The following is a 56,604-nucleotide window of genomic DNA, read 5'->3' as shown; positions in this document are numbered from 1 at the left end:
ATTCGGGCGACAGCCACACCCAGCACATCGACGACACCCTGATCGCCGGCGGCGGCCTGTGCGACGAAAGCGCCACGCGCTACATCGTCGAGCACGGCCGCGAAGCGATCGAATGGCTGATCGAGCAAGGCGTGCCCTTCACCAAGGACGAATCGGCGGAACTGGGCTTCCACCTGACCCGCGAAGGCGGCCACAGCCAGCGCCGCATCATCCACGCGGCCGACGCCACCGGCCACGCCGTGCAGGTGACGCTGGAAGAAAAAGTCCGCGCCCATCCGAACATCACGCTGTTCGAGCACCACTGCGCGATCGACCTGATCACCTCGGACAAGCTGCATCCCGGCAAAAAAGGCAGCGGCCAGCCCAAGTGCTACGGCCTCTACGTGCAGGACGAGAAAACCGGCCAGGTGCTGACCTTCGCCGCCGAACACACGGTCATGGCCACCGGCGGCGCCGGCAAGGTCTACCTGTACACCACCAATCCCGACACCGCCAGCGGCGACGGCATCGCCATGGCCTGGCGGGCCGGCTGCCGCGTGTCGAACATGGAATTCATTCAGTTCCACCCGACCTGCTTGTATCACCCCTACGCCAAATCCTTCCTGATCACCGAAGCGATACGCGGCGAAGGCGGCCTGCTCAAGCTGCCGCCTGAAGCCGGCGCGGCCGCAGGCACCCGCTTCATGCTGGCCCACGACGAGCGCGCCGAACTGGCCCCGCGCGACGTGGTTGCCCGCGCCATCGACTTCGAGATCAAGAAGCGCGGCCTCGACTACGTGCACCTGGATATCAGCCACAAGCCGGCCGAGTTCCTGATCGAACACTTCCCGACCATCTACGCGCGCTGCCTGGAACTGGGCATCGACATCACCAAGCAACCGATCCCCATCGTGCCGGCGGCGCACTACACCTGCGGCGGCGTGGTGACGGACCTGCAAGGCCGCACCGACCTGCCGGGCCTGTACGCGGTCGGCGAGACCGCCTGCACCGGCCTGCACGGCGCCAACCGCCTGGCCAGCAACTCGCTGCTCGAATGCGTGGTCATCGGCCGCGCCTGCGCCACCGACATCGCCTCCAAGGAAGCCGGCGAAGTGCCCTACCTGCCGGACTGGGACGAAAGCCGCGTCACCGACGCGGATGAAGAAGTCGTCATCGCCCACAACTGGGACGAGCTGCGCCGCTTCATGTGGAACTACGTCGGTATCGTGCGCACCACCAAGCGGCTGGAGCGCGCCCAGCACCGCATCGCGCTGCTGAAAGAAGAAATCGACGAGTACTACCGCAACTTCCGCATCACGCACGACTTGCTGGAGCTGCGCAACCTGGTCGACGTGGCCAACCTGATCGTCAACAGCGCCCTGCAGCGGCACGAAAGCCGTGGCCTGCACTTCAGCCGCGACTATCCGGAAACGCTGCCGAAGGCCCTGCCCAGCATCATGACGCCGTCCCGCCGCAAATAAGGAGCCCTGCATGATCGCCGTGCGCGCCGCCCTGCCAGAAGACATCCCCGCGATGGAAGCGCTGATCGCCCGCTCGGGCATCGAGCTCAGCGATGGTTTCTACAGCGAAGAACAGGCGGCGGCCGTCACGCGCCACGTGTTCGGCGTCGACACCCAGCTGGTTGCCGACCGCACGTATTTTCTGATTGAAAAGCATGGGGAACTGGTGGCCTGCGGCGGCTGGAGCAAGCGCAGCACGCTGTTCGGCGCTGACCGCACCAAGCAAGGCGCCGATCCGCTGCTCGATCCGGCCACCGAGGCGGCGCGCATCCGCGCCTTCTTCGTCGAGCCGTCGGCGGCCCGCCAGGGACTGGGCCGGCTGCTGCTGAGCCATTGCAGCGACGCGGCCGCGGCCGGCGGCTTCCGCACGCTGGAACTGGCCGCCACGATGCCGGGCGTGCCGCTGTACCTGGCCTGCGGCTTCACCGTGGTCGAAAGATTCGAGATCAACTTGCCGGGCAACGTCAGCGTGCCGCTGGCAAAAATGCGCAAAACCATAGGCGCATAAAAAAAGCGCCGGCCGGCATTTCTGCCGCCGGCGCTCTTCCTTGAGGCGCTTAAGCCGATTTCTTGCGGCGAGCCATAAAGCCCAGCAGACCCAGGCCAGCCAGCATCATGCCGTAGGTGGTAGGCTCTGGTACCGGTGGTGCCGAACCGAAACCATCCAGATAGGCATAGCCGGTGTGGCCGGTTGGATTGCAATCGGCAGCCAGCAGCGACAGCGTGAAGCTGTGGCCGGACAGCGACTGGTCGATGCTCAGCTGCTCAACCTGCCAGGTCGGGGTGTAGAAAATGCTGCCTTCGGTGCTGAAACGGCTGTCCACGCCCGAACCGCTGAAGCCGGCGTTGTAGCTGCGGCTGATCAGCAGCTGGCCGGTGGTGTCGTCGGTCAGGGTCAGCATCATCAGCGCCGATTCGTCTTCCACGTGGCCGCCGTTTTGCAGCACGGCTTTCCAGGCGAAGTAGATGTTCGATTCGGTGTAGTTGCTGACCTTCTGGCTGATAACCGTAGCGTTGCCGCCGTTGGTGGTGTCTTCCGCGCGGTAGGCGTATTTGCCGCTGTGGACGGTCGAACCCAGCAAAGCACCCAGGTTAGGATCGACGTAGCTGGCGTCGATCACTTGACCACGGTTGCCGGTATCGCCGTTCAGGCTGCCGCCTGGCAGGAAATCCGCAGGCAGCAAGCCCGCGTTCAACACGTTGCCGCGATAACCGCCTCCGGTGGTCCAGCCTGCGGTGCTGCCGGCTTCGAAGCCGCCGTTGGTAAAGCCATCTGCGTGGGCCAGACCCGTCAGGCCGACCATTGCCACGACACCCGCCAAAAATTGCAATTTCATCTAATTCGCTCCGTTTGTTAATAGTGTTAAAAAAACAAGCGAGATTATATTGCATTTAAGTCAGCTTTAATTAATATTTTTTACATGCATATATGACAAATTCTCATGGCATACCAAGGGAATAGGCAATAAAGCTCATCACCTCCTCGCGCGCGGCGGCGTCCGGCACGGCGTCGCCCAGCACCACGCGCAGCGCATGGCCCTCCACCAGATCGAGCACCAGCCTGGCGGTCTCTGCAGGGTGCGCTAGGCGCCGCAGCCGGCCGCTGGCCGCTCCCGCTGCCAGCAGCGTACTCAACACCGCCAGCAGCCCATCGCGGTTGCCGCCGAACGTCTGCGCGATCGCCGGATTGCGCACCGACTCGGCCACCAGTTCCAGCGTCATCAGCGCATGCTCGGGGCGCGATGCGTAGTCGAGATAGGCGGCGGCGAATCCCATCACGGCCTTGGCCGGATCGGCCGCAGCCTGGAGATCGGCGACGAAGGGCGTCAGCTCTTCGGCCTCCAGTGCGGCGATCTCCGCCAGCACCGCATCCTTGCCGGCGAAATGATTGTAGAGATTGCCCAGGCTGATGCCAGCCTCGGCCGCGATATCCCGCACCCCGGTCTGGTGGTAGCCCTTGCGCAGGAAGCAGGCGCAGGCCGCCTCGACGATCAACTGCTTTCTTGACTCAGCCATGAATACCCCATAGTATGAACGAACGTTCGTTCATCATACTCCAAACCAGATGAGGAAACCATATGCAATACCAGAAACAACGTCTTCAAGGGCTAGACCTGGCCCGTTTTCTTGCCTTTGTCGGCATGGTCATCGTCAACTTCCGCATGGCGATGGGCATCAAGGGCGGCAACGGCCCGCTGGCCGCGCTCGCCGGCGCGCTGGAAGGCCGGGCCGCCGCCTGCTTCGTGGTGCTGGCGGGCATCGGCCTGGGCATCGCCGCCGCCCGCAACGACCACGCGCAAACCGTCAACGCCACCCTGCGCCGCGCCCTCTTCCTGCTGGTGCTGGGCTTGTGCAATATGCTGCTGTTCGAGGCCGACATCCTGCACTACTACGCCTTCTACTTCGTGTTCGGCGCCTTGCTGCTCAAGCTGTCGTGGCGCGCGCTGGCCGCCTGCATCGTCGCGCTGGACCTGGCGTTCGTCGCCCTGGTGCTGACGCAGAACTACAGCGCGGGCTGGGACTGGCACACCTACACCTACAGCGGCTTCTGGACGCCAGCCGGCTTCGGCCGCAACCTGCTGTTCAACGGCTGGCATCCGGTGCTGCCGTGGCTGGGTTTCCTGCTGTTGGGGATTTTGCTGGGCAAGCTGCCGCTGGCGCAGCGCGCCGTCCAGCACCGCATGATGGGCTGGGGCGCGCTGGTCATGCTGACGGCGGAAAGCGCCAGTTTCGTGCTGCGCAGCTTGCTGCCCGACCTGTCCGAACTGCTGACGACCAAGCCCATTCCACCGATGCCCCTGTACATGCTGGCCGCGTCCGGCAGCGCCGTGCTGGCGATCGGCTTGTGCCTGCGCAGCGCCGACTGGCTGCACCGCCAGCGCCTGCTGCAACTGGCGATACCCGCAGGCCGCCAGACGCTGACGCTGTACATCGCGCACGTGTTGCTAGGAATGGGAACGATGGAAGCCCTGGGCCTGCTCGACGGCCAGAGCCTGGCGACTTCGGTGACGGCCGCGCTGATATTCTGCGTGGCCGCCACCGTCTATGCCTGGTGGTGGTCGCGCCATTTCGAGCGCGGCCCGGTTGAAGCGCTGATGCGCAGGCTGGCCGGTTGAAGCCTTAACCGACGATGCGCAGCGAGTAGTCCGTGGCGCGCACGTCCTTGGTCAGGCTGCCGATGGAGATGCGGTCGACGCCGGTTTCGGCGATCGCCCGCACCGTATCGAAGTTGATGCCGCCGGACGCTTCCAGCAAGGCGCGGCCGGCGTTGCGCTGCACCGCTTCGCGCATCATGTCGAGACTGAAGTTGTCGAGCAGGATGGAACCGGCGTCCGCATCCAGCGCCTCTTCCAGCTCATCGATGCTCTCCACCTCGACCTGGATGCTGACGCCTTTCTCCAAGCGCTTGGCGGCCAGCACAGCAGCCGTGATGCCACCGGCCGCCGCGATATGGTTTTCCTTGATCAGGATGCCATCGTACAGCGCCAGCCGCTGGTTCTGTCCGCCGCCCACGCGCACCGCGTACTTCTGCGCCAGACGCAAGCCCGGCATGGTCTTGCGCGTATCGAGGATGGCGGCACGGGTGCCGGCGATCACATCGACATACTTGCGCGTCGCCGTCGCCACGCCGGATAGCAATTGCAGGAAGTTCAGCGCCGCGCGTTCCGCCGTCAGCAGCGCGCGCGCCGGACCCTGGATGGTGCAGACCAGGCTGTCCGCCTTCATCAGATCGCCCTCGGCATACTGCCAGTCGATCTCTATGCCCGCCTGCATGCAATTCATGATGCCTTCGAACCAGGGCGCACCGCACAGCACCGCGTCTTCGCGCACGATCACGCGTGCGGTGGCGCGGCCGCCGTCCGGCACCAGCAGGCCGGTCAGGTCGCCCGCGCCCACGTCTTCCAGCAGGGCCGCCAGCAGATTGCCTTCGAAGGCCGACTTCAGCGCATCGTCAAACGGCGCAAAGGAATTAACTAAAGTACTCATGCCGGACCGATTCCCGAAAACAGTTTAGCTTCTTTCGCCAGGTCAGCACCAGGCTGAACCTTGGCCGTCTTGGCCGCCGCGAAATCGAGCATGCGGTTGATCGACGTCACCGCCTGCTTGCCGATCTCCGGATCCACATGGATCTCGTTGGCGGAATTATTGTCCATATTCTCCAGCACATCGGCCAGGTTCTGCAGGCCGTTCATCGCCATCCACGGGCAATGCGCGCAGCTTTTGCAGCTGGCGCTGTTGCCGGCGGTCGGCGCTTCGATGAAGCGCTTGCCCGGCGCGGCGGCGCGCATCTTGTGCAGGATGCCGTTGTCGGTGGCGACGATAAACGTATCGGCGTCCGACTCCACGGCGGCGTTGATGATCTGCGTGGTTGAGCCGACCACGTCCGCCAGCGCCACCACATTGGCCGGCGACTCAGGATGCACCAGCACCTTGGCGTTCGGATACTCGGCCTTCAGCAGGTCCAGCTCGATGCCCTTGAATTCATCGTGCACCAGGCAGGAGCCCTGCCACAGCAGCATGTCCGCACCGGTCTGTTTCTGGATGTAGGAGCCCAGATGCTTGTCCGGCGCCCACAGGATTTTCTTGCCCTGCTCGTGCAGGTGCTTGACGATGTCCAGGCCGATCGACGACGTCACCATCCAGTCGGCGCGCGCCTTGACGGCGGCGCTGGTGTTGGCGTACACCACCACCGTGCGGTCCGGATGGGCGTCGCAGAAGGCGGTGAATTCATCGACCGGGCAACCCAGGTCCAGCGAACAGGTCGCATCCAGGTCCGGCATCAGGATGCGTTTTTCGGGACTGAGGATCTTGGCGGTCTCGCCCATGAAGCGCACGCCGGCCACCACCAGCGTCTTGGCTGGATGGTCGCGGCCGAAGCGCGCCATCTCCAGCGAATCGGAAACGCAGCCGCCGGTTTCTTCCGCCAGGTCTTGCAGGTCGGCGTCGACGTAGTAGTGGGAAACGAGCACGGCCTGCTTTTCTTTCAGCAGGCGCTTGATGCGCTCCTTGAGTTCGATGCGTTGTTCAGGCGATGGAGTCGCTGGCGTGCGCGCCCAGGCGTGGGCGGTGCAGCTGGCTCCGTCTTGTGGATGCTCGTACTCGACGGATTTGATGTCTATGGTTTGCATGGTGTTCAGTGAACGTGAAACGGGAAGCAATAACTATGGCACATTGCAAAGAATCCCGCTTGGAGCGGGATTCTTTTAGAGTGATCAGTCGATACCTTGACTGGTCAGGTAGTCTTCGTAGTTGCCGCGGAAATCGACGATCTCGTTTTCCTTGATCTCGATGACGCGGTTGGCCAGCGAGGACACGAACTCGCGATCGTGCGAGACAAAGATCAGCGTGCCGGCATATTTTTCCAGCGCGATGTTGAGCGACTCGATCGATTCCATGTCCATGTGGTTGGTCGGTTCATCGAGCAGCAGCACGTTGTGGCGGCCCAGCATCAGCTTGCCGTACATCATGCGGCCCTTCTCGCCCCCGGACAGCACCTTGACCGACTTCTTCACCTCGTCGCCGCCGAACAGCAGGCGGCCCAGGATGGAGCGCACAGCCTGGTCGTCGTCGCCTTCCTTGGTCCAGTTGCCCATCCAGTCGGTCAGCGTTTCGCCGGCTGCGAACTCTTCGGTCGGATCCTGCGGCATGTAGCCGACGTTGGCGTTCTCGGCCCACTTGACCATGCCGTGGTCGGCGTGCAGGCCGGCGATATCGTCGCCGCCGATGCAACGCAGCAGCGTGGTCTTACCGGCGCCGTTGGCGCCGATGATGGCGATGCGCTCGCCGGCTTCAACCATGATGCTGAAGTTGTTGAACAGCTGACGGTCGTATTTCTTCGCGATCGAATCGACTTCGACAGCCAGGCGGTGCAGCTTCTTCTCGCCGTCGAAACGCACGAACGGATAGGCGCGCGACGACGGCTTGATGTCGTCGACCTTGATCTTCTCGATCTGCTTGGCGCGCGAAGTCGCCTGGCGGGCCTTGGATTTGTTCGCGGCAAAGCGGCGCACGAAGTCTTGCAGCTCGGCGACCTTCTCTTTCGCTTTCGCGTTGTTGGCCAGTTGCTGGTTGCGGGCCTGGGTCGACGCGAACATGTACTCGTCGTAGTTGCCCGGGTAGATCTTCAGCGTGCCGTAGTCCATGTCGGCCACGTGGGTGCAGACCTGGTTCAGGAAGTGGCGATCGTGGGAAATGATGATCATGGTGGAGTTGCGCTCGTTGAGCACGTCTTCCAGCCAGCGAATCGTGTTGATGTCCAGGTTATTGGTCGGTTCGTCGAGCAGCAGGATGTCCGGATTGGAGAACAGCGCCTGCGCCAGCAGCACACGCAGCTTCCAGCCTGGCGACACATTGCTCATCGGACCCTGGTGCAGGTCGATGCTCACGCCCGCGCCCAGCAGCAGCTCGCCCGCGCGCGATTCGGCGGTGTAGCCGTCGTACTCGGAGACTTTGCCTTCCAGGTCAGCCGCCTTCATGTAGTCGTCGTCGGTGGCTTCCGGATTAGCGTAGATCGCATCGCGTTCCTGCATGGCGGCCCACATCTCGGTGTGGCCCATCATCACCACGTCCAGCACGCGCATTTCTTCGTACGCGAACTGATCCTGGCGCAGCTTACCCAGACGCTCGTTCGTATCCAGCATCACGTTGCCGCCCGACGGCTCCAGGTCGCCGCCCAGGATTTTCATGAAGGTGGACTTGCCGCAACCGTTGGCGCCGATCAAGCCATAGCGGTTGCCATCGCCAAATTTAACGGAGATGTTTTCAAACAACGGCTTGGCGCCGAACTGCATCGTGATGTTAGCTGTAGAGAGCATACTGGATTTGGAGTTTTCTTAATGTAATCATGCCGTTAGGCGAAAGATCAGCATTATACAGCAACCACCATCAACCACTCTAGGCGCCGGTGAAAATCCATGGTAGTCATACGTTGTCTTGCAAGTAATTCAATAGATGTTTTATTTATAATTAAATGATGCTAAATTTACAGCGGGCATATTCTTCGTTCACCTGGAGATTCCGTATGAAACCATTACATGTTCTGGCATCGGCACTTATTTCATTGGCGTCAATAGCACCCGCGACAGCAGACACCTGGCAATTCAGTTACACAGGCTTCTACGATGCGGACGCAGGCGTCTTCGATCCAAACTACCGGGTCGCCGGCAGTTTCTCGGGCATCGACACCAATTTCGACAACAAGATAGAGAAAAGTGAGCTGACCAGCCTCAAACTCCAGGGCGATTTTTCCTATATCCCTTGCGAGCAGTTACCGAACATGCGTCCGCGTCGCCGCTGCGACATACCGTCGTTTAGTTACCTTCTAGGCAGCAGAGAATTGAATTTCGAGATACACGAGCATCACAGCGACCCGGAAGGATTTTACTACTGGTTCACCGACATTCGCACCGGTTCCTCGATTCTGCAGCAACAATACTTTGGCATCTGGACTGTGACCTTGCAATGGAGCCACCAGCATAACTGGACCGACCAAACAGTTCTTACCGTGACGGGCCCCGGCCCCGTTCCTGAACCTGAGACCTACGCCATGCTGCTCGCCGGATTGGGCCTGGTGGGCTACGCAGCGCGCCGCCGGAAGACCGGTTGATTTTATTTTCAGGGAACGCGCAGCGTCGTGAAGTAAGTGATCCTGGTGCCCATGCCGCGGACCAGGATGAAATCCTTGCCCCTCACCGAGCACCACAGCGAAAACTGCTGAGCCACGATGGCGCACGCGCGCTCCCGGCTTTCGCCGCGATACAAGCTTTCGACGATGACGCTGCGTTGCTCCGCCATCTCCTTCACGGGATCGCTCTTGACCTTGGGTGCGGGAGTCTTGGCTGCGGAAGTCTTGGGCGCCGCCACTGCCGCTGCCGCGCAACCGGCCATCACAATGACTGCCAACAAGTGCTTCATAGCGTCGGGTAGTCGCTGATGGCCAGATCGAAACCGCGCGCGCTCGATACCAGGTGCGCCATGCCGCCGTAAGGCAGCGTCGCGCGCTCCTTGATGTGGCCGAACGGCAGGCCGGTCAGCACCGGTATCGGCAGCCGTTCGCGCAGATAGGCCAGCATCGTCTCGAAATCGTAGCCATTGTCGAAGGCGCTGAGCTTGTAGCCGGAGAAGTCGCCCAGCACCAGCGCCCGCTGGCCTTCCAGCGCGCCGGCGTACAGCAGCTGCAGCACCATACGCTCGACGCGGTAAGGATGCTCGCTGATATCTTCCAGGAACAGGATGCCGTTGGCTTGCGCCGCGAAATACGGCGTGCCCAACAGGCTCACCATCATCGCCAGGTTGCCGCCCCAGAGCTTGCCGCCGACGTCGACCAGCGGATTGTCCGAACCGCCCTCCGGCACCGTGCCGCGCACCGTGTGCACCGGCCCGCGCAGGCAATCCCAGAATTGCCGCATGGTGTAGTCGACCGGCGTCTCGCGGTTGAAATCGTCGCACATCATCGGGCCGCCGAAGCTGATGCGGCCGGTCTGCTTCATCAGCGCCATCTGGAACGCGGTGAAATCGCTGTAGCCGACAAACAGCTTGCCGCTGTCGGCCATCGCGCGGAAGTCGATCATCGGCAGCAGGCGGCTCATGCCGTAGGAACCGCGCAGCGCGATCACCACCTGCACCTCGGGATCGGCGGCGGCGGCGTTCAGCTGCGCCAGGCGGCCGGCGTCGGTGCCGGCGAAGCGCTGGAATTTCTTATCGTCGTCGTAGTAATTGTGGACCCGGTGGCCCTGCTGGCGCAGGCGCTCTATGCCGTTTTGCAGCGCCGCGTGGTCGGGCGCGTAGCCGCCCGTCGCGGCAATCGCGATGCCGATAGTCGATGTGCTCAAAAATGTCTCAGTCTATGATGGGTGCCGCTGCCCGCCCGATGTCGCAACAGCGGAGGAATGTCCGCCGTCATATTACCGCGCAGGTGCAGCTCAGGCAAGGCGAGCAGCCGCCCGATCGATAGCGGCGGCAAGTTGCGGCCGCCGGACTACCCGCGCTTGCGGCGCGCTATGCAAGCCAGCAGGGCGAGGCCACCCAGCAGCATGGCGTACGCGCCAGGCTCGGGCACCGGTCCAGGGCCGGAGATGGAAAGAACGGTCTGGTCGGTCCAGTCGTATCGGTCCATTTGCGTCCGCCAGGGGAAATAAATCGCGTCGACATACGACACGCCGGTTTGAACATTGGTGTACGTGTTCCGCCATCCCTCGGGGTCGGTGGTGGTGCGCAGGATGTTGAAATACAGCTGCTGCGTGCCGGGGTTGTAGCCAAAGGACATTCCGCAGTAGTAATACGGCGAATTGGCGCTGCCGCAGGACAGATAGTTATCGTTGCTGTGGACCTCTATCCCGGTGAGCTCATTGGCGTCGATAACATTGTTATGGTTGGTGTCCGTTCCCGAGAAACTTCCGGAGATCGCATAATTCGGATCAAAAGCCTGGGTTTGCTGATGGTAAAAGCCGGTATAGCTGAACTGCCAGGTACCGGCGGCGGCCTGCTGAGCCGCGCCCAGCGACAGCAATGCCAATGCAAATAAATTTATGGTTTTCATCCAGAACTCCTGTTGGTTAAAAAAAGGAACCGGACAAAACTTACCATATTTGCATTGCGAAAACAATAATTATTAATTTGACATTCACACTGCCGGGCGCTCCGTCTTCAATAATGCGTGCCGCTGTCCGCGCGATGCGGCGCCAGCGGAGGAATGCCGGATATCGTGTTGCCGCGCAGGTGCAGCTCAAGCAGGGCCAGCAGCCGCTCGATCAATTGCGGCGGCAGGTCGTGGCCCATGCCCTCGATCACATGCAGCCTGGCGTTCGGAATCGCGGCGGCCGTGTCGGCGCCGCAAGCGAGCGGCACCAGCGGATCGGCCGCGCCGTGGATCACCATGGTCCGGCAGGCGATCTTGCGCAGCAGCGGCGTGCGGTCGCCGGAAGCGACGATGGCCACCATCTGCCGCGCCATGCCGGCTGGGTAGACGCTGCGGTCCAGTGCCCGTTCGATGTTGCCGCGCAACTGAGGTTCCGGCGTCGGGAACGACGGGCTGCCGATGATGCGGTACACCTGCACCATGCGATCGACCACTTCGCGCCGGTTGTGCGGCGACGCGGGCGCGCGCATCAGCGCATTGCGCGCGGCGGCAGTGGGGCCCGGCAGGCCGCGCCGGCCGCTGCTGGACATGATGGAACTCAGGCTCAGCGCGCGATGGCCGAAGCGGGCCGCGAAGATCTGCGCGATCATGCCGCCCATCGACACGCCAACCACGTGCGCGCCGCCTATGCCCAGCGCGTCGAGCAGGCCGAGCGCATCGTCGGCCATGTCGTTCAGCGTGTAGGCAGGCGCCTGCTTCCAGCCCACCAGCGATTTCAGGTAGGCCAGCACCAGATTGGGGCGCTTGAAATGGTCGAACTTGCTGGACAAGCCGATATCGCGGTTGTCGTAGCGGACCACGTAATAGCCTTGCTCGACAAGGCCGTCGACCAGGTCTTGCGGCCAGGCGACCAGTTGCATGCCCAGGCCCATGATCAGCAGCACCGCAGGGTCGTGCGGATTGCCGCTGGCTTCGTACGCGATCGTAATGCCGTTTGCTTGTGCGGTAGCCAACGCGGCCTCCCCTTCGATGGTGCGGTAACAGTAGCTTGAGCATACCATTTTTGCCGTACCGGGGAAAACCGCCACTACTCTGTGGTGTTGCGCTTGGCCGCCGCGCGGCGGGCGGCAAAGAAGGACTTCAGCATGGCGCCGCATTCCTCGGCCATCACGCCACCGGTGACGTCGGTGTGATGGTTGAGCTGCTCCTGCCCGAACAGGTCGAGCACCGAGCCGCAGGCGCCGGTCTTGGGATCGGTGGCGCCGTACACCACCTTGGCCAGGCGCGCGTGCATCATCGCACCCGAGCACATCACGCAAGGCTCCAGCGTCACATACAGTTCGCAACCCGGCAGACGGTAGTTGCCCAGCGCCTCGGCCGCAGCGCGCAGCGCGACGATCTCGGCATGCGCGGTCGGGTCGTGCTTGCCGATCGGCTGGTTGTAGCCGCGCGCGATCACCACGCCATCCTTGACGACGACGGCGCCGACCGGCACCTCGCCCTCGTCCCACGCGTGCTGCGCCTGTTCGAGCGCCTGCCGCATGAAATCGAGCTGCTCCGGCGCGGGCTGTTGCGGCACGTCGTCAGGCATCGGTGATTTCTGCCCAGCAGTTAGGGGTTTCATGCAGCACCAGCTTGTGCAGGTGCAGGCCGGTGCCGTAGCGGTCCTTGTAGGCCGACTTCAGGATGCCGAAGGCAACGTGGGCCAGGTTTTCCACGGTGGGAATGCGGTCGATCACCACGGTCTTGTGGCCCGGCAGCGTGGCCAGGAAGTCGCGCACCGCCGCATCCTTCTCGTAGACGATGAAGGAATGGTCCCAGACATCGACCAGGTGTTCCTTGGCCAGCGCCTTGATGTCGGAAAAGTCCATGATCATGCCGTTGTCGGAATTGCCTTCGGCCGTGATGATGTTGCCGGTCAGCGTGATTTCCAGCGTGTAGCGGTGGCCGTGCAGGTTGCGGCACTGGCTCTTGTGGTCCGGGATGCGGTGGCCGGCGTCGAATTCCAGCTTGCGGGTAATGGTCAGCATGATTAGGGTATCTGTAAAAGTTTATGGGTTTGCAAGCTCAGCTTCCATTTCGGATTGCGCTTGCAGGTTTCGATCGCCAGTTTGGTATTGAACTCGGCCAGCGGGCCGTCCATCGCCTGCACGAAGAAGTGCTCGAAGTCCAGATGTTCGTAGGCGCTCAAGTCCTGCCCGGTCTGCGGGATCACGACCTTGATTTCGCTGCCCTTGGACACCACCAGCTGGGAACCCATTTTCGGGCTGACGCAAATCCAGTCCACGCCTTCGGGCACCGGCAGCGTGCCGTTGGTTTCAATCGCGATGGTGAAGCCGACCGCGTGCATCGCCTCGATCAGCGCGGCGTCCAGCTGCAGCAACGGTTCGCCGCCGGTGAACACCACGTACTTGCTGGCGGTGTAGCTGGTTGGCCACAGCGCAGCTATGGTGGCAGCCAGCTCCTGCGCGGTCTTGAACTTGCCGCCGCCTTCGCCGTCGGTGCCGACAAAGTCGGTGTCGCAGAACTGGCAGACGGCGCTGGCGCGGTCGATCTCGCGCCCGGTCCACAGATTGCAACCCGAAAAGCGGCAGAACACGGCGGGACGCCCGGCGTGGGCGCCCTCGCCCTGCAGCGTGTAAAAAATCTCTTTGATGCTGTAAGTCACGGCAGTTCCTGAAAGGACAACCCTCGATTATATCCTACGCCACACTTTTCGGTCTATGCCGTGGAATATTGACATTCCACAATGCTACCGGGAGGCAAGCACGATATGTTGGTCCGGTGGACGCTTACCCCGGGGAAGAAAAATCATGCGCTACGCTCAACCGCTCCTGGAAATCGATATCATCGTCGGCGGCGCCGTGATGCTGGCGGGCATAGCCCTGCTGCTGCTGTGGCGCCAGCGCCACCTGCGCAACGCCCTGGCGGCCCTGGAGCACAAGCTGGCACAGGAACTGGACCGCCGCCAGCTGGCCGAGCAAGCCCTGGCCGACACCCGCCAGCAGGTGGGCCGCCTGGGCGCCAGCCAGCAGTCCCTGCGCGACGCCGAGCGCCGCCGCATCGCCCGCGACCTGCACGACGACCTTGGCCAGCACCTGCTGGCGCTGAGCTTCGACGTGACCCAGCTGGCGCAGCACCACGACACGCTGGCCAAGCCGCTGGCCCAGATCGAAGCCCGCTTGCAGGCCGCCAGCCGCTCCATGCGCACCATTGTGCGCGATTTGCAGCCGGAACAGCTGGAAAGCGGATTGCAAGGTGCAGTTCAGCAACAGGTGGAGCAGTTTTCCCGCCTCAGCGGCATTCCCTGCCGGCTGGAGGCCGAGCCGGCCGCCTTCAGCGCCCCCACCGATGAGCGCATGGATGCGGTGGTGTTCCGCGTCCTGCAGGAATCACTGAGCAACATCGCCCGCCACGCGCAGGCGTCCGAGGTGTGCATCGGCCTGTGCCGCGTGGCCGGCAGCCTGAGCCTGACGGTGCGCGACAACGGCATCGGCCTGCCCGACCCGCCCGCCCGGCGCGGCTGCGGCCTGCGCGGCATCGCCCAGCGGGTGGCCGAGGCCGGCGGTCGTTTCGACATCGCCAGCCAGCCCGGCCATGGCACGGCGCTGACCATGTCCTTCCCGGTTCAATAATTTACAGCGGGGCACGTCCATGCACAATCAAAAAATCCAGCACCTGATGGAGTACTCGCAGGCCGACATGCAGCACGGCTTCGCGCTCAAGCTGATGGAGTTGCTGGTCATCCCGACGTTCGTGATCGACGTCCACGGCAAGGTCATCATCTGGAACCGCGCCTGCGAGCGCCTGACCGGGGTCGAAGCCTGGGAGGTGCTGGGCACGACCGATCACTGGAAGAGTTTTTATCACGAGCAGCGCCCGACGCTGGCCGACCTGGTGATCCAGGGCCGCGACGCCGACGTCCAGACGCTGTACTACCAGCATGCCCGCCGCAACGACAACGACAGCGGCCTGCGCGCGGAAAACTGGTGCGACATGCCGCGCGTGGGGCGGCGCCGCTACCTGGCAGCCGACGCCAGCCCGATCTTCGACACCGAAGGCAAGCTGGTGGCGGTGGCCGAAACGCTGCGCGACGTCACCGACGAAAAACGTGCCCAGGTAGCGCTGGAGCAACTAGCCACGCGCGACGGCCTGACCGGCCTGGCCAACCGCCGCTGCTTCGACGACACCCTGCAGGCGGAATGGCAGCGCGCCCAGCGCCACCAGCAGCCGCTATCGCTGCTGATGGTCGATGTCGACAACTTCAAACAGTACAACGACGCCTACGGCCACCTGGGCGGCGACGAATGCCTGCAGCGCATCGCCTGCGCGGTGTCGAGCGAGATGCGCGCCAACGACCTGGTGGCGCGCTACGGCGGAGAAGAGTTCGGGGTGATCCTGCCCAACCAGTCGCTGAAGGGAGCGGCCATCGTGGCCGAGCGCATCCGCTGCCGCGTCGAGCAGCTGCACCTGCCCAACCTGGGCAGCCAGCAACATGTGGTGACGGTCAGCATAGGCGCGGCCACCGCGCTGGCGGCTCCGGGCACCGATCCCAGCCAGCTGGTGGCCACGGCCGACTCGGCGCTGTACCGCGCCAAGCACATGGGCCGCAACCGCATCAGTCTGCCGGAGCCGGATCCGTCCTAGCCGGTGTAAACCTTGTAGTCGATACCGTTGGTGATCTGGCCCACCACGCCTAGCTGGTTCTCCGGCGATTCGGAGATCGAGCCCAGCACCACGGCCCGGGTCGCGCCGATGGACAGCGCGTGCAGGTAGTAGGCCTCGCCGCCAGCGTCCGGATCGCGGTGCAGGATGTTGTGGTACAGCAGCTCGACAAACTGCTGGTCGCTCAGATTGGTGCCGTAGGTCTTGGCGAACTCCGAGCTGATCAGGAAGTTCTGCGCCACGTCGTAGAAGCCGAAGCCGGCATCCAGCGCGCGTATCCAGAATCCCAATCCCTCCTGGTCCGGCAGGCGGTTGAAAGCCGCCTGATACAGCCGGTAAGCCTCGCCCGCCGGGTTGTGGTCGCCGATATCCAGCGCCACCGCGCGGCCGTCGGCAAAGGTCAGGCGCTCGACGCCGGAAACGATATCCTGCCCGCCCGCCCCGCTCCTGTCGGTGACGAGGTAGGCGCCGCCGCTGGCGATCACCGAGTAGTTGCTGCGGGCGCCGCCGAAGCTCACGTAGTCCAGCCCGGCGCCGCCGGTGAACACCTCGTTGCCCGTGCCGGCCACCAGCACGTCGTTGCCGGCGCCGCCGCTGGCAAAACGGGTGACGGTGGACGCATCGATGGTGATGTCGCCGAACTGCAGGTTCTTCACGCCGAACAGGCTGTCCGTGCCGTCGCCCACCGCGGTCAGGGCCGCGCCGGTGCCGGACAAGGAAAACTTGGACAGCGTGCCATTGAACACCACGGTATCGTTGCTGCCGACGCCGAAGACGGTATCGTTGCCCGCACCTTCGTAGATGACGTCGACGCCGGCGCCGCCGGTGATGCGGTCGCCGCTGCCGTTGGCGTAGATGGTCGAGCCGCCCGAGCCGGCCACGGCCGCCTCGATCGTCACGTTGTAGGCGATGGAGATATTGTTGTACCCCGGCGCCGTCGAGCTGAACGTGCCCGCGTTGAGGTTGATGACGACGGCATCGGTGCAGCCGGAGAAATTGAAGGTGTCGCTGCCGCCCGCATCCCAGATGCATTGCATCGGCGAGCTCTGCACGAAGTCGTAGCTGTCGCTGCCGGCGTGGTACGTCATGTTGGCGCCGTACAGATACTGCATCGCCTGGATGTCGTACAACATGGGCGTGATGCCGTACTGGTGGTTCAGCTGGTAGCCCGCGCCGGTGTTGTACGACATTTGGCTGTAGTCGATATTGTCGGTGGCGGACGGCAGGAAAGGACCATCGATGGTGCCGCCGGTGGAATCGTAATTGCCCGGATGCTTGAGGCCCAGCGTGTGCCCCAACTCGTGGATCAGCACCGCCGGGCCGAACGTGCCCGGCGTGAACACCGTATTGAAGGTGTCCGCGTTGTTGGTGAACAGATAGGTCGGATCGCTGCCGTTCGGCAGGTAGGCATAGCCGCTGCTCTGGCTGCCCTGGTTGTTGGTCCCCAGCTGGATATCGCCGCCAGACGACACCTCGGCAAACTTGACATTGGCCACCGCCGACCAGGTGTCCAGCGCCGTGCGCACCGCCTGCTTCTGGAACGATGTCATCGGCAGGAAGCCGCTGACATCGTCCGCAGTGCCATCGCTGGGCGCTACCGTCATGAAGCTGTAGGTCAAGGACACGGCCGTACCGGGGCGGCTGGCCCAACTGCTGTACACCAGCGCGTCAATCGAGTTATTACCGGTCGCGAAGAAAGTCATGATGATGCCCAAGGATACGATTGCACGATAGTAGCATCAGAACGGCACTAATCGAAGGGGTTGGCCACCGTCTGCGTGGCCGGCGGGGGCAAGCGCGCCGGCAGTTTCTGCGCCTCCAGCCGCGCCACCACCTCCCCCAGCAGCGCATGCAGCGCGCGCGCGTCGGCCAGGCCCGCCAGGTCGGCGGTCAGGTCGACATCGCCGCTGATGGTGATGCGGTCGAGCCGGTTTTCTATCGACAGCTGGCCGATGTTCAGCACGTCGGCCTCGTTGGCGTAGGGTACAAATTTGCTCATGATTAGCTCCGGGATTTACGTGGTTTTACCTTCGGCAGACGCAACATCGTCTCCTTTTGGCCATCCGCCAGCGACGGCAGCAGGTTGATGCCGACGCGGGCCTCCAACTGCGCAACGCTCAGCGTTTCATATTCCGCATCCGCGCGGTTCTCGATGAAGAAGGCGGCGCCGGCGCGCTGGCGCGGGCTGTAGACCAGCTTGTACAAATGCGTGGGCACCAGCACATTGCCAGCCTTTTGCAGATTGCCGCCGATGAAGGCCGGGCCGGTGATCACGTACAGATCGCCCTCCTTCTGCGCCAGCTTGCGCACCGCGCCCTCGATGCCGGCCCACACATGACGGTTATTATCCGCATCCTGCGGCACCATGTTCGCCAGCGTGAAGCTTTCGTGCTGGGTCTCGCGGTCCGGCATGTCGCCGTTCGGCGCCATGTGGCCACGGTCGAAGCCGCTGCGGGCGTAGTCCGACAGCTCGGCGCGGCGGCCGGCCGGCAGCTGCGATTCGGTGTGGAAGGAATTCTCGCGCGACAGGTTCTTGGCCGCCTCGATATTGTCGGCCGTCAGATGCTCGGCCGACCACAGCGGCGTGCGCGTGATCCCCGAATGCATGACGCCGAACACACCGTAGCACAGCTCGGTGGTGGCACTGTTCATCTTGGCGTTGCGGATTTCCGGCAGACGGCCATCGACATAATGCGCCGGGCAGTTGCCGGCCCAGGCCAGGCTGGCGCCCAGCAGTCCGCAGGCCAGCGCCGCCGCTGCCACGGATCGTTGAATCAGATACATAGTTCCTTCGAATTAATTTGCGTGGCGGCATTCTAGCGGAGGCCGGCCGCGCGCACCAAGCGTTCGGCAACGGTGCGCAGTTCGGCGCGCAGCGAATCCGGCTCCAGTACAGTGAATTCGAACGGCGCCGCCGCCAGTTGCCGCGCCAGCCAGCCCAGCTCGTCCGACTGGTTGTGCAGCAGCACGCCATCGGCCGTTTGCTCGAACAGGCCGAAGGTGTCGATGAAGGCGCGGCGAGCCGAAGCCAGGTCGGTCTTCAGCAGGATCCTGGCGGCGAACCTGCGCGGCAGCGTCGCCACCGACTGCCGCAGATGCACCAGCGCGTCAAAGCCGGGCGGTAGCTCGTAGCCGCCCTCGGCCGGCGCCACCTGCAGCACGCGGTCCAGGCGGAAGGTGCGGATACCGCCCCGCAGATGGCAATGCCCGACCGCATACCAGTAGCCGCTGTAGTACACCAGGCCGTAGGTATCGACATCGCGCTCGCTGTCGGCGTCGCCGGCACGGTAGCGCAGGTGCACGCGCCGGCGCGACTTGGCCGCCAGGCTGAGCGCGGTCAGCGCCGCATTGTCCTGCGTCGCCCCGTCCTGCGCGCCACCGGACTGCGTGGCCGAGCGCAAATCCAGCCGTACCGTGGCGTCGATCGCGTCCACGCGCTGGCGCAGGCCGTCCGGCATGATGCGGCCCAGCTTGGCCTGGGCGCTGGCCACCGCCGGCGCCGCCTCGGCCAGCCCCAGGCTGCGCGCCGCCAGCAGCCCCAGCGACAAGGCCAGCGCCTCGTCGTCGGTGAACATCATGGGCGGCAGCTTAAAACCCGGCATCAGCGCATAGCCGCCATGACGGCCGCGCTCGGTCGTGATGGGGATACCGATCTGTTCCAGCATGACGATGTAGCGGCGCAGCGTGCGGCCGTCCACGCCCAGGCGGCCAGCCATCTCGGCGCCGCTCAGGCGGCCATGGGTTTGCAGCAGTTCCAGCACGGCCAGAACGCGGGTGGTTGGATGGTACATGCCGCAAAGATAGCAGATTAACAGGGCCGAATCCGTCCTATTTAATCATTAAACTGCGGCAAACAACCTCTCCAAGGAATCAACATGAGCCAGACCGCCAACCTGTGGCTGTATTTTGTCGTCGTCTTCGGGGTGATCGCCCTGCCCGGCCTGGACATGGCCTTCGTCATGGGCAGTTCCATGCTGGGCGGGCGCCGCTCCGGCATGGCGGCGGTGGGCGGCATCATCGCCGGCGGCTTCTGCCACCTGTGCATGGGCGCCGTCGGCGTGGCCGTGGCGCTGCAATACTGGCCGCCGCTGTTCAAGATCATGCTGCTGGCCGGCGCCGCCTACATCGCCTGGATGGGCTACAGCCTGCTGCGCAGCGACAGCATCTTCCACCCGACGCCCGGCGCCGAGGCGATGGCCGACGCCGTCATCTTCCGCCGCGCGCTGACCACCAGCCTGCTCAATCCCAAGGCCTACATCTTCATGCTGGCGATCTTCCCGCAATTCCTCAAGCCGGGCCAGGGGCCGCTGTGGGTCCAATCCGGCGTACTGGGCGGCATCACCGCGCTGACACAGCTGGGCGTCTACGGGGCGCTGGCCTACGCCGCAAGCGGCGCCAGCGGCTGGTTCGCCGCCCATCCCGCCGCCGCCACCGTGGCTGCCCGCCTGATGGGCGCGCTGCTGATACTGACCGCCATCCTCAGCGCCAGCCAGGCCTGGACCGCGCCGTAAAAACAAAAAAGGGCTGGAACCTCGACGGTTCCAACCCTTTCGAAACATCCGCCCTACCAGAGGCTTAGTTTAATTTCTAATGCGACAACACTGGTTACTATTTTACATCGTTTACGGCCAAATAGGTGAAAATTGTGATAACGAGCGATAATGTCAACTTCCCCACCTCTCAGGCCTAAAGCGGAAATAATGAAACAACTCTACATCAACGGCGCCTGGCTCGACGGCGCCAGCAGCTCTGCCAACATCAACCCTTCCAACACCAACGACGTCATCGGCCACTACGCGCTGGCCGACGCGCAGCAGACCGAGCTGGCAATTGCCGCCGCCGCTGCCGCCGCACCCGGCTGGGCGCTGTCCAACATCCAGCTGCGCGCCGACGCGCTGGACAAGATCGGCAACGAAATCCTGGCCCGCCGCGAAGAGCTGGGCACGCTGCTGTCGCGCGAGGAAGGCAAGACCAAGCCCGAAGGCATCGGTGAAGTGGTCCGCGCCGGCAATATCTTCAAATTCTACGCCGCCGAATGCCTGCGCCTGCGCGGCGACAAGCTGCCGTCCGTGCGCCCCAACCTCGACGTCGAAGTCACGCGCGAGCCGGTCGGCGTGGTCGGCATCATCGCCCCGTGGAACTTCCCCATCGCCATCCCGTCGTGGAAAATCGCCCCGGCCCTGGCCTACGGCAACTGCGTCGTCATGAAACCGGCCGAGCTGGTGCCGGCCAGCACCTGGGCGCTGACCGAGATCATCAGCCGCGCCGGCCTGCCGCCGGGCGTGTTCAACCTGGTGATGGGCCACGGCAGCGTGGTCGGCCAGGCCCTGCTGAACGACCGCCGCGTCAACGCTATCAGCTTCACCGGCTCGGTCGCCACCGGCAAGAAAGTCGCCATCGCCGCCATGGGCCGCCTGGCCAAGGTGCAGATCGAAATGGGCGGCAAGAACCCGCTGATCGTGCTGGACGACGCCGACCTGGCCACCGCCGTGTACTGCGCCGTGCAAGGTTCTTACTTCTCCACCGGCCAGCGCTGCACCGCGTCCAGCCGGCTGATCGTCGGCAAGAACATCTACCCGCGCTTCGTTGCCGCCGTCAAGGAAGAGCTGGCCAAACTGAACGTGGGCGACGCCCTGACCGCGGGCACCGACATCGGCCCCGTGGTCGACGCCAACCAGCTGGAGCAGGACATGAACTACATCCGCATCGGCAAGGATGAAGGCGCCACGCTGGCCTTCGGCGGCGAGCGCCTGGACGGCCCGACGCCCGGCTTCTACCTGCGCCCCGCCCTGCTGACCGACGCCAGCAACGACATGCGCATCAGCCGCGAGGAAATCTTCGGCCCGGTCGCCAGCGTGATCCCGGCCGACAGCTACGAACACGCGCTGGCCCTGGCCAACGACACCGAGTTCGGCCTGTCGAGCGGCATCGTCACCACCTCGCTCAAGCACGCCACCCACTTCAAGCGCCACGCCCAGGCCGGCATGGTGATGGTCAACGTGCCGACCGCCGGTGTCGACTACCACGTGCCATTCGGCGGCACCAAGGCTTCCAGCTACGGCTCGCGCGAACAGGGCAGCTACGCCGCCGAGTTCTTCACCACCGTCAAGACGGCATACTGCGGCGTCTGATCCGCACCAAATTGGCGCACCGGACCCCGGTGCCGCCACCGGGAGACGGCGTCCTGCCGCCTCCCGCTTCCCTTCCCGAACCAAAGTGCAACACCTTCATCGCACGGCAGCGAAATATTGCTAAAAGTAATAGATTCGCACGACCGTTCGCTGATACACTTTCCGTTCCCCGGAGCAAATACCGGTTCTTACAAACATAATAAAAGACGAGACATGAAGATTGCCGATATCAAGATAGGCCAACGCCTGACAATTGCTTTTTCATTAACAACATTGATGCTCGCCGTGGTGGTGACGATAGGCGCCATCGGCATGCGGGCCACCAGCACAGAGCACGCATCCGGCACCGCCGCCGGCATCGCTTCGTTCTACACCACGCTGATGATCGCGCTCGGCGCAGCCGGCGGCGTGATGAGCCTGTTCACCGCCTGGTACATCACGCGCGGCATCGTCGGCCCGATCCGCCACGCTGTGCGGGTGGCGCGCACCGTGGCCGGCGGCGACCTCAGTTCCAACATCGAAGTGCGTTCGCGCGACGAGATCGGCCAGCTGTCGGCCGCGCTCAAGGATATGAACACCAGCCTGATCAACATCGTTTCCGAGGTGCGCGGCGGCACCGAGGCCATCGGCACCGCCTCGGCCGAAATCGCAGCGGGGAATATGGACCTGTCCGAGCGCACCGAGCGCCAGGCCGGCTCGCTGGAGGAAACCGCGTCGTCGATGGAGGAGTTGACCTCCACCGTCAAGCAGAACGCCGCCAACGCCAACCAGGCCAACCAGCTGGCGGTATCGGCGTCCGCCGTCGCCGGCCAGGGCGGCGCGGTGGTGGCGCAGGTGGTCGACACGATGGCCTCGATCAACGCCTCGGCGCGCAAGATCGTCGACATCATCGCCGTCATCGACGGCATCGCCTTCCAGACCAACATCCTGGCCTTGAACGCCGCAGTCGAAGCGGCACGCGCGGGCGAGCAAGGACGCGGCTTCGCCGTTGTGGCCAACGAGGTGCGCAACCTGGCGCAGCGCTCCGCCGCCGCCGCTCGCGAAATCAAGGGCCTGATCGGCGACTCGGTCGACCAGGTCGATGCCGGCGCGCGGCTGGTCGACCAGGCCGGCGTGACGATGACGGAGATCGTCGCCAGCGTGCGCCGCTTCACCGACATCATGAGCGACATCGCCGCCGCCAGCCAGGAGCAGCTGTCCGGCATTGAGCACATCAACGGCGCCATCGCCGAGATGGACCAGACCACGCAGCAGAACGCCGCGCTGGTCGAACAGGCATCGGCGGCGGCAGCCACCATGCGCGACCAAGCCGCGCACCTGCAAGCCGCGGTGGGCGTGTTCAAGCTCAGTGGCGATGGGGTTGCGCGCCGTAGCGCCAGCGTCAAGCCGATCAAGTCGGCGCGACGCGGGGCCGCACGGTCGCAGAAGGAGTCGCAGCAGGAGTTTGCCGAGCTGGCGTCGTCCGCGCGTTAAGCGGCGATCAGCAGTTCGATCTCCGCCAGCAGCTCGGGCATGGTGTCGACCACGCGCCAAGCGCCTGGGAAGTCATGGCCGCGTGTCAGTGCATTGCGCAGGATGATGCAGCGGATGCCGGCCGCCGTTGCAGCCTGCAAGCCGCGCGGCGAGTCTTCCACCACCAGGCAGTCGGCGGCACCCACGCCCAGCCGCTCAAGGCCCAGCAGATAAGGCTCCGGCGACGGTTTGCTGTTCGCGTAGGACTCATGCGTCAGCACGAATTCGAAGTGCGGCAGCAGATCCAGCCGCTGATGGATGATCTCGAAGTGGTTGCGGTTGGAACTGGTGACGACACCCATGCGCACGCGCGGCGACAGGCTGGCCAGCACCGCGCCGACGCCGTCGATCGCCGGGATATGCTCGGACGCCAGCGTGGCCGCGTAGTGGCGATTGCGCTCGCTGCGCCATGCATCCATGTCGGCCATGCTCAATTGCGGCTCCAGCAGATGCCATGCGCCGCAGTTGTCGGCCAGGTACCAGTCGAAGAAGTGCTGCTCGCTCAGCTCCAGTCCCAGGGGCCGGAACAGTTCCCGGTTAGCCTCGTAAAACAGGCGCTCCGTGTCAACCAGAACGCCGTCGTTGTCCCACAAAATCGCCCGCAGCATAGTCACTGTTCCGTGTAAAGCGCACATTGTACCCGCTGGCCTTGCGGGGCCGTGTATGTAATACTCCGTCCAACATACCAAGAACAGAGCGAAATGGCCGTTTTAGCACTGCTGCCGCGCAGCCTCAAATTCCGCATGACGGCGGTGGTCGTCATGCTGGTGCTGGCCGCGACGGTCATCGTCACCTGGGTCGCGCTGGTGCTGGCCGAACGCGATATGAAGAGCGTGATCGGCGACCAGCAATATGCCCTGCTCTCCTCGGCCGCCGCCCAGGTGGACGCCCAGATCACCGCCAAGAAAGCCCTGCTGGCCAGCCTGGCCGATGCCATGCCGCCCGACGCCGGCCTCGATCCCGAGCGCATGAGCGCCTTCGTCGCCCGCCATCCGGCCGTGCGCAAGGAGTTCCTCAACCTGCACATCTTCAACCGCAACGGCGTGCTGATACACACAGAAGGCGCAGGCGCCGCCGTGCTGGCGCTGGACGAGCGGCCGCGCACCTACATGCAGAAGGTGCTGGCCCAAGGCCGCGTGGTAGTGTCGCCGCCGTTCAAAAGCCTGCTGTCCGGCCGCCCCGCCATCATGATCATCCATCCGCTGCTCAATGCCGAAGGCAAGGCCGTGATGCTGCTGGGCGGTAGCATCGACCTGACCGACTCCGACTTCCTGTCGCAGATCGCGGCGCAAAAACCGGGCAAGACCGGCTACATGTTCATCATGACCAGCGAAGGCATCCTGCTGCACCACCCCAACCCCAAGCGGCTGCTGGAGCACATCAACGCGCGCCCCGGCTACAACCGCGCCACCGAGATGGCGCTGCGCGGCTTCGAAGGCTGGACCGAAGCGGCCAACAAGGACGGCAGCGAAGGCATCTACTCATACAAGCACCTGGCCACAACCAACTGGGTCATCGGCGCCCGCTTCCCGGTCGACGAAGCCTTCGCGCCGATGATCGAGATGCGCCGCCACGCGATGCTGGCGGCCGGCGCCTTCGCCGCGCTGGCGGGGCTGATGGCCTGGCTGGCGATCCAGGCCTTGCTCAAGCCACTGGGCCGCCTGCGCCGCAACATCAGCGACATCCGCAGCGGGGACGTCAGCATCGGCGTGCTGCAACGGCGCCGCCGCGACGAGATCGGCGAATTAAGCAGCGCCTTCCACGAGCTGATGGCCGAGCGCGAACAGGCGCAGGAAGCGATACGCGAGAACGAATCGCTGATCGCCGCCAGCGAGAAACGCCTGCGCATGATCGCCGACAGCATCCCCGCGCTGGTGGCCTACATCGACCGCGACAACCGCTACCACTTCACCAACGAATACTTCCGCACCATGCTGGGCCTCGATCCGCAGTCCATGCTGGGGCGGACCATGACAGAGGTACTGGGCGAGGAATTCGTCGCCTCCATCGCGCCCTACCACGCGGCGGCGGCGCGCGGCGACCGCGTGCACTACGAACGCGAAGGCCGCAAGGACGGCAAGCTGCAGCAGGTGATGGGCGACCTGATACCCGACATCGCCGCCGACGGCAGCGTGGCCGGCGTCTACCTGATGGCGGTCGATATCACCGAGCGTAAAAACGCCGAGCTGCGCCAGGCCGCCAGCGAAAAGCGCCTCAAGCTGCTGACCGATAACCTGCCGGTGCTGATCTCCTACCTGGACCAGAAGCGCCGCTTCCAGTTCGTCAACGCGACCTTCTTCCAGTGGTTCGGCGTTGAGCCGGAAAAGCTGATCGGCCGCCACCTGGTCGACGGCATAGGCCGCGACCACTACGAACACGCCGAGTCCTATCTCGAACAGGCCTATCACGGCCAGATCGCCACCTACGAGCTGAAGGCCCAGATCGACGGCAGCCTGCATACGCTGGAAACCACCTTCGTGCCGGAGATCGACGCGGCCGGCCAGGTGGTCGGCATCTATTCGCTGACGCACGACACCACGCGCATGAAGGAGATCGAGGAGCGCCTGACGCAGCTGGCCCGCATCGACACGCTGACCGGCATCGCCAACCGCCTGATGTTCGAAGAGATCCTGCAACTGGCGCTGGTGCGGGCCAAGCGCAACCGCAGGCCGCTGGCGCTGGCCTACCTGGACGTGGACAACTTCAAGAGCATCAACGACACGCTGGGCCACGGCGCCGGCGACATCGTGCTGAAGGAATTCGCCTCGCGGCTGGCGGGCAGCGTGCGCGCCTCGGACACGGTGGCGCGGCTGGCGGGCGACGAATTCGTGATCGTGCTCGAACAGGTGGACGGCCCGGACGAAGCCGCGCGGCTGGCGGCCAAATTCGTCGAAGCGGTGCGCCGGCCGTTCAATGTGGCCGGCAAGACGATGCAGATCACCACCAGCATCGGCATCGCGCTGCATCAACGCGACGGCGAGACGCCGGCCGAACTGGTGGCGCGCGCCGACACCGCGCTGTACGCGGCCAAACGCAAAGGCCGCGACGGTTACGCCATCGCCGACTAGGCCGGGACGCCAGTCGCCATCGGATTCGCGACAGGCTCGGCGACCTTGAACAGCAGGTTGCGGTCGACGTGGTGGAAGGGTTCTTCCTGGCCGCGTATCATCATCACCGTATCTTCCTCGTAGCCCCAGGTGCCGTCGTCGTTGATCGTCACCTTGATGCGGTACTCGACGGTCTTGAAGCCATACTCCAGGAAGGGATTGGAACGGATGCCGTAGGTATCGGACTCCAGCCGCGCCACCAGTTCGAACTCCTTCGCGTCCGGCGCCACCACGGCCGAGGCCATGGCGATCTGCCCGCGCGGAATGCCCAGCGTCTGGATCACGGTGCTGGTGGCCGGCTCCCACAGCCAGTAGCCTACCTGCTCGTGGTAGGTCTTGGCCTGGCCTGGCTTGTTGATGATGATCAGGTAGCGCAGGCCGTAGAAAAGCTGCGGGCCGTTGGTCACGGGATCGATGGGATACAGCTCGATACGCTCGACGTAGGCCTGCTTGCGCGGACCATCCGCCTTCGGTTTGATATCGAGGCCGCGCTCACCTTTCCAGATCCCCGCCATCGGCGCCAGCGGGCCGAGGTTGTCGAGGGTGTTGACGTCGATGGTGGACGGTTCGGTATAGATATCGCTGGAAAACTCGCTCATGCATGAATCCTGTTGGTTGGTGACAGCCGCTATTGTAAGACGATCTCGATGCGGTTGCGTCCCCCGGAATAGCGATATGCCACCGCGCTGCCCAACTGCCGTATCAGCAGCAGGCCGATGCCGCCCACTTGCTGATCTTCGACCGGCCGCACCGGATCGGGTGGCGGCGGTCCCTGGGTCAGCGGATCGAAGGCAGGCGCCTCGTCCTCATACACCAGCAGCGCGCCTTCCACGCCGACCCAGACCGAATGTGCGCTGTCGCCGCCATGGCCGTGCAGGATGCTGTTGCGCAGCAGCTCTTCCAGTATCAACTCGGCGCGCGCGACCACGCTCGGCCCCAGGCCAGCCTGTTGCAGCGCCATCGCCGCAAACGACATCGCGCCGGGCACCGCGTCCAGTCGCGCGGGAAACCGCAGCAGATGCGCAACACCGGTTTCTTTTCTGTCCATTCAAGCATATTATCGGAATGCTCACCTCAGGAGAAGCAACATGCGAAACTTAAAAGTCGCCGCTGCCACAGCGGCCCTGGCCCTCTTCATGACCGGCGTCTGCGCCGCCGAGCAGCCGGCCGGCATGGTCAAGACCACCAAGGGCGCCGCCTCCATAGAGCGAGCGGGAAAACAGACGCCGGCGGCGGCGGGCGCCGCGCTGATGGCCAGCGACCGCGTCGTCACCGGCGCCGACGGCAGCGTGGGCATCACGCTGCGCGACGAAACGCTGCTGGCGGTGGGCCCGAACAGCAACGTGTGGCTGGAAAAATACGCTTTCGATCCGACCTCGCATGAAGGCGTGCTGAATGCAACCGTCAAGCGCGGTACGCTGGGCGTCATCTCCGGCAAACTGTCCAAGCAATCGCCGGGGGCGGTGCAGTTCCGCACACCGACCTCCATCCTGGGCGTGCGCGGTACAGAATTCCTCATCGACGTCAAAGACGGAGAATAAAGCATGGTCATGCTGATCTGGATCGCCTGCCTGCTGGCCGCCGTCTCGCAGCAGCGCACGCCGACCGAGCAAATCACCCTGCTGCCCAGCCAGGACGGCAAGGCCAGCGCGGTCATCATCACCACCGCCGGCGTCGAGACGGTGCTCGACAAGCCCTACCAGATCGCTGCCATCGATAGCAAAGGCGCGACCACCGCCACCGGCGACAGCGCCGCCATCGCCAAACAATACGATGCCACGCTGTCGGCGCTGCCGCAACGGGCCGCCGTGTTCACGCTGTACTTCATCACCGACAGCGACACGCTGGTGCCGGAATCGGCGGCCCGGCTGGTGGACATCAAAGCGCAGCTGGCCTCGCGCCCCGCGCCGGAGATCATCGTCATCGGCCACACCGACACCGTCGCCAAGCGCGAATACAACGACGAGCTGTCGCTGCGCCGCGCCGCCACCGTCAAGCGCCTGTTGGTGGAGGTAGGCATCGCGGAAGACCGCATCGCCGTGCAGGGACGCGGCGAGCGTGAACTGCTGGTGCCCACGGCCGACGGTGTCGACGAGCCGCGCAACCGCCGCGTGGAAATCCGCGTGCGCTGATCAGGCCACGCCGTCCCAGCGCAGCACCAGCAAGGTCAGGTCGTCCGACGGCTCGGCCTTGCCCACGTGCAGACGCACGTCATCGCGCACCGCCTGCACCACCGCCGCCGGCGTGGCGGCCGCCGTTGCGGGCAGCGCCGCCAGCAGGCGGTCCAGCCGCTCGTTGCCGTACAAATTCCCCGCTTCGTCCATGGCCTCGTTGATGCCGTCGGTGGTCAGGCACAGGCACTCGCCCGCCCGCAGCTGGTAGTGCTGCACCGGATATTCGAAATCGTCCATCACGCACAGCGGCGGGCCGTCGGCCGCTTGCAGGTGTTCGACGCGGCCGTCCACCGTGAGGCGGCGCGGCGCATCGTGGCCGGCGTTGCACAGAAAGACCTGGCCGCTGACGGCGTCCAGTATGCCGGCCACGCTTGTGACGAACAACATCTCGGGATTCTCGCGCGTCAGCTCGCGATTGGCGCCGTTCATGATGGCGGCCATCTCCCAGGGGCCGCGCAGCGCGATGCTTTTCGATAGCGCCTTCGCCACCACCATGAACAGGCTGGCCGGCAAGCCCTTGCCGGATACATCGCCGACCATGAAGAACACGCGGTCGCGGTCCAGCATGAAGAAGTCATACAGGTCGCCGCCCACTTCGCGTGCAGGTTCCAGCAGTGCCTCCAATGCGAAGCGCGTCTCGCCGGGGAAGGACAACGCGGCCTGCGGCAAGGTCGCCATCTGGATGCGGCGCGCGGCGCCCAGTTCGCCGGCGGTCTTGGCGGCCGAGACCCGCGCCACCTGCAAGGCACGCTCGCTTTGCTTGCGGTCACGCACGGCAGCCGTCAGCATGCTGGTCAACAGACTCAATCCCACCATGCCAAAGGCGCAGGACACGGCAGCCGCGTCGAACAGCAGTCCGGCGCGGGCGAACAGCAAGGCGCCGCCGCCGAACAGGCCCGCCACGATGGCGCAGCCCAGCGGCACTGCCACCAGCATGCGCAACTTGGGCAGCAGCCAGACCAGCAGCAGGCTGCAGGCGCCGAACACCGCCACTTCAATCCAGCGCATAGCCGGCGGCCGGCGCAGGAAGGCGCCGTCGAAGAAGCTTTCTATCATCTGCGCATGCGTATCCACGCCGGGCATGAAGTCGCCGCGCGCATTGGTCTTGTAATCGGTCAGGCCCAGTCCCGTCATGGCGACGATGACGATCTTGTTCTGCAGCGCCGAGGGATCGAGACGGCCGCGCATCACATCCAGCGCGGAGACATAGCGGTCCATCGCCGGCGCCGAGAAGTTGACCCACACCGCGCCGTCAGGGGAAGTCGGCACGTGCAGGTCGCCGACAGACACGCTGCGGACGCCGTCGGCATCGGCGTCGACCTCCAGCGCCGAGCTGCCGGTGGCCACGCGCAGCAATTCCATCGACAGTGCCGGCACCAGTGTATCGCCCACAGCGCCCAGCAACGGCGCGCGCCGCACGATGCCCTTCTCCAAGTTCACCGACAACAAGCCCTGCCCCCGCGCGGCCGCCTGCAACAGCGGAAGGCTGGACATCGCCTGCGGAAAGCGCATCACCGGCAAGGACGACGGCGACACCTTCACGTGCACGGGCCACACGCGCAGCGCATCGCTGGTGCCGGGTTCGGGGTGCGCAAAGCCGGCCGCGCCCAGCACCACGGGCGCGCGCCGCATGGCCGCAGCGAGTACGTCATCGTATGCGGGCAGCGCCGCCAGGCTGTCGCGCAGAGGCCCGGGCGACAGGCGCGAGGCCAGCGCTTCGGGCGAAGTGGTGTCCGGCTCCGGCATCAGGATATCGAGGCCGATGGCCAGCGGCTGCTGGGCGTTGATGTGTTCTATCAGCTCGGTGAGGCGCGTGCGCGGCCACGGCCACTGGCCGAACTCCTTGAGCGAAGCCTCGTCGATGGCGATGATCTGCACCGGTCCCGATGCGCGCTGGCGCGGCAGATGCAGCTGGTAGGCGTTGAACAGCGCCAGGCGCAGCGACGGCAGCGGACCATCGCCGCCGACCGCCAGGGCCAAGGCCAGCAAACACGCCAGCACCAGCGCAAGCGGCCGGCCCTGGCCTGCGCGCACGCCGCCCAGGGCCTGGGTTTGCAAGCGGAGCAGCATGGCCGCGCTTACAGTTCGATTTCCATGCCGTCGTAGGCGGAGACGATGTCCAGCGGCGCTTCGCCGGTGATCTCGGCATAGCGCCGCGTCTCGGCCAGCACGCGGGCGATTTGCGCGTCGTCGTAGATAGGCTCGTGGTGGAACAGGCAAAGCTGGTGCACGCCCGCCAGCTGGCACAACTCCACGCCGACCACGTTGCTGGAGTGGCCCCAGTCGGCCTTGACCGAAATCGAATCGGCCAGCGAATACATGGCGTCGAAGATCACCAGATCGGCGTCGCGGAAGAAGTCGACGAAGGCCACGCGTTCGGCGGCGTTATCGAGCTTGTGTTCGGAGTCGGTGCTGTAGACCATGGTCTTACCGCCATGCTCCAGACGGTAGCCATAGGAGTCGCCCGCGTGCAGCTGCAGCTTGGCGGTGATCGTCACGTCATGCAGTTGCAGCGGCACGCCGGGTTCCATCTGCACGAACTCGATGGCCGCGCCCAGTTGGTGGAAGCCGACCGGGAAGCTGATCGGCTCCTGCTGGCGGCGGAACGCGGTTTCCAGCTCTGCGTGACAGCCGTAGATGACGATGCGGTTGCCCGGTATGTAGGCCGGCGTGAAGAACGGGAAGCCCATGATGTGGTCCCAGTGAAGATGGGACATGAACACATGGTAGGTCTGCGGCTTGGCGGGGCCGTAGCGGGCCAGCTTGGCGCCGGCCAGCGCGCGCACGCCCGAGCCCAGGTCCAGGATGATGTGCTCGTAGACGGAGTCCGGATTCCAGACCTCGACCTCCACGCAGCTGGAATTGCCGCCGTAAGTGCCGCGCACCTCGAAGCCCAGGTCGTTATCGATATACGACGCCACCTTGTCCGGCGTATCGAGCCCGCGGCCGATGGCGCCTTCGAGCGCCGTCACCAGCTTGGCGCGGATCTGCTTATGGTTCAGCGCCACCGGCAGCGAGCCGCGCGCGCCCCAGATGCGCGCCTTCATGAGGCGCCGCCGACGGCCGCCAGCGCCGCATCGCGGTCCGGGAAGATTTCAAACAGCATGTCGAAGCGGCTGATGGTGAACACCTCCAGCACCAGCGGTTGCAAGGCCGCCAGCACCATGCGCCCGCCCTGCGCCTTGACCTGCTTGATCGCCACCATCAAGGCCCGCAGGCCTATGCTGCTGATGTAGTTGACGCCGCTGAAATCGATCACCAGCGCCACGCCATCCTTGGTACAGTCGCGCAGGTGCGGATCCAGCGCGAGTTTGAAGGCATCGGCATGGGTATGATCGATGCGCCCTGCTGGGCTCAGCACCAGAGTGCGGCCCGATTGCTGCGGCTGAAGTTCCATAGTGGTGGCCTGTACGCTGTGCTGGGGAAGAAAGCGAAAGATAGCGTTTTATTCTGGTTTTTTTCATTTTTACATCTTTTTGTGCAAGAAGCAATTCTGCGAAGAATCTCCACCCCATGATATTCTTCGGCCTCGACGCAATCAGGGAGAACGCACATGTCGCCAGCCGACAAATTTTTCAAGCTCACTGAGCACGGCAGCAACGTCCGCACCGAAGTCGTAGCGGGCATCACCACCTTCCTGACGATGGCGTACATCATCTTCGTCAACCCGGCCATCCTGGGCGACGCCGGCGTGCCGAAGGACGCCGTGTTCGTCGCCACCTGCCTGGCGGCCGCGCTGGGCACCATCATCATGGGCCTGTACGCCAACTACCCGATCGGCATGGCGCCGGGCATGGGCCTGAACGCCTACTTCGCCTACGCCGTGGTGCTGGGCATGGGCGTGCCCTGGCAGTCGGCGCTGGGCGCCGTGTTCATCTCCGGCTGCCTGTTCATCCTGGTCAGCGTGTTCAAGGTGCGGGAATTGATCGTCAACGGGATACCACACTCGCTGCGGGTCGCCATCACCGTGGGCCTGGGCCTGTTCCTGGCGCTGATCGCCATGAAGAGCGCCGGCCTGGTGGTCGCCAGCCCCGAGACGCTGGTGCGCGTGGGCGACATGCACAAGCCGCAAACCATCATGGCCATCTTCGGCTTCCTGCTGATCGTCACGCTGGACCGCCTGCGCGTGCCGGGCGCGCTGCTGATCGGCATCGTGGTGGTGACGATCATGAGCTTCTTCTTCGGCGGGAATACCTTCCACGGCTTCATGTCGTTGCCGCCGTCGCTGGCGCCGACCTTGTTCCAGTTCGACCTGAAAGGCGCCACCTCGCTGGGTTTGTTCAACGTGGTGCTGGTGTTCTTCCTGGTCGAGCTGTTCGATGCGACGGGCACGCTGATGGGTGTAGCCAGCCGTGGCGGCCTGCTGGTCGACGGAAAAATGAAACGCCTGAACAAGGCGCTGCTGGCCGACAGCTGCGCCATCGTGGCCGGCTCCGTGCTGGGCACGTCGAGCACCACGGCCTACCTGGAAAGCGCGGCCGGCGTGCAGGCCGGCGGCCGCACCGGGCTGACGGCGCTGGTGGTGGCGCTGCTGTTTTTGGCGGCCTTGTTCTTCGCCCCGATCGCCGGCGTGGTGCCGGCCTACGCCACCGCGCCGGCCCTGCTGTTTGTCGCCTGCCTGATGCTGCGCGACCTGGTCGATGTCGACTGGAGCGACACCACCGAGAGCGTGCCGGCCGCGATCACCGCGCTGGTGATACCGTTCACCTACTCCATCGCCCACGGCATCGCCTTCGGCTTCATCACCTACGCCGGCCTCAAGCTGCTGACCGGCCAGGCACGCCAGGTCAAGCCGGTGGTGTGGGTGATCGCCGCGCTGTTCCTGTTCAAGTACACCTACCTGAAGGGCTGAGCTCAGCCAGCCGCAGTCCGCTGCGGAGATGCCACCAGCGATGGCATCTCCCGCACCGCCAGTATCCCCACCACGTTGTTGAGCCGCATGCGGCAGAGCGTCAGCGGTTCCTCATCGTCCGCCGCCAGCCGGATCTGCACGTCCATGCCCTGCGGATGCAGGGTGGTGCGCAGGCTGCGCAGCTCCAGTCCCAGACGGCGCACTATCGCCAGCACGGCTTCCAGCGTGGCGATGGGGGCGTCCTGTTCGACGCAAAATCGGTAGCTTTTTTGTGTGGTATTCATGCAACCAGAATATCCGCGAAGCTGCAAAATAGGCTTCCTTGTTTTGCTCGATTATTGGCATGGCTCAGTAGATTCTTCCAGTCACTGTAAAATATGAGGAATATTCATCTTTTACAGGTACATCGCATGGAAATCGACGAACTCGACCGTAAGATCTTGCGCGAACTACGCCGCGACGGCCGCCTCAGCAACACCAAGCTGGCGGAGAAAGTCGGCCTGTCCACCACGCCGTGCTGGAACCGCGTGCGGGCGCTGGAGGACGGCGGCATGATCGAAGGCTACACCGCCCTGCTCAGCCAGACCGCGCTCGGCTATCCGGATACGGTGATCATCGAAGTCACGCTGGACCGCCACGACGACGACATCTTCGAGAAATTCGGCCAGGCGCTGGCCGACCTGCCGGAAGTGATGGAGGCCTATCTGCTGACCGGCGAGTACGACTATCTGATCAAGGTGGCGGTAGCCGGCACGGCTGGCTACGAGGAGTTCCTGCGCCGCAAACTGTACAAGCTGCCCGGCTTGCGCCACAGCCGTTCGACCTTCGTGCTGCGCTGCCTGAAGCGCGCCCATTCGGTCGAACCGTAAAAACCGCATCAATTCACGGCCATCCTCTTATGTTGTCGACCGCACAGATAGACCGCTGCAAAGGGGTCATTCTGCAGGTGCTCGAATAACTATAAAAGGATGAAACATGAACAAGCCCCTCAACATCGCAATGGCAATCGCTACGCTGACGCTGGCGTCGCAAGCCATGGCGCAAATCACGTTTTACGAGAACGACGGCTGGCGCGGCCGCACCTTCACCGCCAACCAGCAGGTACGCGACTTCACGCGCAACGGCTTCAACGACCGCGCCTCTTCCGTCGTGGTCGACCGCGGCCAGTGGGAAGTCTGCGACGACGCCAACTTCCGCGGCAACTGCATGGTGCTGCGCCGCGGCAGCTACGAGTCGCTGCGCGGCATGGGCATGAACGACCGCATTTCGTCGGTTCGTCCCGTGGGCAAGCGCGCCAGCTACGCCAACGAGGCGCCGGCGCCACTGCCGCAGCCGACCTATGAATACCGCCGCCGTCCAAGCGAGCGCTTGGTCGAAGTGCCTGTCACCTCGGTACGCGCCGTGGTCGGCACGCCGGAACAACGCTGCTGGGTCGAAAGCCAGCAAGTGGCCGAACCTGCCCGTAGCGGCACCAACGTCGGCGGCGTCATTGCCGGCGCCCTGATCGGCGGCATCCTGGGGCACCAGGTGGGCGGCGGCACGGGTCGTGACGTGGCGACGGCCGGCGGCGCAGTAGCGGGCGCGGCCATCGGCAACAATATGGCCAACAACAGTGGCCAGCAAAGCTATGCACGCGACGTGCGCCGCTGTGAAAATGTCAGCAATCCCAAGCCGGAATACTGGGATGTGACGTACAACTACCGTGGCCAGGAACACCGTGTGCAGATGAGCACGCCTCCAGGCCAGTCCATCGCCGTCAACAGCAATACCGGCGAACCACGCATGTAATGCTTAAATATTTGCCCACATTTCAGGAATTCACTGGGATGTGGGCAAACTAACAAGTATACTCAATGCCCTCCACGGGACGGCCTCGAGACTGCATGCGCAAACTACTACCCTATTCCTACTACGGCGGCGACCACGATGAACAGCAACTGTTCTTCTCGGAGTTGCGTCCGGTTGCCATCATTTCCCAGAGCGTAGGAATACTGAGCTGGTTCGTGGCGGCGCTGATGCTCGCTGCCAGCGGGCAGACGCTGCAGGCCAGCGTGCTGTTCGGCCTGCCCGGCATGCTGCTCAGCCTGCTCATCTCGCTGCGTGCCCCTTCCGTCAAGGCGCTGGTGGTCTCCGGCATCATCGGCACCACTTCCACAGCCTTCGCCTTCCGCCTGCTGACCGCCTATTGCCCCGACCCGACGTTCTGGGTGTTGCCGGTCGGCACCGTGCTGACATTGTCGGCCGCGCCCATCTTCGGCGGCATGCTGAACTACATCGGCGCCGCCGTCGGCGTGTGGGCCATTCTTACCATCGGCAATTTCCCGGCCCGACCGGGCGAGCTCAGCTTCAACCTGTCGTTGCTGGTCATGGGCAGCAGCTTCGCCATGGCGATCTATCTGCACGCCTACTTCCTCAACTTGCGCGTGCGCAGCCACAGCGCGCGGCGCGAGCTGGCGGAGATCGCCTACAAGGATGTCGTCACCGGCTTGTTCAACCGCCGCAAATTCACGCTGGAAGCACGCCGCGCGCAACAACTGCCGTCGCAGCTTCCGCTGTTCTTCCTGATGATAGACATCGACGACTTCAAGAAAATCAACGACACGCTGGGCCACGATGCCGGCGACGAAGTGCTGATCCACACGGCCGGGGTGATCGGCAAGCTGGGCATGGGCCACCTGTCGGGACGGCTGGGTGGCGAGGAGTTCGGCGTACTGTTCCGCGGCGAGGCGGCCGACGCGCTGGACTTTGCCACCGCGCTGCTGGACGGCGTGCGCGCCGCCGCCCATCCACCGCGCACCGTCAGCATAGGCATCGCCGAATTCGACAGGGACAGCGACCTGTCGGTCAGCTACAAGCGCGCCGACGAGGCGCTCTACCTCGCCAAGCGGCATGGCAAGAACCGCTACGTGCTGGCCGGGGCCATACAGGCCGCCGCCTGAGACTTGCCATGTGCTAGTATTTTCCTCGGGCAACTTTAACGCCGATTCTTTGATCTACATCAATTATTTTCTTGATGTAAATCGATACGCTGCATGTCATTCTCAAATCACATCGGCAAGGCGGCGACATGGAACACCCCCACTCCCACACACTGCATGCGGATCGGCCGCCATGCCCATGGCACAACGGCGCGCTGCACGCCTGCCATCACTTCGCCTGCGCCATCCTGGACGCGCTGCCGGCCCAGGTGGTGGTGCTGGGTCTGGACGGCACCATCCTGGCCATCAACGAAGCCTGGCGCAACTTTGCCCGCGACAACACGGGTCATCTCGGCTGCGCCGAGATCGGCAGCAATTATCTGGCCGTGTGCCGCGCGACGACCGGCGACGACGCCGACTGCGCGAACCGCGCCTGCACCGGCATCGAACAGGTACTGGCCGGCGAGGCGCCCAGTTTCGAACTCGAATACGCCTGCCACACGCCGAGCCAGCAACGCTGGTTCAGCATGAGCGTCACGCCGCTGCGCTCCGGCACGGCCGGCGTGGTGATCGCCCACAGCGACATCACCGAGCGCCGCCAGCACGAAGCCCGGCTGCGCATCGCCGCCATCGCCTTCGAATCCACCGAAGGCATGATGGTGACGGACGCCAACAGCAACATCGTGCAGGTGAACCAGGCTTTCACCAACATCACCGGCTACGCCAGCGACGAGGTCATAGGCCGCCGCCCCAATATGCTCAGTTCGGGCCGCCACGACGCCGCCTTCTACCAGGCCATGCACAAGGCCGTCGCCACCAGCGGCACCTGGGAGGGCGAGATCTGGAACCGCCGCAAGAACGGCGAAATCTACCCCGAGCGCCTGCACATCGCCGCCGTCCGCGACGAGGATGGCCGCACCACCCACTACGTCGCGGCGCTGACCGACATCACGCTGAGCAAGGCGGCCAACGATGAAATCAAGAACCTGGCCTTCTACGATCCGCTGACCCGCCTGCCCAACCGCCGCCTGCTGATGGACCGGCTGCGCCAGGTGCTGGCCGCCAGTGCGCTGAACGGCAATTACGGCGCGCTGATGTTCATCGACCTCGACAACTTCAAGACGCTCAACGACACGCTCGGCCACAACACCGGCGACCTGCTGCTGCAACAGGTGGCGTCGCGCCTGCGCACCTGCCTGCGCCAGGCCGACACCGTGGCGCGGCTGGGCGGCGACGAGTTCGTGGTGCTGATCGACGGCATGAGCCGCCACGCGCTGGAAGCGGCCGCCCAGACCGAGGCGCTGGGCAGCAAGATCCTGGCGACGCTGAACCAGCCCTACCAGCTCGGCCCGCACCATTGCCACAGCACGCCCAGCATCGGCGCCACGCTGTTCCACGACCAGCAGCGCCAACATCCCGACGAGCTGCTGATGCAAGCCGACATCGCCATGTACCAGGCCAAGCAAGCGGGCCGCAACGGCATGCGCTTCTTTGACCAGCGCATGCAGGACACCCTCAGCGCCCGCGCCCAGTTGGAGAACGAGTTGCGGACGGCGTTCGACCATCAGCAGTTCGAGCTGTACTACCAGGGCCAGGTCGATGCCGACGGCCGCGCCACCGGGGCCGAGGCGCTGATACGCTGGATCAAACCGGACGGCGCCTCGATCTCGCCGGCCCAGTTCATCCCGCTGGCCGAGGAAACCGGACTGATACTGCTGCTGGGAGACTGGGTGCTGGAGCAGGCTTGCAGGCAGCTACGCGACTGGCAGCACGACGCCGCCACGCGCGAGCTGGTGCTGTCGATCAATGTCAGCGCCAAGCAGTTCCGCCAGCCCGATTTCTGCGCCCGGGTGCGCAGCGCAATCGAGCGCTACGGCATTGTGCCCGCGCGCCTGAAGCTGGAGTTGACCGAAGGCCTGCTGCTGGACAATATCGAGGACACCATCGCCAGCATGACGGCGCTGAAGGCGCTCGGCATCAAGTTCTCGCTCGACGATTTCGGCACCGGCTATTCGTCGCTGCAGTACCTGAAGCGCTTGCCGCTGGACCAGTTGAAGATCGACCAGTCGTTTGTGCGCGACCTGGCCAGCGATCCCAACGACCAGGCCATCGTGCTAACCATCATCGCCATGGCGCGCAGCCTGCGGCTGGACGTCATCGCCGAGGGTGTCGAGACGCAGGCCCAGCGCCAACTGCTGGCCGAGCTGGGCTGCGACGCCTACCAGGGCTATCTGTACAGCCGGCCGCAACCGCTGCCGGCCTTCCAGTCCTGGCTGGCCGAGGCTTCACCGGCGGCGACGGCTTGCGCTTAACACTCCAAGGAACCCGGCGCCCAGCAACAGCAGGGTGCCCGGTTCCGGTATCGGCTGCAGCGCGGGCAGCCCGCCCGGGCCCAGCACCGGCGTCACCGCCGTCGTGCCGTTGGCGTGAAGCTGGAAGATCGCCGCCCCCACCACGATGGTTGGGCGCCCCACCCCACCCAGGGAGCCGGACCAGAACGACGGGGCCGGACTGTACAAGCCGTCCGGCGGCAAGGCCGCCAGCGTCGCGCCGGCGGTGGTGTCCACGCTGAGGTCGAATTCAACGATGAGGTGCGGCGCGGCATAGTTCGGACTGGAGCCAATGCTGGCGCCGGCGTGGAACTTCGCCAGTGCCAGGTCGCCGGCGTCGAGCGCGGACCACACCGGCGAACTCAGGTCGAAGCCGCCCGCAGCATTGACCGGAGACCTCACGCCGCTGCTCTTTTCAAACGACTGGATGCCGCTGTCGGTGATATGCACGACATAGTCTGCGCTACCGTTCTGAAAAAACACGTCAAAGAACAATCCGCTGGTGCCGCTGGCGCCGGGCGTGAAGCTGCCCAGGTCGTACATCAGGTTCAGCGTGTTGCCCAGCGTAGCACTGGGCGCGCCGCCGGTCGATTGCTCCACGTAGAAACGGGTGCCGCCCGGTGCGCCAACGTTGAAGCTGGAGGAACTCACGGTGGAACGGGCCGGCGCGCCGCTGGTTGGCGAGGCCGTCCACTCTGTCGGGCCGAACAAGCCGTCGCTCACATGCATTGGGTCCGCCGACGCCGCGCCGGCGAGCGTCAGCAGGAAGGCGCCACACATCGCGCCTCGCTTCAGGGAAAACACGTTCATCGGAAAATATTTCATGGCTATCTCCTGGGTTGTATGCCGCCCAGCAGAAGAAGCAAATTAGGTTCCATGCAGCCGGCGCACTGCTACGGCAAGGCTGGCCAGCTCCACGCTGTAAGCGCAACCGACACAGCGACAGGAGGTAATAAAAAAGGGCAACCTCACGATTGCCCTTGCTTATCCGACCGCGGCCGCTTAGAAGTGGTACTCGGCCCGTATCATCGGCGTCTTGGCGACGTAGCCCTGGCCGCCGGTGGTGGCCGAGGTGTTGCCGAACTTGTTGCGCCAGTATTGGTACTCAACGCCGATGCGGAAGGTGTTCTTCGCCTTGCCGATCGCCGCGCCCGCGTCGAACATCAGCTGCATGTCGATATTGGTCTCGGCGCCGGTATCGTTGCCCACTTCGTCCTTGCCCTTGGCCGCGATAAAGTTCGCATAGCCCTCGAAGGCCCACAGCGAACCCACCGGGATGCCCCATTCCGACGACAGCATCGCATGCGTCTTGTAGGTATAGCGCCCAGTGACGGTGGAGATCGGCGGGAAGGCGCCGCTCGGCGCGTTGCTCTCGTTGAGCAGGAACAGGCTGGTGTTGAAGTGGCCGGCCGGCACGTCCCACATAAAAGTCGGCCCCAGCACGAACATGCGTTTGCGCGAGTTGTAGCCCACATCGTTCTTGGTGTTGACGTCGAAACCGCCCGTGATGCCCAGCCCGCGCACCGGGCCGAACTTGTATTCGCTGCCCGTCACCTTGCTCAGGTCCACGGTGTTGCGGTACAGGATGTAGGCTTCGTTGGCGCCGGACTTCTGCGTCAGCGAGGCCGGATCGTTTTTATCGGACATCAGGAAATCGGCGTTGAAGTAGTTGGTGCCGTACTTGTAGCCGCTGACGTGGGTCAGCGCCACGATGTTCTTGGCGATGTCGTTCGGGTTGAACGGCTCGCGATAGTCGCTGCCGTAGCGCCAGCTGACCGAGGTGTCGCTCCAGTCGGCGGCGTGGACCGAACCGGCCAGGCTCATAAAGGCGATGCAGAACAGTTGCGGAATTTGTCTCGTTTTCATTTTAGTTTTTTTCCAAAGTATGCGGACGTGACCGTCCCCACCGGCGCCGTGGAAGGCGCCGGCAGGTATCAGCCGTTAGGGATTAAAGCCTCAGCCTGCGCCGAGGTAGACGAACTTGAAGGTGAACACGCAAGCGATCGCCCAGATCACTGGACGCACTTCGCGCACGCGGCCGGTCAACAGCTTCAGCACCGCGTAGGAGATGAAGCCGAACGCCACGCCGAGCGCGATCGAGTACGTGAACGGCATGGTCAGCGCCGCGATGGCGGCTGGCACGCTTTCGGTGGTGTCGGACCAGTCGATGTCGACCAGTTCGCGCAGCATCAGGCAGGAGACGTACAGCAGCGCAGGCGCCGTGGCGTAGTTGGGCACCACGCCGGCCAGCGGCGAGATGAACAGGCAGGCCAGGAACAGCACGCCGACAGCGACGGCGGTCAGGCCGGTGCGGCCGCCCGCTTGCACGCCGGTCGCGCTTTCGATGTAGGCCGTGGTGCTCGAAGTACCCAGCAGCGAACCGGTGAGGATGGCGGTACTGTCAGCCATCAGCGCCTTGTTCAGACGCTCCATCTTGCCGTTGACCAGCAGGCCGGCGCGGTTGGCCACGCCCATCAGCGTACCGGTGGCGTCGAACAGCTCCACCAGGAAAAACACCAGCACCACGTTCAGCAGGCCGACCGAGATCGCGCCCATCAGATCAAGCTTGAACAGCGTCGGCGCCAGCGAAGGCGGCATGTCGACCACGCCATTGAACTTGTTACCGGCCACGAAGAAGCTCAACACCGTCACGGCCAGAATGCCGATCAGGATCGCGCCCTTTACCTTCAGGCGGTCCAGCGCGACGATGATGAAGAAGCCCGCAATGGCCAGCAGCGTCGGCGCCGAATGCAGGTCGCCCACTTTGACCAGCGTCTCCGGGCTGCTGACGACGATGCCCGCGCTCTTCAGCGAGATCAAGCCCAGGAACAGGCCGATGCCGACGGTGATCGAAGTGCGTATCGAATGCGGGATGCCGTTGACGATCATCTCCCGCAGCTTGAACACGCTGACAAACAGGAACAGGCAACCCGAGATGAAGACCGCGCCCAGCGCCATCTCCCACGGCATGCCCATGCCCTTGACCACCACATACGCGAAGTAAGCGTTCAACCCCATGCCCGGCGCCATAGCAATCGGATAGTTTGCGTACAGGCCCATAATCAGACAGCCCAATGCGGCCGCGATACAGGTGGCGACAAACACGGCGCCCTTGGGCATGCCGGCGTCGCCGAGGATGGAGGGGTTGACGAAGATGATGTAAGCCATCGTCAGGAAGGTGGTCAGACCTGCGACCAATTCGGTGCGCACGTCGGTCCCATTCTCTTTCAGCTTGAAGTACTTCTCTAGAAATAACATAACGTCTCCGTGTTCTATTTTTAACTGCTTATGTGTGTCATCCGCCGATTAAACATGGGAACAATCGGCATCGACCTTATCTCAGGGGCCACTGCGTGAAATTAGTCTGGTGGCATACCTGCTATCTGTTATGGCCTATAACAGTCGGGACGCGCCGTCTGGAATGACGGCGTAGCCCCTTGTTGATCCTCCCCTGTGCTGTGTGCCGCCGGTTTAAACGAATTCGCCGATTTTCGATACCACTGCCTTGCGCACCGAGCCGCTCACAATGAAGGAGCGCGCTACTTCAAGGTCGTTGTGCAGCCAACGGTCGCCGTCGAGGCATGCCGGAATCTGGCTGCGCACCGATTCGTAGGCCGCCTGCGTGCCTTTGCCGAGCACAAAACCGGGCAGCAGGTTTTCCGTCATGGTCAGCGCCTGGGAGGCCAATAACATTTCTACGCCGACAATGTACTGTGTGTTCGATACCACAGTTGCGGCCTTGCGCGCGCACCAGGTGGAGTTGGAGACGTGGTCTTCGCTGTTGCCCTTGGCCGGAATCGAGTCGACGCTGCCCGGCATGCACAGCGTGCGGTTCTCCATCACCAGGGAGCTGAGCGAGCATTGCATCACCGGGTAGCCGGTGTTCACGCCGCGCACGCCGGACATCAGGTTGCGCGGCAAGCCCCAGGACAGCGTCGGGTCGATCAGGCGCGCGACGCGGCGTTCGACGATGCTGCCCAGGTCCGCCACGGCCATCGCCAGCAGGTCCATCGCCTGCGCCAGGTACTGGCCGTGGAAGTTACCCCCGGAGATGATCTCGAAGCCGCCGCCGTCCTTGCCGAAGATGAGCGGGTTGTCGGTGGCGGAGTTCACTTCCTTGTCGAGGATGGTGTCGATGTAGTCCAGCGCGTCGAACACCGGGCCGTAGACCTGCGGCGCGCAGCGCAGCGAGTACACGTCCTGGATGCGGGCGGTGTACGGGATGTCGGTGCGGCGCAGCTCTTCCGGGAACTGCACGGCGCGCGCCTCGTGGGTGGTGCGGGTCGAACCATCCAGCAGGTCGCGGATGATGGCGGCGGTCTTGATCTGGCCCGCGTGCGGACGCGCTTCGTGGATGCGCGGGTCGAAAGCCGACATCTCGGCGCGCATCGCTTCCAGCGTCAGGCCCAGCGACAGGCAGGCGTCCGACAGCATGTTGCGCGCATCACTGGCGGCCAGCAGCGCCACCGCCAGCGAGACGGTGCAGCCGTTGATCAGCGCCGATGCATCCTTGGCCTTCAGTTCGAAGACCACCGGGCCGACCTTGGATTCGCGGATCGCGTCGGGCGCCGACATGCGGCGGCCCTTGTACATCACTTCCGCTTCGTCGAAGCCGGCGATGGCGGCCGCCAGGTAGGCCAGCGGCGCCAGATCGCCGGACGCGCCGACGGAACCCTTCTGCGGCATGATCGGATGGATGCCGGCGTTGACGAAGGCCAGCAGGCGGTCGACCACCTCCACGCGCGGCGCCGAGTAGTTACTGGCGAAGGCGTTGGCCCGCAACAGCATGGTGGCGCGGCTGACTTCTTCAGAGAACGGCTCGCCCATGCCGCAGGCGTGGGCCTTGATCAGCTGCGTCTGGAACAGCACGATGTCCTGCACCTTGACGCGGGTGTCCTTCAGCATGCCGACGCCGGTGTTAAAGCTGTACATCATCGGCGCTTCGTCATGCATCCAGGTGGATTCGATGTAGTCGCGGCTTTCCTTCAGCGCGGCGCGCGACGAAGCGGCCAGGTTCACTTCGATGCTGTGGTCGCGGGCGACGGCGACCACTTGGGCGGCGGTCAGGTTGAAACCATTGATGGTGGTAGTAGTCATGATCTGTCTTCTTGTCAGTTGGCGCCGGCGGCGAACCACGCACCGAGTTCGGAGCGTTCTTCAGGCGTGATGTTGGTCATATTCCCGATCGGCATAGCCTTCAGCACCACGGCCTGCTGGTTGATCTTGGCCGCGTTCTGGTGGATCAGTTCCGGCGTGTGCAGCATGATGCCGGCCGGCGCGGTAGCGAAGCCGGGCTGCGTAGGCTGCGCAGCGTGGCAGCTGACGCAGCGCTGGTTGACGATGGCCTGCACACGGCTGAAGTCTGGGGCGGCCACGCTGGCGTGGGCAGCACCGGCAGCATCACCCGCCACGACAGGCGCAGGAGCAGCCGCAGGACGCGGGGCAATCACCACCGCCACAGCAGCCAGGATCGCCACACCGGCAGCAGGGAACTGCCACGCCGTGCGGCCATGATGGCGCAGGTTGAAGAAGTGGCGGATCAGCACACCGGCCGCGATGATCGCGCCCAGCAGCGCCCAGCTGTATGCGTGGCTGTAGGTCATCGCATAGTGGTTGCTGATCATGATGAGCAGCACCGGCAGCGTGAAGTAGTTATTGTGAACAGAGCGCTGCTTGGCCTTCTTTCCGTGGATAGGATCGGGCGACTTGCCCTGCTCCATAGCCTCAACCAGCTTGCGCTGGCCAGGAATAATCAGCATCAGCACATTCCCGACCATCATGGTTCCGATCATGGCGCCGACGTGGATGTAGGCAGCACGGCCACTCAGGAACTTGGTCAGCACATAAGCCATGGCGACGATGAACACGAACATGATGATGCCCAGCAGGCCATCCTTCTGGCCCAGCGGCGAGCGGCACAGCGCGTCGTAGAACAGCCAGCCCACCAGCAGCGAGCCGAGGCCCACGCCGATCGCCTGGAACTGCGTCAGGTCCGCGACCGACTTATCGATCATCATCGCCTGGGCGTTGAAGTAGTAGACGATGAACAGCAGCGAGAAGCCCGAGATCCAGGTGGCGTAGGCCTCCCATTTAAACCAGTGCAGGTCCGACGGCAGCTCGGCCGGCGACACCAGGTACTTCTGCGGGTTGTAGAAGCCGCCGCCGTGCACGGCCCACAGCTCGCCGGACACACCCTTCTTCGCCAAGTCGGAGCCGGGCTTCGGTGGGCGTATGCTGTTGTCCAGCCAAACGAAATAGAAGGATGCGCCGATCCACGCTATCCCCGTGATGAGATGCAGCCAGCGCACCAATAGATTGAGCCAGTCCACGCCGTAAGCGAGCAATTCCATGTTGTCCCCATGATTGGATTAAGCTCGTCTGCCACCGCGGGCGCTCCAGACGATTGGGATGATTTCCCTTTTGGCCGCGAACTGTTGAAAGCTCCGCTGCGACCGATTGAAAACCACGCGCAGATCACGCATGGTGTGGAACGAACGATAAAACTAATTCTGGCTTTTCTTATGGCAGTAGCCGTATATTAAAAATAGGCTCACCGTTATAGATAGACCAACATGGCACAACTACCCGACCACCTAGACCTGCATCTCATTCGTATTCTGTACATGCTCCTCTGCGAGAAAAACGTTTCGCGCGTCGCGATGAAACTGGATCAAACGCAGCCCTCCATCTCGGCCTCGCTGCAAAAACTGCGCGAGCTCACAGGCGATCCGCTGCTGGTGCGCGGCGGCCGCGGCATGGTGCCTACCCAGCACGGCGAGAGCCTGAAGGAGCCGGCCAAACGCATCCTCGACGAGGTGGGACAGCTATTCCTGCACAAGACGCCCTTCGCCTCCAAGGAAGAAGGCCGCACCTTCCGCATCGGTGCACCGGACTACCTCGATATTCAATTTTTGCCCAACGTTGTGGCGCGCTTGCGACGCGAATCGCCCAAAAGCCGCGTCATCATCCACAGCCTGGGCGCGGAAGTGGACGCGATCCGCATGCTGTCCGACGGCGAACTCGATCTGCTGATCGGTAACTGGGAGCAGCCGCCCGAGCACCTGCACCTGTCGCGGCTATTCGAAGACCCCATCATCTGCGCCATGCGCGCCGACGCGCCCTACGCCAAGCGCACCGGCGCCAACGACATGACGCTGGACGATTACCTAAGCCTGCCCCACGTGGCGCCCTCGCCCACGCTGCCCGGCTTCCACGGCGTGATCGACACCTTCCTCGCGCAGCAGGGCTACCAGCGCAACGTGGTGGTGGAATCGGCGTATTTCAGCCTGATTCCGTACATGCTGACGCAGACCGACATGGTGCTCACCACGGGGCGTCAGTACCTGCGCTTCTACGAGCGCAACCTGCCGATCAAGACCTTCACCGTGCCGGTGCGCTTCCCCACGATGCGCTTCTACCAGCTGTGGCACGAACGCGTGCACCACGCGCCGGAACACAAGTGGCTGCGCGACCAGGTCACGCAAGCCGCCCAGGCCCTCACCGCCAAATAAACCGCCGTGGGCGTGGCACGCCCACAACACTCTCCATAAGCCCGCGCTGAATGCGGTTATGGCCGCGAGCGTATATAACAGCCTCCCCCGCCATATATCATTCCCCTTATATCAAGAGGAGACTGGCTACGCCTGCACAACAATGACAATCACACTAGATCACCTGAACCGCAGCACCGCCGAAGAATTCACCGCCCTGCTGCACGGCCTCTACGAACACTCGCCATGGATACCGCAGCGCGCCTCCGCGCAGCGTCCCTTCGCCACCATCTCCGCGCTGAAGCAGGCGTTGCAAGGCGTGGTCCGCGCAGCCACCGAAGAAGAACAACTGGGCCTGGTCCGCGCCCACCCGGAGCTGGCCGGCAAGGCAGCACTGGCAGGCGAACTGACAGCCGAATCTACCGGAGAGCAGGCGCAGGCCGGCCTGACCCACTGCTCCGCCGACGAACTGGCGACGCTGCACAAGCTCAACGCCGACTACAACAGCAAGTTCGGCTTCCCCTTCATCCTCGCCGTCAAAGGCCCGACCGGCAACGGCCTGTCGCGCCAGGAGATCATCGCCGCCTTCAGCCGCCGCCTGCGCTCGCAGCGCGACGATGAACTGGCCGAGTGCCTGCGCCAGATCGGCCGCATCGCCGAGATGCGCCTGAACGTGCTGCTGCAAGTGGAGCTGCAATTCGGCGCCACCATCATGCAATGGGCTGAAACCATCGGCGCCTGGAGCGACGACGCCGACAACCTGACCTGCGCCTACATGACCGACGCCCACCGCAAAACCGCCGCCCAGCTGGCGGCGTGGATGAAGGAAGCCGGCATGGAAGTGGCCATCGACCCGGTCGGCAACGTCGTCGGCCGCTACAAGTCGGACAAGCCGGGCGCCAAGGCACTCTTGACCGGCTCCCACTACGACACCGTCCGCAACGGCGGCAAGTACGACGGCCGCGAAGGCATCCTGCTGCCTATCGCCGTCGTCAAACACCTGCACGAACGCGGCGAGCGCCTGCCTTTCGACCTGGAGATCATCGGCTTCTCGGAAGAAGAAGGCGTGCGCTATCAAAGCACCTTCCTCGGTTCCAACGCCGTCATCGGGCAGTTCGACATGGCGCTGCTGGACAAGGTCGACGCGCAAGGCATCACCATGCGCGATGCATTGACCGCAGCCGGGCATGACGTCAGCAAGATCGCCTCGGTGGCGCGCAAGCCGGAAGACGTGCTGGCCTTCGTCGAAGTCCATATCGAACAAGGCCCTGTATTGTTGGGCAAAGGCCTGCCGACCGGCGTCGTCACCTCCATCGCCGGCAGCTGCCGCTATCAGGTCGAGTTGACTGGCTTGGCCAGCCACGCCGGCACCACGCCAATGATCATGCGTAAAGACGCCGCCGCTGCCGCCGCCGAAATCGTGCTGTACGTGGAAGACCGGTGCGGCCGCGAACGTTCGCTGGTCGGCACTGTCGGCCAGCTGCACGTGCCGGATGGCTCTGTCAACGTGATCCCCGGCGCATGCAAACTGTCGCTGGACATCCGCGCCGCCGACGACGCAACCCGCGACGCCGCCGTCACCGACATCCTCAATCAGGCAGAAGCCGTGTGTGCGCGCCGCCAGATCGGCCTCAAGATCACCAAGATCATGCAGGCGCCCGCCGCGCCCTGCGCGCCATGGCTGGTCAAGCAGCTGGCTGCCGCCACCGAACGCGCCGGCGTCGAAGTATTCGAACTGCCTTCCGGCGCCGGCCACGACGCCATGGCGCTGGCCCGCATGACCGACGTCGCCATGCTGTTCACGCGCTGCGGCAACGGCGGCATCAGCCACAACCCGCTGGAAACCATGACGGCGGACGACGCCGAAGTATCGGCACAGATCTTCCTGGACTTCCTGCGCCAGTTCCAAACCAAGTAAGCGGAGCAATCATGTCTGAACCAATTCGATTCTTCTATCGCGGCGAAGTGCGCTCCGTTGAAAGCGGCGCCCCGACCCGCACCCTGCTCCAGCACCTGCGCGAAGACCTGCACTGCACCGGCACCAAGGAAGGCTGCGCCGAAGGCGATTGCGGCGCCTGCACCGTGGTTGTGGCGGAACTGCAGCCGGATGGCGAAGTGGCCATGAAGTCGGTCAACTCCTGCATCCAGTTCGTGCCCACGCTGGACGGCAAGGCCGTCTTCACCATCGAAGACCTCAAGCAGGCCGACGGCAAAATGCATCCGGTGCAGGAAGCGCTGGTCGAATGCCATGGCTCGCAATGCGGCTTCTGCACGCCGGGCTTCGCAATGTCGCTGTGGAGCCTTTACCTGAAACAGGACGGCCAAACCACGCCGCCATGCCGCAAGACCGTCGACGAAACCCTGTCCGGCAATCTGTGCCGCTGCACGGGCTACCGTCCCATCATCGACGCCGCGCGCCGCATGGGCGAGTTGCCGCACGTCGGCTTCGACCGCGAGGCGCTTAAAGCCTCGCTGCAATCCATCCAGCGAACCGAAATGTACAGCTACACCCACGACGGCCAAACCTTCGACGCGCCGCGCACACTGGCCGAACTGGCCGCGCTGCGGGCGGAAAAACCCACCGCCACCATCGTCGCCGGTTCCACCGACGTGGGCCTGTGGGTCACTAAACAAATGCGCAACCTGGGCGACATGATCTACGTGCGCCTGGTGCAGGAGCTGCACCGCATGGAAGAGGATGACGGCATGCTCTACATCGGCGCCGCTGTCTCCCTCAACGACGCCTACGAGGCAGTCTGCAAGCATTACAAGGACGAGCTGCATGAGATGTGGCAGCGCTTCGCATCGCAACCGATCCGCAACACCGGCACCCTGGGCGGCAGCGTCGCCAACGGCTCACCGATCGGCGACTCGGCGCCGTGGATGATCGCGCTGGGCGCGGAAATCGTCATCCGCAGCGATAAGGGTCAACGCTCCATGCTGCTGGAGAAGTTCTACCTCGATTACATGAAGAAGGACTGGCAGCCGGGCGAATTCGTCGAAGCCGTGCGCATTCCGCTGCCGCGCAAGGATATCCACTTCCGCACCTACAAGCTGGCCAAGCGCTACGACCAGGACATCTCCGCCGTCTGCGCCGCCTTCGCCTTCACGCTGAAGGACGGCGTGGTCAGCGACGCCCACATCGCCTACGGCGGCATGGCCGCGACCTCGCGCCGCGCGCCGTTGGCCGAAGCCGCCGTTAACGGCAAGCGCTGGAACGAAGCCACGCTGAAGCTGGCGATGGCCGAACTGGCGAAGGACTACACGCCGCTGAGCGATATGCGCGCCACCGCCGCCTACCGCATGAAGACCGCGCAGAACCTGCTGCACCGCTATTGGCTGGAGACCAATCCGGATTCCGCCGAACCGGTGCAATCGATCAACGCCTATCACTACGCAGAGGGAGCCGTCGCAGCATGAACAGCAAAACCGAAGCATTCCTGACGCAGCCCGCAACGCCTGCAGTGCCGATGGCATGGGCAGAAGTCGGCCAGTCGCACCCGCATGAATCGGCGGTGCTGCACGTACTCGGCGAGGCCACCTACACCGACGACATCCCCGAAGCCGCAGGCACGCTGCACGCCGCGCTGGGCATCTCGGCCAAGGCGCACGCCAATATCCTGTCGATGAATTTCGACGCAGTCAAAGCCATGCCAGGCGTGGTGGCCGTGTACACCCACAAGGACATCCCCGGCACCAACGACTGCGGCCCCATCATCCACGACGATCCGATTTTGTCGGAAGGCCTGGTGGAATATGTCGGCCAGCCGATCTTCATCGTGGTGGCGACGTCGCACGACAACGCCCGCCGCGCCGTGAAGAAGGCGGTCATCGAATATGAAGAACTGCCGGCCATCCTGACGCCGCAGGCAGCACGCGACGCCAAATCCTTCGTCGTCCCGCCGATGCACCTGGCGCGCGGCGATGCACAGGCGGCGTTCGAACGCTCCCCGCACAAGCTGAAAGGCTCGCTGCATGTCGGCGGCCAGGAGCAGTTCTACCTGGAAGGCCAGATCTCGTATGCCATTCCCAAGGAAGGCAAAGGGATGCTGATCTACTGCTCGACCCAGCACCCGACCGAGATGCAGCACGTGGTCGCACACGCCCTGCACCGCCAGTCGCACGACATCGTTGTCGAGTGCCGTCGCATGGGCGGCGGCTTCGGTGGCAAGGAATCGCAGTCGGCGCTGTGGGCCGCCTGCGCCGCCATCTCTGCCGCGCACCTGCGCCGTCCCGTCAAGCTGCGCGCAGACCGCGACGACGACATGATGGTCACGGGCAAACGCCACTGCTTCTACTACGAGTACGAAATGGGCTACGGCGACGACGGCCGCATCATCGCCGCCAAGGTGGAGATGGTGTCGCGCGCCGGCTTCTCGGCCGACCTGTCGGCACCGGTCGCCACGCGAGCTGTCTGCCACTTCGACAATGCCTACTACCTGGGCGATGTCGACATCCGCGCCATGGCGGGCAAGACCAACACCCAGTCGAATACCGCGTTCCGTGGCTTCGGCGGCCCGCAGGGCGCGATCGCCATCGAATACATCGTCGACGAAATCGCCCGCAACCTGGGCATGGATGCGCTGGACGTCCGCAAGATCAACTTCTATGGCCGCAACGACGAGGAAGGCCGCAACGTCACCCAGTACAACCAGAAGGTGGTCGACAACGTCATCCACGACCTGGTCGCGCAACTGGAAGAAGAAAGCAGCTACCGCAAGCGCCGCGAAGAGATCAACGCCTTCAACGCAAGCAGCAGAGTGCTGAAGCGCGGCCTGGCGCTGACGCCCGTTAAATTCGGCATCGCCTTCAACGTCACGCACTTCAACCAGGCCGGCGCGCTGGTGCACATCTACACGGACGGCTCGGTGCTGGTCAACCACGGCGGCACCGAAATGGGCCAGGGCATCAACACCAAGGTATGCCAGGTTGTAGCGCATGAACTGGGCATCGACCTGGCCATGGTGCGCGCCACCGCCACCGATACCAGCAAGGTCGCCAATACCTCGGCCACCGCGGCCTCCACCGGCGCGGACTTGAACGGCAAGGCGGCGCAGGACGCGGCCAACACCATCCGCAAGCGCCTGGCCGAATTCGCCGCCAAGCGCCACGACGGCGATCCCGCCACCGTGCGCTTCGAAGCCAACTTCGTCCACGTCGGCGATCAGGCGATTCCGTTCGCGGAGCTGGTGCAGAAGGCCTACATGGCGCGCATCCAGTTGTGGTCCGACGGCTTCTACGCCACACCAGGCCTGCACTGGGATCCGAAAACCATGAGCGGCAATCCGTTCTCCTACTATGCCTACGGCGCCTCGGTGTCGGAAGTGGTGGTCGACACGCTGACCGGAGAATGGAAGCTGCTGCAAGCCGACGCACTGTACGACGCCGGCAATTCGCTGAATCCGGCCATCGACGTCGGCCAGGTTGAAGGCGCTTTCATACAGGGCATGGGCTGGTTGACCACCGAGGAGCTGTGGTGGAACCCGGCCGGCAAGCTGATGACGCATGCGCCATCCACGTACAAGATTCCCGGCGTGTCGGACTGCCCGGAGAACTTCAATGTGCGCCTGTTCAAGAACCGCAACGTCATGGACAGCATCCACCGCTCCAAGGCGGTAGGCGAACCGCCGCTGCTGCTGCCGTTCTCGGTGTTCCTGGCGATCCGCGACGCCTGCTCCAGCGTCGGCGGCCACCGCTACAACCCACCGCTGCGCGCTCCGGCCACCAGCGAGGCTATCCTCGACGCCATCAGCGCGGTACAGGCGCAGGGAGCGGCTTAAGCATGTCGACTCCGTTCAATCTCACCGCCCTGACGGCGGCCGCCAGCAAAGCAGTTCCACGCGTGCTGGTGACGGTGGCGCAGGTCGCCGGCTCCGCGCCGCGTGAACCCGGCGCCAAGATGCTCATCACCCAGTATCACGCCTTCGACACCATCGGCGGGGGCCACCTTGAAATGGTCGCTACCGACATCGCCCGCGAAATGCTGGCGATGCCGCCTGGCGAACTGCTCGCCGAGCGCCGGCTGGAACGCTTCCCGCTCGGTCCCAGCCTGGGCCAATGCTGCGGCGGCGTGGTGCACCTGGCTTTCGAACGCATCATGCCGGAAGCAGGCGAACATTTCGGCGCGCTGGCCCGCCGCTGGCGCGAAGGCCAGGACAGCTGGCGCCTGGTGCCGCTGGACTGCGCCGAACCGGCCGCTATCTATGACGCCGCAGGCCTGCACCTGAGCGGCCCCGGCCCCGCGATGCTGGCCCGCCCCGGTCCCGGCATCGACTGCAAGGTGCGCATCGACGACCACGGCAAGCGCTGGCTGATCGACTCCTGCCTGCCCTACCGTCCGCGCCTGTACCTGTTCGGCGCAGGCCACGTGGGCGCGGCCATCGTGCGTGCGCTGGCGGAGCTGCCATGCCAGGTGGTGTGGGTGGACGAGCGCGACGACATGTTCCCGTCGGTCCTGCCGGCCAATGTGCGCGTCGAAGCGACCGATACACCGGAAGCGGTGGTCGAGGAAGCACCGGCAGGCGCTTCCTTCCTGGTGCTGACGCATAGCCATGCGCTGGACCAGCAGCTGTCAGAGCACATCCTGCGCCGTACCGACTTCACCTGGTTTGGCCTGATCGGCTCCGCGACCAAGCGCGTCTCCTTCGAACGCCGCCTGCAGGAACGCGGCATTCCAGTCGCGCGCATGGCGGACATGACCTGCCCGATCGGCATGCCAGGCATCCGCGACAAGGCGCCGGCGGTGATCGCCGTATCGGTGGCGGCGCAGTTGATGCAGGTGTGGGAAGCGGCCGCACTCGCCGCGCCGGCGGAAATCGGTGCTAAAATGAGCGTATCTGCATCTGCCGTATTATCGGAAACGCAAACAATATGCACCAATTGATGTCCTTCCAACTGCCTGCACGCCAGGCGCCTTCACTCTCCGGCAGCGCCGGGGCGGGAGCGCGCCATCGCCTCTCATTAGTCTAGCCAACGCGCTAGCAACACCCCAACACATATAGAACCGGCGTGGCGCCGTGCGCCCGCTTTCATCGCCGACGACCATGTCAGTCGCGCCGCATCGCCGCGCGCGTCAACTGGCGTCCGCACTACGGAACAAGGAATCAATATCATGGCAAGCATCATCACTCCGACCGGCACTTTCCAGGCTTACCGCGCCAGCCTGCTGCACTTCAGCGACGACCCGGCCTTCGCCACCAACGCCTGCTGGTGGCACGAAGACGGCCTGTTGATCGTCAACGACGGCAAGGTCCACCTGGCCGGCGATTTCAGCCAGCTGATCGCCTTCCTGCCGCAAGGTACGCCGCTGCACGACTATCGTGGCAAGATCATCATGCCCGGCTTTATCGACACCCACGTGCACTACCCGCAAACCGACATGATCGCCTCGCCAGCGCCGGGCCTGCTGCCATGGCTGGAAAAGTACACCTTCCCGACCGAGCGCAAATTCGCCGACCCCGAACACGCGGCCAACGTCGCCAGCTTCTTCCTGGACGAGCTGACCCGCTGCGGCACCACCACCGCCATGGTCTACTGCACCGTGCATCCACAATCGGTGGACGCCTTCTTCACCGAAAGCGAGAAGCGCAACCTGCGCATGGTCGCCGGCAAAGTGCTGATGGACCGTAACTGCCCCGACTTCCTGCAGGACACCGCAGAAAGCGGCGCGCGCGAAAGCGAAGCGCTGATCAAGAAGTGGCACAAGCGTGGCCGCCAGCTGTACGCGATCACGCCGCGCTTCGCGCCCACGTCCACCGAAGCGCAGCTGGAGCTGGCCGGCGCACTGGCCAAAGCCTATCCGGACACCTACCTGCAAACCCACGTGGCCGAGAACACCGACGAAGTGGCGTGGGTCAAGTCGCTGTTCCCGAACGCCCGCAGTTATATGGACGTGTACGACCATTTTGGCATGATGCGCCCGCGCTCGATGTACGCGCACTGCATCTGGCTGGACGACACCGACCGCGCACGCATGGGCGAAACCCAGTCCGCCATCTCGATCTGTCCTACTTCCAACCTGTTCCTGGGCAGCGGCCTGTTCGACTTCGAACGTGCAGATGCGAAGCGAGTACCGCTGTCGCTGGCCACCGACGTCGGCGGCGGCACCTCGTTCTCGATGCTGCAGACGATGAATGAAGCCTACAAGGTGGCCCGCATGGGCGGCACTTACCTGCAAGCGATGCGCATGTTCTACCTCGCCACGCTGGGCGGCGCGCGCGCCATGCAGCTGGAAGGCACCATCGGCAATTTCGTACCGGGCGCGGAAGCGGACTTCATCGTCCTCGATCCGAAGGCCACGCCGTTGCTGGCTCGCCGCACGGAGCGTACCGATTCGGTGGAAGAGCTGCTGTTCGCCATTGCCATGTTGGGCGACGACCGCTCCATCTCCGCCACCTACGCCGCAGGCAAGGTAGTCCACCAGCGCCAGGACTGAACCGGCGGCGGAAATAGGTTACGATATGGTCGGCGCAGTTGGCGCTGATCTGTTGAACGCACTATGGAACGAAGAACACTATTGGGCGCGGCAATGGCGCTTGGATGCAGCGCGGGACTGGCGCGCGCTGCTCCTGCGGCACAACTGCGTGCCTTCACCGCGCACATCCCGCCGCTAGTCATTGAGAACGGCGGGACGCACCCAGGCGCGTTGCGCGAACTGGTGGACGAACTATGCAACCGGGTGCAGATGGCCCTGAAGCTGGAGTTCGTACCCTGGAAGCGTGCGCTGTTCCTCGCCACGTCCATGCCTGTCACCGCCATCTTCCCCGTCACCCGCCTACCGGAGCGCGAAGCCACGTTCCGCTGGCTGGCGCCCCTGTATGAAGAGCACTACTTGTTCCTGGCTGCGCACAACAGCAAGTTCGACATCGAGCATCCAGAGAACATGAAAGGCCGCCGCATCGCGCTGATGCGCGGCGCGGCCCAGGCCGCGATTCTGCAGGAACTTGGCTACCACAACATCATCGAAGCCAACTCCATCGAAGACGTCCATCGCTACCTGATAGGCGGGATGGCCGATGCCGCCTTCGGTGAGCGCAATATCATCCAAAACTCCTTGAACAGCCGCTCCGTGCAGAAGGATTTTCGACTCAGCCCGCAGGTACGCACTACCACCGCCTGGCTGGCCGGTTCGCTGGATTTCGACGACGCCACCGTCCAGCAGTTCCAGCGCGCGAAAGCCGCCATGGATGCTGACGGCACTTCGCGGCGCATCCTGGCCAGGTACAAGCTCGCTTAGAGATTGCCCAGGCCCGCCAAGGTGCGCTTCACGGCCACGTCGAGCGGCGTACGCGGTTCGGCGCCGAGCACCTGCACCAGGCGCTTGTTCGACATCAGCACCGGTTGCTGCCACAGGTAGCGCATCTCGCGCAGTTCGCGGAATACGGCCACGAATGGCGAGGCCAACGCCATCAGCCACCATGGGAATGCGCCGGCCTTCAGTTCAGGCTTCCCGGCCGCGTTGGCGATCGCGGCAACCATCCGCGTGCCGTCGGCGTCCCAGTGCCCTTCCATCTGGAAGCGGGCGAAGGTCTCCAGCTTGTCCTCGTTCTCGATCAAACGCACCATGGTCTCGGCGACATCCGGCAGATAGGCCCATTGGTGGCCGACGCCCGCACTGCCTGGATAGCTGATCGACGTCAGCGGCTTGCCCGGCTTGACCAGGCCCTGGGAGAACCAGCTGTTGCCGACCTTGGGGCCGAAGAAGTCCCCTGCCCGCACGATCAACGTGCGCACGCCATCGGCAGCGGCGGCTTGCAGACGGGCTTCCAGCTCGACGCGGATCGCGCCTTTGCGGGTGACGGGACGCTGCGGCGACTCCTCGTCGATGATCGGGAACGCATCCGGGCCGTAGTTGTAGACGGTGCCCGGCAACAGGATGCGGGCGCCGCTGGCGCGGGCGGCGGCGATGCTGTTGTCGATCATCGGCACCACCAGCGCACCCCAGTTGCGATAGCCGGGAGGATTCACGGCATGGACGATCAACTGCGTGCCTTGTGCCGCATTGACCACGTCGTCGCGGTTCATGGCGTCGCCGGCCAGCCATTGCATGCCGTCGCCAGGCTTGGCGGCGCGCTGCGGATCGCGGTGCAGCGCCTTCACATTCCAGCCACGCGCCACCAGAAGACGAGCCACTTCGCCGCCGATGCCGCCCGTTGCGCCCAGTACCAGTGCTGTTTTTTTCATTTCGTTCTCCATTTGGTGAGTTGATGGAGTCAGTGTCGCCCAAACCGGATTAAAAGAAAATTAGCTAAAACAGCATAGCCGCTATACAATTTCGTATGACCATAAATGAACCGAACTGGGACCTCTACCGATCCTTTCTGTCTGTACTGACGGAGGGTTCGCTGTCA

Annotated in this window: 52 protein-coding genes and 2 pseudogenes (2 of these 54 running past the window's edge); 25 read left to right on the top strand and 29 right to left on the bottom strand. The window is 64.2% G+C overall.

Annotation, left to right across the window (positions count from 1 at the left end; translation table 11 throughout):
* Both nadB and GEV01_RS02300 read left to right on the top strand, forming a co-directional pair.
* Positions 1–1,460 carry the 3' portion of an L-aspartate oxidase gene (gene nadB, locus GEV01_RS02305; RefSeq protein ID WP_152801300.1) on the top strand. 154 nt of this gene lie to the left of the window's left edge, so the window shows 1,460 of its 1,614 coding nt (coding positions 155–1,614); the start codon falls outside the window, past its left edge; it ends in the stop codon at positions 1,458–1,460.
* Positions 1,461–1,470: 10 nt separating this feature from the next.
* Positions 1,471–2,007: a GNAT family N-acetyltransferase gene (locus GEV01_RS02300; protein ID WP_152801298.1), complete on the top strand. Its 537-nt coding sequence runs from the start codon at positions 1,471–1,473 to the stop codon at positions 2,005–2,007.
* 49 nt (positions 2,008–2,056) lie between these two features.
* On the opposite strand, the gene GEV01_RS31040 is transcribed toward GEV01_RS02300, so the two are convergent.
* Both GEV01_RS31040 and GEV01_RS02290 read right to left on the bottom strand, forming a co-directional pair.
* Positions 2,057–2,836 (bottom strand): PEP-CTERM sorting domain-containing protein, encoded by a 780-nt coding sequence (locus GEV01_RS31040; RefSeq protein ID WP_235914142.1) that lies wholly within the window; start codon positions 2,834–2,836, stop codon positions 2,057–2,059.
* A 103-nt stretch (positions 2,837–2,939) separates the two neighbouring features.
* Positions 2,940–3,515: a TetR/AcrR family transcriptional regulator gene (locus GEV01_RS02290; RefSeq protein WP_152801296.1), complete on the bottom strand. Its 576-nt coding sequence runs from the start codon at positions 3,513–3,515 to the stop codon at positions 2,940–2,942.
* Between the two features lie 62 nt (positions 3,516–3,577).
* Between GEV01_RS02290 and GEV01_RS02285 the strand changes: the two genes are divergently transcribed.
* Positions 3,578–4,615, top strand: coding sequence for a DUF418 domain-containing protein (locus GEV01_RS02285; protein WP_152801294.1), 1,038 nt, complete (start codon positions 3,578–3,580; stop codon positions 4,613–4,615).
* A gap of 4 nt (positions 4,616–4,619) precedes the next feature.
* Here the strand turns inward: GEV01_RS02285 and nadC are convergent, their stop codons facing one another.
* The 3 genes from nadC to GEV01_RS02270 form a co-directional block, all read right to left on the bottom strand.
* The gene (gene nadC, locus GEV01_RS02280; RefSeq protein WP_152801292.1) at positions 4,620–5,486 is read right to left on the bottom strand and encodes a carboxylating nicotinate-nucleotide diphosphorylase; all 867 of its coding nucleotides are present in this window, start codon (positions 5,484–5,486) and stop codon (positions 4,620–4,622) included.
* Positions 5,483–6,628, bottom strand: coding sequence for a quinolinate synthase NadA (nadA, locus tag GEV01_RS02275; RefSeq protein WP_152801290.1), 1,146 nt, complete (start codon positions 6,626–6,628; stop codon positions 5,483–5,485). Before nadA ends, nadC begins: the two co-directional genes overlap by 4 nt.
* An 84-nt stretch (positions 6,629–6,712) precedes the next feature.
* Positions 6,713–8,314 (bottom strand): ABC-F family ATPase, encoded by a 1,602-nt coding sequence (locus tag GEV01_RS02270; RefSeq protein WP_152801288.1) that lies wholly within the window; start codon positions 8,312–8,314, stop codon positions 6,713–6,715.
* 704 nt (positions 8,315–9,018) lie between these two features.
* Here GEV01_RS02270 and GEV01_RS31475 point away from each other — a divergent pair.
* A pseudogene (locus GEV01_RS31475) lies at positions 9,019–9,105 on the top strand (PEP-CTERM sorting domain-containing protein); the annotation flags it as partial.
* 8 nt (positions 9,106–9,113) lie between these two features.
* Here GEV01_RS31475 and GEV01_RS02260 read toward each other — a convergent pair.
* From GEV01_RS02260 to queE, 7 genes are all read right to left on the bottom strand, one after another.
* The gene (locus tag GEV01_RS02260) at positions 9,114–9,401 is read right to left on the bottom strand and encodes a hypothetical protein (RefSeq protein ID WP_152801286.1); all 288 of its coding nucleotides are present in this window, start codon (positions 9,399–9,401) and stop codon (positions 9,114–9,116) included.
* An 8-nt stretch (positions 9,402–9,409) separates the two neighbouring features.
* On the bottom strand, positions 9,410–10,330 hold the full coding sequence (gene ldcA, locus GEV01_RS02255; protein ID WP_152801284.1) for a muramoyltetrapeptide carboxypeptidase: 921 nt from the start codon (positions 10,328–10,330) through the stop codon (positions 9,410–9,412).
* Between the two features lie 146 nt (positions 10,331–10,476).
* Entirely contained in the window at positions 10,477–11,037 is a 561-nt protein-coding gene (locus tag GEV01_RS02250) for a PEP-CTERM sorting domain-containing protein (protein WP_152801281.1), read from the bottom strand.
* Positions 11,038–11,144: 107 nt separating this feature from the next.
* Positions 11,145–12,089, bottom strand: a complete 945-nt coding sequence (locus tag GEV01_RS02245; RefSeq protein WP_152801279.1) for an alpha/beta fold hydrolase — start codon at positions 12,087–12,089, stop codon at positions 11,145–11,147.
* A gap of 74 nt (positions 12,090–12,163) precedes the next feature.
* Entirely contained in the window at positions 12,164–12,667 is a 504-nt protein-coding gene (gene tadA / locus GEV01_RS02240; protein WP_152801277.1) for a tRNA adenosine(34) deaminase TadA, read from the bottom strand.
* On the bottom strand, positions 12,660–13,106 hold the full coding sequence (queD, locus tag GEV01_RS02235) for a 6-carboxytetrahydropterin synthase QueD (RefSeq protein WP_152801275.1): 447 nt from the start codon (positions 13,104–13,106) through the stop codon (positions 12,660–12,662). Before queD ends, tadA begins: the two co-directional genes overlap by 8 nt.
* A gap of 2 nt (positions 13,107–13,108) precedes the next feature.
* Entirely contained in the window at positions 13,109–13,744 is a 636-nt protein-coding gene (gene queE / locus GEV01_RS02230; RefSeq protein ID WP_328595414.1) for a 7-carboxy-7-deazaguanine synthase, read from the bottom strand.
* A gap of 145 nt (positions 13,745–13,889) precedes the next feature.
* Here queE and GEV01_RS02225 point away from each other — a divergent pair, with 145 nt between their 5' ends.
* On the top strand, positions 13,890–14,711 hold the full coding sequence (locus GEV01_RS02225; protein WP_152801273.1) for a sensor histidine kinase: 822 nt from the start codon (positions 13,890–13,892) through the stop codon (positions 14,709–14,711).
* A gap of 19 nt (positions 14,712–14,730) precedes the next feature.
* Positions 14,731–15,723 (top strand): sensor domain-containing diguanylate cyclase, encoded by a 993-nt coding sequence (locus GEV01_RS02220; protein ID WP_235914139.1) that lies wholly within the window; start codon positions 14,731–14,733, stop codon positions 15,721–15,723.
* Here GEV01_RS02220 and GEV01_RS02215 read toward each other — a convergent pair.
* From GEV01_RS02215 to GEV01_RS02200, 4 genes are read right to left on the bottom strand one after another with little or no spacing between them, the layout of a single operon-like run.
* A complete protein-coding gene (locus GEV01_RS02215; RefSeq protein ID WP_152801271.1) occupies positions 15,720–17,444 on the bottom strand; it encodes a DUF4214 domain-containing protein in 1,725 nt (574 codons plus the stop codon). The two genes, GEV01_RS02220 and GEV01_RS02215, sit on opposite strands and share 4 nt — an antisense overlap.
* Positions 17,445–17,491: 47 nt before the next feature.
* Positions 17,492–17,740 (bottom strand): hypothetical protein, encoded by a 249-nt coding sequence (locus GEV01_RS02210; protein ID WP_152801269.1) that lies wholly within the window; start codon positions 17,738–17,740, stop codon positions 17,492–17,494.
* 2 nt (positions 17,741–17,742) lie between these two features.
* Positions 17,743–18,525: a DNA/RNA non-specific endonuclease gene (locus tag GEV01_RS02205; protein ID WP_152801267.1), complete on the bottom strand. Its 783-nt coding sequence runs from the start codon at positions 18,523–18,525 to the stop codon at positions 17,743–17,745.
* A gap of 32 nt (positions 18,526–18,557) precedes the next feature.
* The gene (locus GEV01_RS02200) at positions 18,558–19,532 is read right to left on the bottom strand and encodes a helix-turn-helix transcriptional regulator (protein ID WP_152801265.1); all 975 of its coding nucleotides are present in this window, start codon (positions 19,530–19,532) and stop codon (positions 18,558–18,560) included.
* 84 nt (positions 19,533–19,616) lie between these two features.
* Between GEV01_RS02200 and GEV01_RS02195 the strand changes: the two genes are divergently transcribed.
* From GEV01_RS02195 to GEV01_RS02185, 3 genes and pseudogenes are all read left to right on the top strand, one after another.
* Positions 19,617–20,252 (top strand): LysE family translocator, encoded by a 636-nt coding sequence (locus GEV01_RS02195; RefSeq protein WP_152801263.1) that lies wholly within the window; start codon positions 19,617–19,619, stop codon positions 20,250–20,252.
* A gap of 189 nt (positions 20,253–20,441) precedes the next feature.
* Positions 20,442–21,872: an aldehyde dehydrogenase family protein gene (locus tag GEV01_RS02190; RefSeq protein WP_152801261.1), complete on the top strand. Its 1,431-nt coding sequence runs from the start codon at positions 20,442–20,444 to the stop codon at positions 21,870–21,872.
* Positions 21,873–22,250: 378 nt separating this feature from the next.
* Positions 22,251–23,345, top strand: a pseudogene (locus tag GEV01_RS02185) (methyl-accepting chemotaxis protein); the annotation flags it as partial.
* Here the strand turns inward: GEV01_RS02185 and GEV01_RS02180 are convergent.
* Positions 23,342–23,992 carry an HAD family hydrolase gene (locus GEV01_RS02180; RefSeq protein WP_152801256.1) on the bottom strand — a complete coding sequence of 217 codons (651 nt, stop codon included), beginning with the start codon at positions 23,990–23,992 and terminating at the stop codon, positions 23,342–23,344. The pseudogene GEV01_RS02185 and the gene GEV01_RS02180 sit on opposite strands and share 4 nt — an antisense overlap.
* Before the next feature lie 93 nt (positions 23,993–24,085).
* Here GEV01_RS02180 and GEV01_RS02175 point away from each other — a divergent pair, with 93 nt between their 5' ends.
* The gene (locus tag GEV01_RS02175; protein ID WP_152801254.1) at positions 24,086–26,452 is read left to right on the top strand and encodes a diguanylate cyclase domain-containing protein; all 2,367 of its coding nucleotides are present in this window, start codon (positions 24,086–24,088) and stop codon (positions 26,450–26,452) included.
* Here GEV01_RS02175 and GEV01_RS02170 read toward each other — a convergent pair.
* Both GEV01_RS02170 and GEV01_RS02165 read right to left on the bottom strand, forming a co-directional pair.
* Positions 26,449–27,090 carry an FABP family protein gene (locus tag GEV01_RS02170; protein ID WP_070266982.1) on the bottom strand — a complete coding sequence of 214 codons (642 nt, stop codon included), beginning with the start codon at positions 27,088–27,090 and terminating at the stop codon, positions 26,449–26,451. The genes GEV01_RS02175 and GEV01_RS02170 overlap by 4 nt on opposite strands.
* Positions 27,091–27,119: 29 nt before the next feature.
* The gene (locus tag GEV01_RS02165) at positions 27,120–27,539 is read right to left on the bottom strand and encodes an ATP-binding protein (RefSeq protein ID WP_152801252.1); all 420 of its coding nucleotides are present in this window, start codon (positions 27,537–27,539) and stop codon (positions 27,120–27,122) included.
* 40 nt (positions 27,540–27,579) lie between these two features.
* On the opposite strand from GEV01_RS02165, the gene GEV01_RS02160 reads away from it, so the two are divergent.
* Entirely contained in the window at positions 27,580–28,032 is a 453-nt protein-coding gene (locus GEV01_RS02160) for a FecR family protein (RefSeq protein WP_152801250.1), read from the top strand.
* A gap of 3 nt (positions 28,033–28,035) precedes the next feature.
* A complete protein-coding gene (locus GEV01_RS02155; protein WP_152801248.1) occupies positions 28,036–28,623 on the top strand; it encodes an OmpA family protein in 588 nt (195 codons plus the stop codon).
* Here the strand turns inward: GEV01_RS02155 and GEV01_RS02150 are convergent, their stop codons facing one another.
* The 3 genes from GEV01_RS02150 to GEV01_RS02140 are packed head-to-tail and all read right to left on the bottom strand — an operon-like array spanning position 28,624 to position 32,062.
* On the bottom strand, positions 28,624–30,735 hold the full coding sequence (locus GEV01_RS02150; RefSeq protein WP_152801246.1) for a CHASE2 domain-containing protein: 2,112 nt from the start codon (positions 30,733–30,735) through the stop codon (positions 28,624–28,626).
* A gap of 8 nt (positions 30,736–30,743) precedes the next feature.
* Complete coding sequence (locus GEV01_RS02145) at positions 30,744–31,712, bottom strand: MBL fold metallo-hydrolase (protein WP_152801244.1); 969 nt, start codon at positions 31,710–31,712, stop codon at positions 30,744–30,746.
* Positions 31,709–32,062: an STAS domain-containing protein gene (locus tag GEV01_RS02140; RefSeq protein ID WP_152801242.1), complete on the bottom strand. Its 354-nt coding sequence runs from the start codon at positions 32,060–32,062 to the stop codon at positions 31,709–31,711. Before GEV01_RS02140 ends, GEV01_RS02145 begins: the two co-directional genes overlap by 4 nt.
* Positions 32,063–32,218: 156 nt before the next feature.
* On the opposite strand from GEV01_RS02140, the gene GEV01_RS02135 reads away from it, so the two are divergent.
* Positions 32,219–33,517, top strand: coding sequence for an NCS2 family permease (locus tag GEV01_RS02135; RefSeq protein WP_152801241.1), 1,299 nt, complete (start codon positions 32,219–32,221; stop codon positions 33,515–33,517).
* Between the two features lie 2 nt (positions 33,518–33,519).
* On the opposite strand, the gene GEV01_RS02130 is transcribed toward GEV01_RS02135, so the two are convergent.
* Positions 33,520–33,801, bottom strand: a complete 282-nt coding sequence (locus GEV01_RS02130) for an ACT domain-containing protein (protein WP_152801239.1) — start codon at positions 33,799–33,801, stop codon at positions 33,520–33,522.
* A 126-nt stretch (positions 33,802–33,927) separates the two neighbouring features.
* On the opposite strand from GEV01_RS02130, the gene GEV01_RS02125 reads away from it, so the two are divergent.
* From GEV01_RS02125 to GEV01_RS02110, 4 genes are all read left to right on the top strand, one after another.
* Positions 33,928–34,386 (top strand): Lrp/AsnC family transcriptional regulator, encoded by a 459-nt coding sequence (locus tag GEV01_RS02125; RefSeq protein ID WP_008448759.1) that lies wholly within the window; start codon positions 33,928–33,930, stop codon positions 34,384–34,386.
* 106 nt (positions 34,387–34,492) lie between these two features.
* The gene (locus tag GEV01_RS31385; protein WP_152801237.1) at positions 34,493–35,305 is read left to right on the top strand and encodes a beta/gamma crystallin-related protein; all 813 of its coding nucleotides are present in this window, start codon (positions 34,493–34,495) and stop codon (positions 35,303–35,305) included.
* Between the two features lie 95 nt (positions 35,306–35,400).
* Positions 35,401–36,456 (top strand): GGDEF domain-containing protein, encoded by a 1,056-nt coding sequence (locus GEV01_RS02115; protein WP_152801235.1) that lies wholly within the window; start codon positions 35,401–35,403, stop codon positions 36,454–36,456.
* A gap of 128 nt (positions 36,457–36,584) precedes the next feature.
* Entirely contained in the window at positions 36,585–38,747 is a 2,163-nt protein-coding gene (locus GEV01_RS02110; protein WP_152801233.1) for a putative bifunctional diguanylate cyclase/phosphodiesterase, read from the top strand.
* Here GEV01_RS02110 and GEV01_RS02105 read toward each other — a convergent pair.
* The 5 genes from GEV01_RS02105 to GEV01_RS02085 all read right to left on the bottom strand — a co-directional run bounded on the left by GEV01_RS02105 (position 38,721) and on the right by GEV01_RS02085 (position 45,115).
* Entirely contained in the window at positions 38,721–39,590 is an 870-nt protein-coding gene (locus GEV01_RS02105) for a PEP-CTERM sorting domain-containing protein (RefSeq protein WP_152801231.1), read from the bottom strand. The two genes, GEV01_RS02110 and GEV01_RS02105, sit on opposite strands and share 27 nt — an antisense overlap.
* 177 nt (positions 39,591–39,767) lie before the next feature.
* Entirely contained in the window at positions 39,768–40,631 is an 864-nt protein-coding gene (locus tag GEV01_RS02100) for an outer envelope protein (protein WP_152801230.1), read from the bottom strand.
* Positions 40,632–40,721: 90 nt separating this feature from the next.
* Complete coding sequence (locus GEV01_RS02095) at positions 40,722–42,023, bottom strand: NCS2 family permease (protein WP_152801228.1); 1,302 nt, start codon at positions 42,021–42,023, stop codon at positions 40,722–40,724.
* Positions 42,024–42,236: 213 nt separating this feature from the next.
* Positions 42,237–43,862: an HAL/PAL/TAL family ammonia-lyase gene (locus tag GEV01_RS02090; RefSeq protein WP_152801226.1), complete on the bottom strand. Its 1,626-nt coding sequence runs from the start codon at positions 43,860–43,862 to the stop codon at positions 42,237–42,239.
* 14 nt (positions 43,863–43,876) lie between these two features.
* Positions 43,877–45,115: a urate hydroxylase PuuD gene (locus GEV01_RS02085; RefSeq protein ID WP_152801224.1), complete on the bottom strand. Its 1,239-nt coding sequence runs from the start codon at positions 45,113–45,115 to the stop codon at positions 43,877–43,879.
* Between the two features lie 222 nt (positions 45,116–45,337).
* Here GEV01_RS02085 and GEV01_RS02080 point away from each other — a divergent pair, with 222 nt between their 5' ends.
* From GEV01_RS02080 to GEV01_RS02050, 7 genes are all read left to right on the top strand, one after another.
* Positions 45,338–46,276, top strand: coding sequence for a LysR family transcriptional regulator (locus GEV01_RS02080; RefSeq protein ID WP_070267012.1), 939 nt, complete (start codon positions 45,338–45,340; stop codon positions 46,274–46,276).
* Between the two features lie 142 nt (positions 46,277–46,418).
* The gene (locus tag GEV01_RS02075; protein WP_152801222.1) at positions 46,419–48,173 is read left to right on the top strand and encodes an allantoate amidohydrolase; all 1,755 of its coding nucleotides are present in this window, start codon (positions 46,419–46,421) and stop codon (positions 48,171–48,173) included.
* An 11-nt stretch (positions 48,174–48,184) separates the two neighbouring features.
* The gene (gene xdhA / locus GEV01_RS02070) at positions 48,185–49,675 is read left to right on the top strand and encodes a xanthine dehydrogenase small subunit (RefSeq protein ID WP_152801220.1); all 1,491 of its coding nucleotides are present in this window, start codon (positions 48,185–48,187) and stop codon (positions 49,673–49,675) included.
* Entirely contained in the window at positions 49,672–52,035 is a 2,364-nt protein-coding gene (gene xdhB / locus GEV01_RS02065) for a xanthine dehydrogenase molybdopterin binding subunit (RefSeq protein ID WP_152801217.1), read from the top strand. The genes xdhA and xdhB overlap by 4 nt, the downstream gene beginning before the upstream one ends.
* Before the next feature lie 2 nt (positions 52,036–52,037).
* On the top strand, positions 52,038–53,138 hold the full coding sequence (xdhC, locus tag GEV01_RS02060) for a xanthine dehydrogenase accessory protein XdhC (RefSeq protein ID WP_152801215.1): 1,101 nt from the start codon (positions 52,038–52,040) through the stop codon (positions 53,136–53,138).
* A 228-nt stretch (positions 53,139–53,366) separates the two neighbouring features.
* Positions 53,367–54,689 carry a guanine deaminase gene (gene guaD / locus GEV01_RS02055; protein ID WP_152801213.1) on the top strand — a complete coding sequence of 441 codons (1,323 nt, stop codon included), beginning with the start codon at positions 53,367–53,369 and terminating at the stop codon, positions 54,687–54,689.
* 93 nt (positions 54,690–54,782) lie between these two features.
* Positions 54,783–55,490: a substrate-binding periplasmic protein gene (locus GEV01_RS02050; RefSeq protein ID WP_152801211.1), complete on the top strand. Its 708-nt coding sequence runs from the start codon at positions 54,783–54,785 to the stop codon at positions 55,488–55,490.
* Here GEV01_RS02050 and GEV01_RS02045 read toward each other — a convergent pair.
* On the bottom strand, positions 55,487–56,437 hold the full coding sequence (locus GEV01_RS02045) for an NAD(P)H-binding protein (RefSeq protein WP_408014811.1): 951 nt from the start codon (positions 56,435–56,437) through the stop codon (positions 55,487–55,489). The two genes, GEV01_RS02050 and GEV01_RS02045, sit on opposite strands and share 4 nt — an antisense overlap.
* A 95-nt stretch (positions 56,438–56,532) precedes the next feature.
* On the opposite strand from GEV01_RS02045, the gene GEV01_RS02040 reads away from it, so the two are divergent.
* Positions 56,533–56,604, top strand: partial view of a LysR family transcriptional regulator gene (locus tag GEV01_RS02040; RefSeq protein WP_152801207.1) — the beginning only. Its footprint extends 822 nt past the window's final position; only the first 72 of its 894 coding nucleotides appear in the window; its start codon is at positions 56,533–56,535; its stop codon lies off the right edge, out of view.

Origin of the sequence: Rugamonas rivuli, assembly GCF_009380165.1 — a bacterium.
In the GTDB taxonomy this organism is placed as follows: domain Bacteria; phylum Pseudomonadota; class Gammaproteobacteria; order Burkholderiales; family Burkholderiaceae_D; genus Rugamonas; species Rugamonas rivuli.
The sequence above is the reverse complement of the archived record's forward strand: the minus strand, read 5'-3'. Positions and strand labels throughout refer to the sequence as shown.

Excerpts from the sequence above, each read along its gene's own strand:
- GEV01_RS02300 (WP_152801298.1), top strand. The coding sequence starts at position 1,471 with ATGATCGCCGTGCGCGCCGCCCTGCCAGAAGACATCCCCGCGATGGAA.
- GEV01_RS31040 (WP_235914142.1), bottom strand. The coding sequence starts at position 2,836 with ATGAAATTGCAATTTTTGGCGGGTGTCGTGGCAATGGTCGGCCTGACG.
- GEV01_RS02290 (WP_152801296.1), bottom strand. The coding sequence starts at position 3,515 with ATGGCTGAGTCAAGAAAGCAGTTGATCGTCGAGGCGGCCTGCGCCTGC.
- GEV01_RS02285 (WP_152801294.1), top strand. The coding sequence starts at position 3,578 with ATGCAATACCAGAAACAACGTCTTCAAGGGCTAGACCTGGCCCGTTTT.
- nadC (WP_152801292.1), bottom strand. The coding sequence starts at position 5,486 with ATGAGTACTTTAGTTAATTCCTTTGCGCCGTTTGACGATGCGCTGAAG.
- nadA (WP_152801290.1), bottom strand. The coding sequence starts at position 6,628 with ATGCAAACCATAGACATCAAATCCGTCGAGTACGAGCATCCACAAGAC.
- GEV01_RS02270 (WP_152801288.1), bottom strand. The coding sequence starts at position 8,314 with ATGCTCTCTACAGCTAACATCACGATGCAGTTCGGCGCCAAGCCGTTG.
- GEV01_RS02250 (WP_152801281.1), bottom strand. The coding sequence starts at position 11,037 with ATGAAAACCATAAATTTATTTGCATTGGCATTGCTGTCGCTGGGCGCG.
- tadA (WP_152801277.1), bottom strand. The coding sequence starts at position 12,667 with ATGCCTGACGACGTGCCGCAACAGCCCGCGCCGGAGCAGCTCGATTTC.
- queD (WP_152801275.1), bottom strand. The coding sequence starts at position 13,106 with ATGCTGACCATTACCCGCAAGCTGGAATTCGACGCCGGCCACCGCATC.
- GEV01_RS02225 (WP_152801273.1), top strand. The coding sequence starts at position 13,890 with ATGCGCTACGCTCAACCGCTCCTGGAAATCGATATCATCGTCGGCGGC.
- GEV01_RS02220 (WP_235914139.1), top strand. The coding sequence starts at position 14,731 with ATGCACAATCAAAAAATCCAGCACCTGATGGAGTACTCGCAGGCCGAC.
- GEV01_RS02215 (WP_152801271.1), bottom strand. The coding sequence starts at position 17,444 with ATGACTTTCTTCGCGACCGGTAATAACTCGATTGACGCGCTGGTGTAC.
- GEV01_RS02210 (WP_152801269.1), bottom strand. The coding sequence starts at position 17,740 with ATGAGCAAATTTGTACCCTACGCCAACGAGGCCGACGTGCTGAACATC.
- GEV01_RS02205 (WP_152801267.1), bottom strand. The coding sequence starts at position 18,525 with ATGTATCTGATTCAACGATCCGTGGCAGCGGCGGCGCTGGCCTGCGGA.
- GEV01_RS02200 (WP_152801265.1), bottom strand. The coding sequence starts at position 19,532 with ATGTACCATCCAACCACCCGCGTTCTGGCCGTGCTGGAACTGCTGCAA.
- GEV01_RS02195 (WP_152801263.1), top strand. The coding sequence starts at position 19,617 with ATGAGCCAGACCGCCAACCTGTGGCTGTATTTTGTCGTCGTCTTCGGG.
- GEV01_RS02190 (WP_152801261.1), top strand. The coding sequence starts at position 20,442 with ATGAAACAACTCTACATCAACGGCGCCTGGCTCGACGGCGCCAGCAGC.
- GEV01_RS02180 (WP_152801256.1), bottom strand. The coding sequence starts at position 23,992 with ATGCTGCGGGCGATTTTGTGGGACAACGACGGCGTTCTGGTTGACACG.
- GEV01_RS02175 (WP_152801254.1), top strand. The coding sequence starts at position 24,086 with ATGGCCGTTTTAGCACTGCTGCCGCGCAGCCTCAAATTCCGCATGACG.
- GEV01_RS02170 (WP_070266982.1), bottom strand. The coding sequence starts at position 27,090 with ATGAGCGAGTTTTCCAGCGATATCTATACCGAACCGTCCACCATCGAC.
- GEV01_RS02165 (WP_152801252.1), bottom strand. The coding sequence starts at position 27,539 with ATGGACAGAAAAGAAACCGGTGTTGCGCATCTGCTGCGGTTTCCCGCG.
- GEV01_RS02160 (WP_152801250.1), top strand. The coding sequence starts at position 27,580 with ATGCGAAACTTAAAAGTCGCCGCTGCCACAGCGGCCCTGGCCCTCTTC.
- GEV01_RS02155 (WP_152801248.1), top strand. The coding sequence starts at position 28,036 with ATGGTCATGCTGATCTGGATCGCCTGCCTGCTGGCCGCCGTCTCGCAG.
- GEV01_RS02150 (WP_152801246.1), bottom strand. The coding sequence starts at position 30,735 with ATGCTGCTCCGCTTGCAAACCCAGGCCCTGGGCGGCGTGCGCGCAGGC.
- GEV01_RS02145 (WP_152801244.1), bottom strand. The coding sequence starts at position 31,712 with ATGAAGGCGCGCATCTGGGGCGCGCGCGGCTCGCTGCCGGTGGCGCTG.
- GEV01_RS02140 (WP_152801242.1), bottom strand. The coding sequence starts at position 32,062 with ATGGAACTTCAGCCGCAGCAATCGGGCCGCACTCTGGTGCTGAGCCCA.
- GEV01_RS02135 (WP_152801241.1), top strand. The coding sequence starts at position 32,219 with ATGTCGCCAGCCGACAAATTTTTCAAGCTCACTGAGCACGGCAGCAAC.
- GEV01_RS02130 (WP_152801239.1), bottom strand. The coding sequence starts at position 33,801 with ATGAATACCACACAAAAAAGCTACCGATTTTGCGTCGAACAGGACGCC.
- GEV01_RS02125 (WP_008448759.1), top strand. The coding sequence starts at position 33,928 with ATGGAAATCGACGAACTCGACCGTAAGATCTTGCGCGAACTACGCCGC.
- GEV01_RS31385 (WP_152801237.1), top strand. The coding sequence starts at position 34,493 with ATGAACAAGCCCCTCAACATCGCAATGGCAATCGCTACGCTGACGCTG.
- GEV01_RS02115 (WP_152801235.1), top strand. The coding sequence starts at position 35,401 with ATGCGCAAACTACTACCCTATTCCTACTACGGCGGCGACCACGATGAA.
- GEV01_RS02110 (WP_152801233.1), top strand. The coding sequence starts at position 36,585 with ATGGAACACCCCCACTCCCACACACTGCATGCGGATCGGCCGCCATGC.
- GEV01_RS02105 (WP_152801231.1), bottom strand. The coding sequence starts at position 39,590 with ATGAAATATTTTCCGATGAACGTGTTTTCCCTGAAGCGAGGCGCGATG.
- GEV01_RS02100 (WP_152801230.1), bottom strand. The coding sequence starts at position 40,631 with ATGAAAACGAGACAAATTCCGCAACTGTTCTGCATCGCCTTTATGAGC.
- GEV01_RS02095 (WP_152801228.1), bottom strand. The coding sequence starts at position 42,023 with ATGTTATTTCTAGAGAAGTACTTCAAGCTGAAAGAGAATGGGACCGAC.
- GEV01_RS02090 (WP_152801226.1), bottom strand. The coding sequence starts at position 43,862 with ATGACTACTACCACCATCAATGGTTTCAACCTGACCGCCGCCCAAGTG.
- GEV01_RS02085 (WP_152801224.1), bottom strand. The coding sequence starts at position 45,115 with ATGGAATTGCTCGCTTACGGCGTGGACTGGCTCAATCTATTGGTGCGC.
- GEV01_RS02080 (WP_070267012.1), top strand. The coding sequence starts at position 45,338 with ATGGCACAACTACCCGACCACCTAGACCTGCATCTCATTCGTATTCTG.
- GEV01_RS02075 (WP_152801222.1), top strand. The coding sequence starts at position 46,419 with ATGACAATCACACTAGATCACCTGAACCGCAGCACCGCCGAAGAATTC.
- xdhA (WP_152801220.1), top strand. The coding sequence starts at position 48,185 with ATGTCTGAACCAATTCGATTCTTCTATCGCGGCGAAGTGCGCTCCGTT.
- xdhB (WP_152801217.1), top strand. The coding sequence starts at position 49,672 with ATGAACAGCAAAACCGAAGCATTCCTGACGCAGCCCGCAACGCCTGCA.
- xdhC (WP_152801215.1), top strand. The coding sequence starts at position 52,038 with ATGTCGACTCCGTTCAATCTCACCGCCCTGACGGCGGCCGCCAGCAAA.
- guaD (WP_152801213.1), top strand. The coding sequence starts at position 53,367 with ATGGCAAGCATCATCACTCCGACCGGCACTTTCCAGGCTTACCGCGCC.
- GEV01_RS02050 (WP_152801211.1), top strand. The coding sequence starts at position 54,783 with ATGGCGCTTGGATGCAGCGCGGGACTGGCGCGCGCTGCTCCTGCGGCA.
- GEV01_RS02045 (WP_408014811.1), bottom strand. The coding sequence starts at position 56,437 with ATGAAAAAAACAGCACTGGTACTGGGCGCAACGGGCGGCATCGGCGGC.